The organism is Kitasatospora sp. NPDC057223 (assembly GCF_042669755.1).
Classification (GTDB): domain Bacteria; phylum Actinomycetota; class Actinomycetes; order Streptomycetales; family Streptomycetaceae; genus Kitasatospora.
In genome coordinates, this window is the sequence record NZ_JBHUWW010000056.1 from 1 (window position 1) to 51,848 (window position 51,848).

The 51,848-nt window shown below is 73.9% G+C and carries 44 protein-coding genes, 1 pseudogene and 1 riboswitch; of the genes and pseudogenes, 29 read left to right on the forward strand and 16 right to left on the reverse strand.

Annotated features, from left to right (window positions below; all coding sequences use genetic code 11):
• Positions 1–86: 86 nt before the first annotated feature.
• Both ACFUK0_RS20495 and ACFUK0_RS20500 read right to left on the reverse strand, forming a co-directional pair.
• Positions 87–1,247 (reverse strand): amidohydrolase family protein, encoded by a 1,161-nt coding sequence (locus ACFUK0_RS20495; RefSeq protein WP_380252156.1) that lies wholly within the window; start codon positions 1,245–1,247, stop codon positions 87–89.
• Between the two features lie 94 nt (positions 1,248–1,341).
• Entirely contained in the window at positions 1,342–2,757 is a 1,416-nt protein-coding gene (locus tag ACFUK0_RS20500; RefSeq protein WP_380252158.1) for a glutamine synthetase, read from the reverse strand.
• Positions 2,758–3,242: 485 nt separating this feature from the next.
• Here ACFUK0_RS20500 and ACFUK0_RS20505 point away from each other — a divergent pair, with 485 nt between their 5' ends.
• The 9 genes from ACFUK0_RS20505 to ACFUK0_RS20545 all read left to right on the forward strand — a co-directional run bounded on the left by ACFUK0_RS20505 (position 3,243) and on the right by ACFUK0_RS20545 (position 14,796).
• Entirely contained in the window at positions 3,243–5,018 is a 1,776-nt protein-coding gene (locus tag ACFUK0_RS20505; protein ID WP_380252160.1) for a 3-hydroxyacyl-CoA dehydrogenase family protein, read from the forward strand.
• 149 nt (positions 5,019–5,167) lie between these two features.
• Positions 5,168–6,109: a TetR family transcriptional regulator gene (locus ACFUK0_RS20510; RefSeq protein WP_380252162.1), complete on the forward strand. Its 942-nt coding sequence runs from the start codon at positions 5,168–5,170 to the stop codon at positions 6,107–6,109.
• A gap of 336 nt (positions 6,110–6,445) precedes the next feature.
• Entirely contained in the window at positions 6,446–7,783 is a 1,338-nt protein-coding gene (ccrA, locus tag ACFUK0_RS20515) for a crotonyl-CoA carboxylase/reductase (RefSeq protein ID WP_380252164.1), read from the forward strand.
• On the forward strand, positions 7,783–9,825 hold the full coding sequence (locus ACFUK0_RS20520; RefSeq protein WP_380252166.1) for a protein meaA: 2,043 nt from the start codon (positions 7,783–7,785) through the stop codon (positions 9,823–9,825). Before ccrA ends, ACFUK0_RS20520 begins: the two co-directional genes overlap by 1 nt.
• Positions 9,826–9,849: 24 nt before the next feature.
• Positions 9,850–10,812 (forward strand): HpcH/HpaI aldolase/citrate lyase family protein, encoded by a 963-nt coding sequence (locus tag ACFUK0_RS20525; RefSeq protein WP_380252168.1) that lies wholly within the window; start codon positions 9,850–9,852, stop codon positions 10,810–10,812.
• A gap of 31 nt (positions 10,813–10,843) precedes the next feature.
• Entirely contained in the window at positions 10,844–11,347 is a 504-nt protein-coding gene (locus ACFUK0_RS20530; protein WP_380252170.1) for a MaoC family dehydratase, read from the forward strand.
• Positions 11,348–11,529: 182 nt separating this feature from the next.
• Positions 11,530–12,732: an acyl-CoA dehydrogenase family protein gene (locus ACFUK0_RS20535; RefSeq protein ID WP_380252172.1), complete on the forward strand. Its 1,203-nt coding sequence runs from the start codon at positions 11,530–11,532 to the stop codon at positions 12,730–12,732.
• 506 nt (positions 12,733–13,238) lie between these two features.
• Positions 13,239–13,931: a phosphatidylserine decarboxylase gene (locus ACFUK0_RS20540; RefSeq protein ID WP_380252174.1), complete on the forward strand. Its 693-nt coding sequence runs from the start codon at positions 13,239–13,241 to the stop codon at positions 13,929–13,931.
• Entirely contained in the window at positions 13,918–14,796 is an 879-nt protein-coding gene (locus tag ACFUK0_RS20545; protein ID WP_380252176.1) for a CDP-alcohol phosphatidyltransferase family protein, read from the forward strand. Before ACFUK0_RS20540 ends, ACFUK0_RS20545 begins: the two co-directional genes overlap by 14 nt.
• Before the next feature lie 87 nt (positions 14,797–14,883).
• On the opposite strand, the gene ACFUK0_RS20550 is transcribed toward ACFUK0_RS20545, so the two are convergent.
• The 3 genes from ACFUK0_RS20550 to ACFUK0_RS20560 form a co-directional block, all read right to left on the reverse strand.
• Positions 14,884–16,389 carry a hypothetical protein gene (locus ACFUK0_RS20550; RefSeq protein ID WP_380252178.1) on the reverse strand — a complete coding sequence of 502 codons (1,506 nt, stop codon included), beginning with the start codon at positions 16,387–16,389 and terminating at the stop codon, positions 14,884–14,886.
• A 177-nt stretch (positions 16,390–16,566) separates the two neighbouring features.
• Positions 16,567–17,682, reverse strand: coding sequence for an alpha/beta hydrolase family protein (locus ACFUK0_RS20555; protein WP_380252180.1), 1,116 nt, complete (start codon positions 17,680–17,682; stop codon positions 16,567–16,569).
• A 150-nt stretch (positions 17,683–17,832) separates the two neighbouring features.
• On the reverse strand, positions 17,833–18,543 hold the full coding sequence (locus ACFUK0_RS20560) for a helix-turn-helix domain-containing protein (protein ID WP_380252182.1): 711 nt from the start codon (positions 18,541–18,543) through the stop codon (positions 17,833–17,835).
• A gap of 242 nt (positions 18,544–18,785) precedes the next feature.
• Positions 18,786–18,980: riboswitch (cobalamin riboswitch) on the forward strand.
• 104 nt (positions 18,981–19,084) lie between these two features.
• Between ACFUK0_RS20560 and ACFUK0_RS20565 the strand changes: the two genes are divergently transcribed.
• The 7 genes from ACFUK0_RS20565 (at position 19,085) to ACFUK0_RS20595 (ending at position 27,292) form a co-directional block, all read left to right on the forward strand.
• The gene (locus ACFUK0_RS20565) at positions 19,085–20,080 is read left to right on the forward strand and encodes a cobalamin biosynthesis protein (protein ID WP_380252184.1); all 996 of its coding nucleotides are present in this window, start codon (positions 19,085–19,087) and stop codon (positions 20,078–20,080) included.
• Positions 20,077–21,600, forward strand: a complete 1,524-nt coding sequence (locus ACFUK0_RS20570; RefSeq protein WP_380252186.1) for a cobyric acid synthase — start codon at positions 20,077–20,079, stop codon at positions 21,598–21,600. The genes ACFUK0_RS20565 and ACFUK0_RS20570 overlap by 4 nt, the downstream gene beginning before the upstream one ends.
• A 52-nt stretch (positions 21,601–21,652) precedes the next feature.
• Positions 21,653–23,773 carry a putative cobaltochelatase gene (locus tag ACFUK0_RS20575; RefSeq protein WP_380252188.1) on the forward strand — a complete coding sequence of 707 codons (2,121 nt, stop codon included), beginning with the start codon at positions 21,653–21,655 and terminating at the stop codon, positions 23,771–23,773.
• Positions 23,774–23,776: 3 nt separating this feature from the next.
• Positions 23,777–24,382: a cob(I)yrinic acid a,c-diamide adenosyltransferase gene (gene cobO, locus ACFUK0_RS20580; protein WP_380252190.1), complete on the forward strand. Its 606-nt coding sequence runs from the start codon at positions 23,777–23,779 to the stop codon at positions 24,380–24,382.
• 13 nt (positions 24,383–24,395) lie between these two features.
• Complete coding sequence (locus ACFUK0_RS20585; RefSeq protein ID WP_380252192.1) at positions 24,396–25,781, forward strand: cobyrinate a,c-diamide synthase; 1,386 nt, start codon at positions 24,396–24,398, stop codon at positions 25,779–25,781.
• Between the two features lie 76 nt (positions 25,782–25,857).
• Positions 25,858–26,895, forward strand: a complete 1,038-nt coding sequence (locus ACFUK0_RS20590; RefSeq protein ID WP_380252194.1) for a hypothetical protein — start codon at positions 25,858–25,860, stop codon at positions 26,893–26,895.
• A 67-nt stretch (positions 26,896–26,962) separates the two neighbouring features.
• A complete protein-coding gene (locus ACFUK0_RS20595; protein ID WP_380252196.1) occupies positions 26,963–27,292 on the forward strand; it encodes a deoxyxylulose-5-phosphate synthase in 330 nt (109 codons plus the stop codon).
• A 26-nt stretch (positions 27,293–27,318) separates the two neighbouring features.
• Here ACFUK0_RS20595 and ACFUK0_RS20600 read toward each other — a convergent pair whose 3' ends face one another.
• Genes ACFUK0_RS20600 through ACFUK0_RS20610 form a run of 3 tightly spaced genes read right to left on the reverse strand, consistent with a single transcriptional unit; the run spans position 27,319 to position 30,520 of the window.
• Positions 27,319–28,344, reverse strand: a complete 1,026-nt coding sequence (locus ACFUK0_RS20600; protein ID WP_380252198.1) for a TolB family protein — start codon at positions 28,342–28,344, stop codon at positions 27,319–27,321.
• A complete protein-coding gene (locus ACFUK0_RS20605) occupies positions 28,341–29,621 on the reverse strand; it encodes an MFS transporter (RefSeq protein ID WP_380252200.1) in 1,281 nt (426 codons plus the stop codon). The genes ACFUK0_RS20600 and ACFUK0_RS20605 overlap by 4 nt, the downstream gene beginning before the upstream one ends.
• Positions 29,622–29,626: 5 nt before the next feature.
• The gene (locus ACFUK0_RS20610) at positions 29,627–30,520 is read right to left on the reverse strand and encodes an alkaline phosphatase family protein (RefSeq protein WP_380252202.1); all 894 of its coding nucleotides are present in this window, start codon (positions 30,518–30,520) and stop codon (positions 29,627–29,629) included.
• Positions 30,521–30,750: 230 nt separating this feature from the next.
• Here ACFUK0_RS20610 and ACFUK0_RS20615 point away from each other — a divergent pair, with 230 nt between their 5' ends.
• Complete coding sequence (locus ACFUK0_RS20615; RefSeq protein WP_380252204.1) at positions 30,751–31,188, forward strand: cobalamin biosynthesis protein; 438 nt, start codon at positions 30,751–30,753, stop codon at positions 31,186–31,188.
• On the forward strand, positions 31,185–32,240 hold the full coding sequence (gene cobC, locus ACFUK0_RS20620; RefSeq protein ID WP_380252206.1) for an Rv2231c family pyridoxal phosphate-dependent protein CobC: 1,056 nt from the start codon (positions 31,185–31,187) through the stop codon (positions 32,238–32,240). Before ACFUK0_RS20615 ends, cobC begins: the two co-directional genes overlap by 4 nt.
• A 16-nt stretch (positions 32,241–32,256) precedes the next feature.
• Here cobC and ACFUK0_RS20625 read toward each other — a convergent pair.
• The 5 genes and pseudogenes from ACFUK0_RS20625 to ACFUK0_RS20645 all read right to left on the reverse strand — a co-directional run bounded on the left by ACFUK0_RS20625 (position 32,257) and on the right by ACFUK0_RS20645 (position 37,294).
• Positions 32,257–32,926, reverse strand: a pseudogene (locus ACFUK0_RS20625) (hypothetical protein).
• A gap of 107 nt (positions 32,927–33,033) precedes the next feature.
• On the reverse strand, positions 33,034–34,056 hold the full coding sequence (glnII, locus tag ACFUK0_RS20630; RefSeq protein WP_380252208.1) for a glutamine synthetase: 1,023 nt from the start codon (positions 34,054–34,056) through the stop codon (positions 33,034–33,036).
• 214 nt (positions 34,057–34,270) lie between these two features.
• Positions 34,271–35,272 (reverse strand): SCO1860 family LAETG-anchored protein, encoded by a 1,002-nt coding sequence (locus ACFUK0_RS20635; RefSeq protein WP_380252210.1) that lies wholly within the window; start codon positions 35,270–35,272, stop codon positions 34,271–34,273.
• Positions 35,273–35,500: 228 nt separating this feature from the next.
• Positions 35,501–36,178, reverse strand: a complete 678-nt coding sequence (locus ACFUK0_RS20640; protein ID WP_380252212.1) for a uracil-DNA glycosylase — start codon at positions 36,176–36,178, stop codon at positions 35,501–35,503.
• A gap of 24 nt (positions 36,179–36,202) precedes the next feature.
• Positions 36,203–37,294, reverse strand: coding sequence for an amidohydrolase family protein (locus tag ACFUK0_RS20645; RefSeq protein WP_380252214.1), 1,092 nt, complete (start codon positions 37,292–37,294; stop codon positions 36,203–36,205).
• Positions 37,295–37,415: 121 nt separating this feature from the next.
• Here ACFUK0_RS20645 and ACFUK0_RS20650 point away from each other — a divergent pair, with 121 nt between their 5' ends.
• From ACFUK0_RS20650 to ACFUK0_RS20660, 3 genes are all read left to right on the forward strand, one after another.
• A complete protein-coding gene (locus tag ACFUK0_RS20650) occupies positions 37,416–38,516 on the forward strand; it encodes a pyridoxal-phosphate-dependent aminotransferase family protein (RefSeq protein ID WP_380252216.1) in 1,101 nt (366 codons plus the stop codon).
• A gap of 104 nt (positions 38,517–38,620) precedes the next feature.
• The gene (locus ACFUK0_RS20655) at positions 38,621–40,126 is read left to right on the forward strand and encodes an MFS transporter (protein ID WP_380252218.1); all 1,506 of its coding nucleotides are present in this window, start codon (positions 38,621–38,623) and stop codon (positions 40,124–40,126) included.
• A 160-nt stretch (positions 40,127–40,286) separates the two neighbouring features.
• On the forward strand, positions 40,287–41,858 hold the full coding sequence (locus ACFUK0_RS20660) for a TauD/TfdA family dioxygenase (RefSeq protein WP_380252220.1): 1,572 nt from the start codon (positions 40,287–40,289) through the stop codon (positions 41,856–41,858).
• A gap of 31 nt (positions 41,859–41,889) precedes the next feature.
• On the opposite strand, the gene ACFUK0_RS20665 is transcribed toward ACFUK0_RS20660, so the two are convergent.
• Positions 41,890–42,711: a GntR family transcriptional regulator gene (locus ACFUK0_RS20665; RefSeq protein WP_380252242.1), complete on the reverse strand. Its 822-nt coding sequence runs from the start codon at positions 42,709–42,711 to the stop codon at positions 41,890–41,892.
• Between the two features lie 305 nt (positions 42,712–43,016).
• Here ACFUK0_RS20665 and ACFUK0_RS20670 point away from each other — a divergent pair, with 305 nt between their 5' ends.
• From ACFUK0_RS20670 to ACFUK0_RS20695, 6 genes are all read left to right on the forward strand, one after another.
• Positions 43,017–44,189, forward strand: a complete 1,173-nt coding sequence (locus ACFUK0_RS20670; RefSeq protein WP_380252222.1) for an ABC transporter substrate-binding protein — start codon at positions 43,017–43,019, stop codon at positions 44,187–44,189.
• Positions 44,190–44,196: 7 nt separating this feature from the next.
• Entirely contained in the window at positions 44,197–45,189 is a 993-nt protein-coding gene (locus ACFUK0_RS20675; RefSeq protein ID WP_380252224.1) for an ABC transporter permease, read from the forward strand.
• Positions 45,177–46,004, forward strand: coding sequence for an ABC transporter permease (locus tag ACFUK0_RS20680; protein ID WP_380252226.1), 828 nt, complete (start codon positions 45,177–45,179; stop codon positions 46,002–46,004). The genes ACFUK0_RS20675 and ACFUK0_RS20680 overlap by 13 nt, the downstream gene beginning before the upstream one ends.
• 45 nt (positions 46,005–46,049) lie before the next feature.
• Positions 46,050–47,135 carry an ABC transporter ATP-binding protein gene (locus ACFUK0_RS20685; protein ID WP_380252228.1) on the forward strand — a complete coding sequence of 362 codons (1,086 nt, stop codon included), beginning with the start codon at positions 46,050–46,052 and terminating at the stop codon, positions 47,133–47,135.
• A gap of 64 nt (positions 47,136–47,199) precedes the next feature.
• Entirely contained in the window at positions 47,200–47,883 is a 684-nt protein-coding gene (locus ACFUK0_RS20690; protein ID WP_380252230.1) for an HAD family hydrolase, read from the forward strand.
• Positions 47,884–47,889: 6 nt separating this feature from the next.
• Entirely contained in the window at positions 47,890–48,210 is a 321-nt protein-coding gene (locus ACFUK0_RS20695; RefSeq protein ID WP_380252232.1) for a DMT family transporter, read from the forward strand.
• Here the strand turns inward: ACFUK0_RS20695 and ACFUK0_RS20700 are convergent.
• Both ACFUK0_RS20700 and ACFUK0_RS20705 read right to left on the reverse strand, forming a co-directional pair.
• Positions 48,188–48,550 carry a hypothetical protein gene (locus tag ACFUK0_RS20700; RefSeq protein WP_380252234.1) on the reverse strand — a complete coding sequence of 121 codons (363 nt, stop codon included), beginning with the start codon at positions 48,548–48,550 and terminating at the stop codon, positions 48,188–48,190. The two genes, ACFUK0_RS20695 and ACFUK0_RS20700, sit on opposite strands and share 23 nt — an antisense overlap.
• A gap of 65 nt (positions 48,551–48,615) precedes the next feature.
• A complete protein-coding gene (locus tag ACFUK0_RS20705; protein ID WP_380252236.1) occupies positions 48,616–48,939 on the reverse strand; it encodes a hypothetical protein in 324 nt (107 codons plus the stop codon).
• Positions 48,940–49,111: 172 nt separating this feature from the next.
• On the opposite strand from ACFUK0_RS20705, the gene ACFUK0_RS20710 reads away from it, so the two are divergent.
• Together ACFUK0_RS20710 and ACFUK0_RS20715 are read left to right on the forward strand one after the other, a co-directional pair.
• Positions 49,112–50,158, forward strand: coding sequence for a Scr1 family TA system antitoxin-like transcriptional regulator (locus tag ACFUK0_RS20710; RefSeq protein WP_380252238.1), 1,047 nt, complete (start codon positions 49,112–49,114; stop codon positions 50,156–50,158).
• A 223-nt stretch (positions 50,159–50,381) separates the two neighbouring features.
• Positions 50,382–51,800, forward strand: a complete 1,419-nt coding sequence (locus ACFUK0_RS20715; RefSeq protein ID WP_380252240.1) for an endonuclease/exonuclease/phosphatase family protein — start codon at positions 50,382–50,384, stop codon at positions 51,798–51,800.
• Positions 51,801–51,848: the final 48 nt, after the last annotated feature.

The window sequence follows — 51,848 nt, forward strand, 5'->3', positions numbered from 1 at the left end:
CGGGAGGACGGTCGTCCTCCCGCCCCCGGGCCGTGCTGCCTTCCGGCCGTGCGAGCGGCCCTTGGGGCCTGAGACTTGACCAGCCGTCAGATGCGGTAGAGAGTGCGCGCGTTACCGGCCCCGACCAGCCCGGCGATCCGGTCCGCGTCGGCGGCCGAACAGGCGCCGTCCCCCCGCCAGGAGGCGAGCAGGGCGCCGAGACCGTGCCGGAACTGGGCCGCACCGACCAGGTGCAGCTCCGGCAGGCCGTACCCGTCGGTCGAGAACAGCAGCTTGCCGAACGGGACGAGCTCCAGCATCTCGCCGAGCACCGCCGCGACCTGCGGCCCGGCGTAGGAGGCCGTCAGGCCGAGGTCGGTGTACACGTGCGGGAAGGCCTGGGCGAGCCAGCCGGCCTGCCGGTGGTACGGGTAGCCGTGCAGCAGGACGAGCGGGACGCCCGTGGGCTCGGCCGCCCGGACGAACGGGCCCAGCAGGGCGGGGTCGGCCCGGTGCAGGATCACGTCCGGATCGCCGAAGCCGGTGTGCAGTTGGATCGGGAGGCGGCGCTCGGCGCAGGCGTCCAGTGCCGCCCAGAGCAGGTGGCGCAGCAGTACGGGGTCGGTGAGCCTCCGGTGGCCGGCGGTGCGCAGCCACTCCCCCGCTGCCCGGACCACCTCCGCCGTGCTCGGCCGCTCCGCCGGGATGTCGAGCCCGTGACGGTAGGCCAGCACCGATTTGAGCGCGACGGCCCCGCCTTCGACGGCCGCCCCCACCGCCTCGCGGACGGCTTCGGGCCAGTCTGCGGCGCCCGGCCCGAGGGACGCGAGGGCCTCGGCGAGCGGCTCCAGCCGCACGACCTCGCGGACGTGGGCTCCCGAGAGGGCGGCGAACTCCGCCGGTGGCAGCAGCGGGCGGCCGGCGGCCGTGGGGAGGCCGGTGTCGACCAGGCAGGTGTCCAGGCCGGCGGCGGCGAGCAGCCGCCGGGCTGCCTCGGGGGCGCCGAGTTCGCGGCGACGGGCCAGGTAGTCGGCGGCCGGGGCGTGGGCCGGCAGCCCGAGCGCGGGCGGGCACCAGCGCCGTACGGCGAGCCCGAGCGCGCTGTCGAACGGCGAGGTGCCCGGTGCGGGCGGCCGGTCGGACTCGGTGAGGAGCCCGGCCAGAGTGCTGTCGTCGAGTTCGGCCGTCACCACGCTGTGGCAGTGGTGGTCGACCAGCCCGGGCTCCGCCGGGCCGGCTCCGCTCCGCCCCGGCTCGGTGTAGGCCACCTCTCCGAACGACCGTGCGCCGGGCGATGCCGCTCCGGACCGCCTCCCGGTGGAAGCCCCGCCGCCGGCCGCTCCCCCGGTGCCGGGCGGCACGTCAGTACCGCCAGCGCGTGGCGGCGATGAGCTCCTCGTCGCTGCGGCCGGCGAACAGCTCCTGCTCGGCCCGCCGGACGGCGAGCACCGCCTCGTAGAGCGGCTCCCCGAGCGCGTCCCGCAGCAGTACGGACTTCTCGTACGCGGCGATCGCCTCCGCCAGGTCGGCGGGCAGCCGGCGAACGGTGTCCTGGGCCAGGCGCGCCGGGTCGGCGGCGGTCTCCGGCGGCAGCCGCAGCTCCCGGTCGATCCCGGCGAGGCCGGCCGCGATCACGGCGCCGACCACGAGGTACGGATTCGCGGTCGCGTCGAAGCACTTGATCTCGGCGTTGGCCGCCTGGGCCTGCTCGCCGTCCGAACCGGTGACCAGGCGCAGCGCCGCCTCGCGGTTCTCCAGCCCCCAGCACTGGTAGGCGCCGGCCCAGCGGGAGGGCACCAGCCGCAGGTAGCCGGCCGGGCTGGGGGTGCCGAGGGCGAGCAGTTCGGGGAGTGCGGTCAGCACGCCGGCGAGGAAGGCCTCGGCCTCGCCGGTCAGCCCGTGCGGGCCGGGGCCGCCGTGGCCGAGGTTGCGCCCGTCGCGCCAGAGGCTGAGGTGCAGGTGGGCGCCGTTGCCGAGGCCGCCGCCCGGCTCCACGGCGGGTGCGAAGGAGGCGCGCAGGCCGTGCCGGGCGGAGACGGCGCGCACGGTGTGCCGGACGAGGACGGCGGTGTCGGCGGCGGCCACCGGGCCCTCGGCGGCGACCGAGACCTCGAACTGGCCGGGCGCGTACTCGGGGTGGATCTGCAGGACGGTCAGGCCCTGCTGTTCGAGTGCGCGCAGGACGTCGCGCAGGTAGTCGGACAGGTCGGTCAGCCGCTGGAGCCCGTAGGCCGGGCCGTGGGTGGGGTAGCGGGGCTCCTCGTCCGGCGGGCCGGCCAGGGCGGCGACCCACTCGACCTCGATGCCGGCCAGCAGGGTGAGGCCGCGTTCCCGGGCGGCGCTCTCCATCCGGTGGGCGAACAGGCGCTGGCAGCCCGGGTGTGCGGTGCCCTCCTGGGTGTAGCGGTCGGCGGGCGCCCAGGCCCAGCCGGGTTGGGCGGCGAGCGGCACCAGCCGGTCGAGGTCCGGGTACAGGCGGAGGTCACCGACGGGGCCGCCCGTCCGCGGGCTCTCGGTGATCGAGTCGTCGACGAGGAAGACGTCGAAGCAGGGGGCGGCGCCGATCCCCCAGGCCGCCGCGTGCTCCAGCCCGCTGACGGGCACGGCCTTGACGCGGGCGAGCCCCGCGTTGTCCACCCAGCCGACGGCCACCGCGTCGACGGCGGACGTGCGCAGCCGGTCGACGGCGAGGCGTGCCTGCGCGGCGCGCTCGGCCCGGGGCGGGCGGCGGTCGGCGGCGGTGCTCGTCGGGGTGCTCCTCGCGGCGGCGGTGCTCATGGGGATCATGCTTCCCTGCCCGCCTGCCTGGCGGTATTCCCCGTACGAGTGGTTTGGGCGCCTCGGCGCGGACCGGGGTGGGCCGGTTTTCCATCCGCCCACCCCCTTCCTACTTGTCGGTAACTTCGCTACAATGACCGCACGCACCACCGCCGGGCTTCGGGAGCCGCACCGGCGGGGTCGTCGCCCGGCGCGCCAAAGCGCTCTGCGGGCGGTGGCACGGGTGCGTTTCTCCCGGCCCGCACCCCTGCGGCGCACGGCCGGATTCTTCCTCGTACCAGAGTCGCTTCCTTCTCTTGAGCACCTGAGTACCACGGCCTACCCACAGCACAGCCGGAGCGGACCGGCTCCTGTGGCGTACGCCGCGACCGTCATCTCCCTCCCCCGTGCGCGACCCTCCTCCGGCGGCTGCCGGCCCCGTCCGACGGGTGCAGCGGCTCCGCCGGAGCGCGTGCGGGTTCCCATGACAAAGGAGTCAGGATCCAATGGAGCGTCCCTTTCCCACTGTCGCCGTGGTCGGCCTGGGCACCATGGGTGCCGGTGTCGCGGTGGCGGTCGCCAGGAGCGGCCGCCGGGTGATCGGCATCGAGGCGGGCGGCGACAGCGCCGCCCGGGCTCTGGCCCGGATCGAGGAGAGCACCGCGCACGACGTGGAGCGCGGGCGGATCACCGCCGAGGAGCGCACCGCGCTGCTCGCACTGATCTCGGTCGGCGACCGGCTGGACGCCGCGGCGGCGGCCGACCTGGTGATCGAGGAGGTCCCCGAGCAGCTGGAGCTGAAGCGGGAGATCTTCGCCGAGCTGGACCGCGTCTGCCCGGCCGCGACGGTGCTGGCGACCGGTACCACCGCACTGTCGGTGACCCGGATCGCCGCCGCCACCTCGCGGCCCGAGCGGGTGCTGGGCCTGCACTTCTTCAACCCGGTGCCGGTGATGAAGCTGGTGGAGGTGGTCCGCACGGTGCTGACCGCCCCGCAGGTGGCCGAGGCCGCCGCCGACTTCGCCCGCGAGCTGGGCAAGGAGCCGGTCGCGGCCGGCGACCGGGCCGGTTTCGTGGTCAACGGCCTGCTCTTCGCGTACCTGAACCAGGCCGCGCAGATGTTCGAGTCCAAGTACGCGACCCGCGAGGACATCGACGCGGCGATGCGGCTCGGCTGCGGCCTGCCGATGGGCCCGCTGGCCCTGCTGGACCTGATCGGCGTGGACACCGCGCGGACGGTGCTGGAGGCGATGTACGAGCAGTCCAGGGACCGCCTGCACGCCCCGGCGCCGATCCTCGGCCAGCTGGTCGCGGCCGGGCTGCTGGGCCGCAAGTCCGGGCGCGGTTTCTACACGTACGAGGCACCGGGCTCCTCCAGGGTGGTCGCCGGACAGGGCGGCGCCGAGGCCGTCCGGGCCGCCGGGCGGGACGTGCGCACCGTCGCCGTCTGCGGCTCGGGCACGATGGCGACCGGCATCGTCGAGGTGTTCGCGAAGGCCGGGTACACGGTGCTGCTGGCCGCCCGCAGCCAGGAGAAGGCCGACCGGGCCAAGGCGCAGCTGGCGAAGTCGCTGGAGCGTTCGGTGGCCAAGGGCCGGCTGAGCGCGGACCAGCGGGACGCGGCGCTCGCGCTGGTCACCCCGACCGGGCTGTACAGCGACCTGGCCGACGCCGATCTGGTGGTCGAGGCCGTGGCGGAGGACCTCGCGGTCAAGCGCGAGCTGTTCGCGGCCCTCGACAAGATCTGCCGGCCGGGTGCGGTGCTGGCGACCACCACCTCCAGCCTGCCGGTGATCAGCTGCGCCACCACGACCTCGCGGCCGCAGGACGTGATCGGCATGCACTTCTTCAATCCGGCGCCGGCCATGAAGCTGGTGGAGGTCGTCTCGACCGTGCTGACCGCGCCGGACGTCACCGCCACCGTGCTCGACCTGTGCGCGAAGGTGCGCAAGCACCCGGTGGAGTGCGGCGACCGGGCCGGGTTCATCGTGAACGCCCTGCTCTTCCCCTACCTGAACGACGCGGTCCGGATGCTGCAGGAGCACTACGCGACGGTGGACGACATCGACACCGCGATGAAGCTCGGCTGCGGCTACCCGATGGGCCCGTTCGAGCTGCTGGACGTGGTCGGCCTGGACGTCTCGCTGACGATCGAGCAGGTGCTGCACCAGGAGTTCCGCGAGCCCGGCCTGGCCGCCGCGCCGCTGCTGGAGCACCTGGTGGCGGCCGGCTGCCTGGGCCGCAAGACCGGCCGCGGGTTCCGCGACCACGCCCGCCGATGACCAGCCCTTCGGCAGGCGGTCCGCCGCGGGCCGGCTGGAGCCCCGGGGCGGCGTCCCGGTGGCCCAGACCGAGCGTGACCGGGCCCGTCGCGCCGGTCCGGCGGGCAAGGCCCGATGGCGTGCCGTCCGGGGCGTGTAGCGTTCCGGGCATGGATCGGGTTCAGGCAGTGTCCGAGCAGCAGTCCGTCGCACGGCAGCCGGCCCTGCGGCACGACCCGGCGCGCCCGGGCGCGGCCGGGGGCGCCGCGGCGGAGCCGGGCCCGGGCAGCCGGCGGGCGGCGGCGCAGCGGCTGCAGATGCGGCAGGACCTCGCCACGGCGGCGATGGACCTGTTCGCCGGGCAGGGGTACGAGGAGACGACGGTCGATCAGATCGCCGCCGCGGCCGGGGTGGCCCGGCGGACCTTCTTCCGGTACTTCCGGTCGAAGGAGGAGGCGATCTTCCCCGACCACGACGACACGCTCGTCCGGGTGGCGGACCTGCTGGCCAGCGCCGACTCCGAGGAGTACCCGCTGGACGTGGTCTGCCGGGGCATCAAGGAGGTGCTGCGGATGTACGCGTCCACGCCCTCGGTCTCGGTGGCCCGCTACCAGCTGATCCGCCAGGTACCGGCCCTGCGCGAGCGCGAGATCGCCGTGGTGGCGCGCTACGAGCGGCTCTTCACCCGGTACCTGCTGGGCCGGTTCGACGCGGCCGCGCAGATCCCGCCGGGCTGGCAGCGCGGCGGGGACGACGACTCGATGCTGGCCGAGGTCTCGGCGGCGGCGGTCGTGGCGGCGCACAACCACGTGCTGCGGCGCTGGCTGCGGGCGGGCGGGCGGGGGGACGTGGAGGCCCAGCTGGACCACTCCTTCGAGGTGATCCGCGGGACGTTCTGGCCGACGCCGCCGTCGGGCATGCGACGCCGTGGTGCGACTGTGGCACCCGGTGCCAGTGATGACCCGGACTCGCCCCTGGAGGCCGTCGCGGCGAGCGCACTCAGTGCCAGTCCGGGCGGTGAGGTGCTCATCACAGTGGCCCGCACGGACGCCCCGCTGGATGTCGTCCTGGACAGCATCCGGACCGCCCTGACCGGCCGCGGCGCCGAGTAGGTCCCAGCGTTCCAGCAGGTCAGCGACGTCGACGAGGCCCGTCCCGGTTCACCGGGGCGGGCCTTCGCGCTGCCCCGGACAGGGCCGTCGAACGCCTTTCCGGTTCATCCGAATTGATGACACCCAGTGTCTTTACGAGTGGCACAGGGTGCCACTACCTTGTTACTCACCAGTCGCGGCGCCGCGGCTCCCCACCTCGGCGCGCCGTCGTCAGGCACTCCCCCACCCCGGGAGTCAGGCCCACCCAAACCCGTCCACACTCAGCGAAGCCGGTGTCCGCTCCCGGCTACCCCAGACGCCCTGTGCCCTCACACAGGTACGCCTTCGGAGGCAGCCATGAAGGAAATCCTCGACGCGATCCTCAGCTCCGACAGCACCGCGGCGGACTTCGCCGCGATCAAGCTGCCGGAGTCCTACCGGGCCGTCACGCTCCACAAGGACGAGGAGCAGATGTTCGCCGGCCTCGACAGCCGTGACAAGGACCCTCGCAAGTCCCTGCACCTGGACGACGTCGCCCTGCCCGAGCTCGGCCCGGGCGAGGCCCTGGTCGCCGTCATGGCCAGCGCCGTGAACTACAACACCGTGTGGAGCTCGATCTTCGAGCCGGTCTCCACCTTCGGCTTCCTGGAGCGCTACGGCCGGCTCTCGCCGCTCACCAAGCGCCACGACCTGCCGTACCACGTGCTCGGCTCCGACCTGGCGGGCGTCGTGCTGCGCACCGGCGCCGGCGTCAACGCCTGGAAGCCGGGCGACGAGGTCGTCGCGCACTGCCTCTCGGTCGAGCTGGAGTCCTCGGACGGCCACAACGACACGATGATGGACCCGGAGCAGCGCATCTGGGGCTTCGAGACCAACTTCGGCGGCCTGGCCCAGCTGGCCCTGGTGAAGACCAACCAGCTGATGCCCAAGCCGGCCCACCTGACCTGGGAGGAGGCCGCCTCCCCCGGCCTGGTCAACTCCACCGCCTACCGCCAGCTGGTCAGCCAGAACGGCGCCGGCATGAAGCAGGGCGACAACGTGCTGATCTGGGGCGCCAGCGGCGGCCTCGGCTCGTACGCCACCCAGTACGCGCTGGCCGGCGGCGCCACCCCGATCTGCGTCGTCTCCAACGACCAGAAGGCCGACATCTGCCGGGCGATGGGTGCCGAGGCGATCATCGACCGCAGCGCCGAGGGCTACCGGTTCTGGAAGGACGACAACAACCAGGACCCGCGGGAGTGGAAGCGCCTGGGCGGCCGGATCCGCGAGCTGACCGGCGGCGAGGACGTGGACATCGTCTTCGAGCACCCGGGCCGCGAGACCTTCGGCGCCTCGGTCTACGTCACCCGCAAGGGCGGCACCATCGTCACCTGCGCCTCGACCTCGGGCTACATGCACCAGTACGACAACCGGTACCTCTGGATGTCGCTGAAGAAGATCGTCGGCTCGCACTTCGCGAACTACCGCGAGGCGTGGGAGGCCAACCGCCTGGTCGCCAAGGGCAAGATCCACCCGACCCTGTCCAAGGTCTACAGCCTGGAGCAGACCGGCCAGGCCTCGCTCGACGTCCACCAGAACAAGCACCAGGGCAAGGTCGGCGTGCTCTGCCTGGCCCCGGCCGAGGGCCTGGGCGTGCGCGACGCCGAGCTGCGCGAGAAGCACCTGCCGGCCATCAACCGCTTCCGGGACATCTGATGGCCGACCAGGCGAACGAGCGGGTCACGCGCGACCGGCCGTGGCTGATGCGCACCTACGCGGGCCACTCCACCGCGAGTGACTCCAACGCGCTCTACCGCAAGAACCTCGCCAAGGGGCAGACCGGCCTCTCGGTGGCGTTCGACCTGCCGACCCAGACGGGCTACGACTCCGACCACGTCCTCGCCCGCGGCGAGGTGGGCCGGGTCGGCGTCCCGGTCGGCCACGTCGGCGACATGCGCGCCCTGTTCGACGGCATCCCGGTCGAGCAGACCAACACCTCGATGACGATCAACGCCACCGCGATGTGGCTGCTGGCGCTCTACCAGGTGGTCGCCGAGGAGCAGGGCGCGGACATCGCCAAGCTCACCGGCACCACCCAGAACGACATCGTCAAGGAGTACCTCTCGCGCGGGACGCACGTCTTCCCGCCCGGCCCGTCGGTGCGCCTGATCACCGACATGATCGCCTACACGGTCGGCAGCATCCCCAAGTGGAACCCGATCAACATCTGCAGCTACCACCTGCAGGAGGCCGGGGCCACCCCCGTCCAGGAGATCGCGTACGCGATGTGCACCGCGATCTCCGTGCTGGACGCCGTCCGCGACTCCGGCCAGGTGCCCGCCGAGCGGATGGGCGAGGTGGTCGCCCGGATCTCCTTCTTCGTGAACGCGGGCGTCCGCTTCGTCGAGGAGATGTGCAAGATGCGCGCCTTCGCCCAGCTCTGGGAGAAGGTCACGCTGGAGCGCTACGGCATCCAGGACGCCAAGCAGCGCCGCTTCCGGTACGGCGTGCAGGTCAACTCGCTCGGCCTGACGGAGGCCCAGCCGGAGAACAACGTCCAGCGGATCGTCCTGGAGATGCTGGCCGTCACCCTCTCCAAGGACGCCCGCGCCCGGGCCGTCCAGCTCCCGGCCTGGAACGAGGCCCTCGGCCTGCCCCGCCCGTGGGACCAGCAGTGGTCGCTGCGGATCCAGCAGGTGCTGGCCTACGAGTCCGACCTGCTGGAGTACGGCGACATCTTCAACGGCTCCGAGGTCATCGAGACCAAGACGGCCGCGCTGCTGGCCGGCGCCGAGGCGGAGATCGCCAAGGTGCTGGAGATGGGCGGGGTCATCCCGGCCGTCGAGTCCGGCTACCTGAAGTCCAACCTGGTCTCCTCGCACGCCGCCCGGCGGGCCCGGATCGAGTCCGGCGAGGACAGGATCGTCGGGGTCAACTGCTTCGACACCACCGAGGAGAGCCCGCTCACGGCCGACCTCGACACCGCGATCATGGTGGTCGACCCGGCCTCCGAGCAGTCCGTGCTCGGCGCCCTCAAGCAGTGGCGGGCGGACCGCGACGAGAACGCCGTCCGCGGCGCCCTGGAGCAGCTGAAGGCCACCGCCCTCACCACGGACAACCTGATGCCCGCCACGCTCGCCTGTGCCCGTGCCGGCGTCACCACCGGCGAGTGGTCCTTCGCCCTGCGGGACGTCTTCGGCGAGTACCGCGCGCCCACCGGCGTCGGCGGCGCCCCGGTCGCGGTGGCGGCCGAGCCCGGCGGCGAGCTGGCCGCCGTCCGCGAGGCGGTGGCCGCCACGGCCGCCGAGCTGGGCGCGGGCAAGCTGCGCCTGCTGGTCGGCAAGCCCGGCCTGGACGGGCACTCCAACGGCGCCGAGCAGATCGCCGTACGGGCCCGCGACGCCGGCTTCGAGGTGGTCTACCAGGGCATCCGGCTGACGCCCGAACAGATCGTCTCCGCCGCGGTCGCCGAGGACGTGCACTGCGTCGGCCTGTCGATCCTCTCCGGAGCCCACCCGGAGCTGGTGCCCGACGTCCTGAACCGGCTGCGCCGGGCCGGGGTGGAGGATGTCCCCGTGATCGTGGGTGGCATCATCCCGGCAGCGGACGGTGAGGCCCTCAAGGCCGCCGGCGTCGCCGCCGTGTTCACCCCGAAGGACTTCGGCATCACCACCATCATCGGCCGGATCGTGGACGAGATCCGGCTCGCCAACAGGCTCCAGCCCTGGACGCCGGCCACCGCAGCGTCCACCAGCTGACCCCGGAAGGACTGACCAACCCTCATGAGCAACGTCAACAGGCTCCGCCCCCGCCGCTCCTGCCTCGCCGTGCCGGGCAGCAACCCGCGCTTCCTCGAGAAGGCCCAGGGGCTGCCCGCCGACCAGGTCTTCCTGGACCTCGAGGACGCCTGCGCCCCGCTGGTCAAGGAGAGCGCCCGGCACAACATCGTCGACGCCCTCAACAACGGCGACTGGGGCAAGAAGACCAAGGTCGTCCGGGTCAACGACTGGACCACCCACTGGACGTACCGCGACGTGATCACCGTCGTCGAGGGCGCCGGCCCGAACCTCGACTGCATCATGCTGCCCAAGGTCCAGGACGCCACCCAGGTCAAGGCCCTCGACCTGCTGCTCACCCAGATCGAGAAGACGATGGGCTTCGAGGTCGGCAAGATCGGCATCGAGGCGCAGATCGAGAACGCCAAGGGCCTGGTCAACGTCGACGAGATCGCCGCCGCCTCGCCGCGGCTGGAGACCATCATCTTCGGCCCGGCCGACTTCATGGCCTCGATCAACATGAAGACCCTGGTCGTCGGCCAGCAGCCCCCCGGCTACCCGGCCGACGCCTACCACTACATCCTGATGCGCATCCTGATGGCCGCCCGCACCCACGACCTGCAGGCCATCGACGGCCCCTACCTGCAGATCCGCAACGCCGAGGGCTACCGCGAGGTCGCCGGCCGCGCCGCCGCGCTCGGCTTCGACGGCAAGTGGGTCCTGCACCCGGACCAGGTCGCCGCCGCGAACGAGATCTTCTCGCCCGCGCAGGAGGACTACGACCACGCCGAGCTGATCCTGGACGCCTACGACTGGTGCACCTCCGAGGCCGGCGGCGCCAAGGGCTCCGCGATGCTCGGCGACGAGATGATCGACGAGGCCAGCCGCAAGATGGCCCTGGTCATCGCCGGCAAGGGCCGGGCCGCCGGCTTCGAGCGCACCTCCAAGTTCGAGCCCCCGCAGGCCTGAGACCCGTCCCGAGAGCCGTGAGGAAAGAACCATGCAGTTCGGACGTACCTACGAAGAGTTCGAGGTCGGCGCGGTCTACAAGCACTGGCCGGGAAAGACCGTCACCGAGTACGACGACCACCTCTTCTGTCTGCTCACGATGAACCACCACCCGCTCCACCTGGACACGAACTACGCCGGGAAGACGACCGACTTCGGCAAGAACGTGGTGGTCGGCAACTACATCTACTCGCTGCTGCTCGGCATGTCCGTCCCGGACGTCTCCGGCAAGGCGATCGCCAACCTGGAGATCGAGTCGCTGCGCCACATCGCGCCGACCTTCCACGGCGACACCCTCTACGGCGAGACGACCGTGCTCGACAAGTGGCCGTCCAAGTCCAAGGACGACCGCGGCATCGTCCACGTCGAGACCAAGGGCTACAAGCAGGACGGCACGGTCGTCTGCGTCTTCCGCCGCAAGGTGATGGTGCCGACCGCGACGTACATCACGGCCCGCGGCGGCGAGCAGCCCGGCCGCCCCGAGCCCCTGGCCTGACGGCCCCCCGACCCCGGCAAGGGGGGCCGCCGTCATCGGCCCCCCTCCGGTCACGGGGGCTCCGCGGAAGTCACGCCCGCGGAGCCCCCGTACCCCCACGCAGCGCCGCACGCACCAAGGCACCACGGCAGCACCGCAGCACCCCCACCCTCTTTCTTCACATGCATGACAGGAGCCGCACGATGGGACGCCTCGCACAGACCGACGGCCTCACCGAGATCCAGCGGGACATCCTCGCCACCGTGCGGGACTTTGTCGACAAGGAGATCATTCCGGTCGCCAACGAGCTGGAGCACAAGGACGAGTACCCGACCGCCATCGTCGAGGGGATGAAGCAGCTGGGCCTGTTCGGCCTGACCATCCCCGAGGAGTTCGGCGGCCTGGGCGAGTCGCTGCTCACCTACGCCCTGGTGGTGGAGGAGATCGCCCGCGGCTGGATGTCCGTCTCCGGCATCGTCAACACGCACTTCATCGTGGCGCACATGATCAACGCGCACGGCACCCAGGAGCAGAAGGAGTACTTCCTGCCCCGGATGGCGGCCGGCGAGATCCGCGGTGCCTTCTCGATGTCCGAGCCCGGCCTCGGCTCCGACGTCGCGGCGATCTCCACCAAGGGCGTCAAGGACGGCGACTTCTACGTCCTCAACGGCCAGAAGATGTGGCTGACCAACGGCGGCACCTCCACCCTGGTCGCGGTCCTCTGCAAGACCGACGAGGGCGGCAGCACGCCGTACCGCAACATGACCACCTTCCTGATCGAGAAGACGCCCGGCTTCGGCCCGAACCCGACCGTTCCCGGCCTCACCGTGCCCGGGAAGATCGAGAAGATGGGCTACAAGGGCGTCGACACCACCGAGCTGGTGCTCCAGGACGTCCGCATCCCGGCGGACCGCGTCCTCGGCGGCGTCCCCGGCAAGGGCTTCTACCAGATGATGGACGGCGTCGAGGTCGGCCGGGTCAACGTGGCCGCGCGCGGCTGCGGTGTCGCCCGCCGCGCCTTCGAGCTGGGCATCTCCTACGCCCAGCAGCGCTCGACCTTCGGCAAGAAGATCTCCGAGCACCAGGCCATCCAGTTCAAGCTGGCCGAGATGGCCACCAAGGTCGAGGCCGCGCACCAGATGATGGTGATGGCCGCCCGCAAGAAGGACAGCGGCGAGCGCAACGACCTCGAGGCGGGGATGGCCAAGTACCTCGCCTCCGAGTACTGCAAGGAGGTCGTGGAGGACTCCTTCCGGATCCACGGCGGCTACGGCTTCTCCAAGGAGTACGAGATCGAGCGCCTCTACCGGGAGGCGCCGATGCTGTTGATCGGTGAAGGTACCGCGGAGATCCAGAAGATGATCGTGGGACGCCGCCTGCTGGAGGAGTACCGGCTCGCCGACTAGGCACAGCGATTTCCGGCCGTCCGCAGGCCGCCGGAGACCGCCCGGGGTGTTTCACCGCCCGGGGGCGGCTCCGCGGCCCCGCCGACGGCCCGTCGACAGCCGGTGGACGGGCGTGCGGGCCCGTCCCGGCACCCGCCGTACCCCTGTGCGCCCCGGCCTGGTCCGCCGCGGGCCGGTACGGCCCCGGGGGCGGTCGCAGGGCGCGGAAACAGCCGTTACGCGCCCTGCGACCGCTTCTGCGCGCCGTCTTGCGTTCGTCCATTGGGCTGAGACTTGGGTCACCAGGGTCGTCGGACCCCTTGGGAACCGAACCGGGTCGAGCTACGGTCGTACACATAGCAGGCTCACCACGGGCCCGCACCGGACAGACGAACGAGCAGGCGGGTTGCCCACCCACCGTGTGCTCCCGATAGCATCCTCCGGGACAGCACAGCCGTCCCTTTATCACTCGATCCCCGCGGTGGCCCCCGTCCAGCGGCCATGATCCCCCGCGACAAAGGTCTTCGATGCCCATCAGCCCGTCCCCTCACACCTCCGTCACGGACCGCGATGCCCTCGCCGCTCCGACGGCCGGCCGGCGACCCCGCGTGACCATCGCGCGCGGAGCCACCCCCTGGTTCGTCCCCACCCTCGCCACGGCCGCTCTCACCACCGCCCTCACCAGGCGGAACGGTAAGTGGGCCCTGGCAGCGGTGCCGACCTGCGCCCTGGGCGCGGGCATGCTGTGGTTCTTCCGCGACCCCGAGCGTGAGATCGGCACCGGCCGGGTGATCTCGCCCGCCGACGGCGTGGTGCAGAGCATCGATGCCTGGCCCGACGGCCGGACCCGGGTCGCGATCTTCATGAGCCCGCTCAACGTGCACGTCAACCGGGCCCCGCTGCCCGGCACCGTGACGTCCGTCGAGCATGTCGCGGGCGGCTTCGTCCCCGCGTTCAACAAGGACAGCGACCAGAACGAACGTGTCGTGTGGCATTTCGACACCGAGCTCGGCGACATCGAGATGGTGCAGATCGCGGGGGCCGTGGCCCGTCGCATCGTGCCGTACGTGGACGCCGGCACCAAGGTCGAGCAGGGCGAGCGGATCGGTCTGATCCGGTTCGGCTCGCGCGTCGACACCTACCTGCCGGCCGGCGTCGAGGCCGGCGTCGAGGTCGGCCAGAAGACCACCGCCGGGGTGACGCGCCTTGACCGTGACTGATCCTGAGACGATCGCAGGCCTGGATGACGAGGAGACCGAGCTCCGTCGCCGCCGTTGGGCGCGCGACCGCGAGCTGCGGGCTCCGCGTTCACCGCAGCACCTGTCCACCGCCGACTTCCTGACCCTGGGCAACGCCGTCTGCGGCTTCCTGGCGATCTACTCGATCACCACCGGGGTCCTGGTGCCGCACATCACCAACCCGGACGCCGCCCCGGACCGGCACAGTGCCGCGACCGCCGTGGTGCTCCTGCTCATCGGCTCGATGTGCGACCTGTTCGACGGCCTGGTGGCGCGCAAGCTGCGCTCCTCGGCCCTGGGTGCCGAACTCGACAACCTGGCCGACCTGATCAGCTTCGGCATCGCGCCGGCCTACTTCGTCGCGGTCTGGGGCATGGTCTCGCCCGGTTCGGACAGCCGGCTCTCCGCGCTGATCGCGCTGACGGTGCTGCTGTCGGTGGTGCTGCGGCTGGCCCGCTTCTCGGCCGTGAAGATGCGGCCGGGGGTCTTCCAGGGCATGCCGTGCCCGATGGGTGCCATGACGGTGCTCGCCATCGTGCTGCTGGACCCGCCGTTCCTGCCGGGTCTGCTGGCCATCGCCGGTACCGCGTACCTGATGATGAGCCGGATCGAGTACCCCAAGCCGCAGGGCATGCTGGCCACCGCGACGCTCTGCTGGATCGTCGTGAGCATCGGCTGCCTCGCCGCCTGGGCGACCGGCCTGCCGGGTGGCGACACCCTGCTGCACATCGGCGCGTTCGCCCAGATCGCGCTGGCCGCGATGGCGCCGCTGCTGGTGATCCGCCGCAAGGTGGGCCAGAAGGTCGGCGACGTGCGCGCCCGCCGCGCGGAGTCGCGGGTCGGCTGACCGCGGGTACGACAGCGAAGGGGCCCGGATCCACCAGGATCCGGGCCCCTTCGGCGTGCGCGGTGCGTTCAGGCGCCGCCGGTGCGCTCAGGCTCCGCCGGTGTGCACGGCGAAGGCGGAGCGCCGGGCCGCCCGGGCCACCGCCGGGTCGGGGTGCACGCCGGAGACGGCGGTGAGCACCGACGTGGCGCGCGGGTGCCCGGACTGGCGGGCGCGGGCGAACAGCCGCACCGGGTCGCCGGCCGAGGCCGCCTCGACGTGGCCGACCAGCAGTCCCGTCTCGCCGTGGTCGAGGACGGCGGCGGCGGTGTCCACCCAGAGCCAGGCGGCGTCCTCGGCGCCCAGCACGTCGGCCGGCGAGACGCCCTCCTCGTCCGACTGCTCGGCGAGCCAGAGCAGCGCGTACGGGCGCAGCACCGGCTCGTCGACGGCGGCCCGGACGGCCTGTTCGGCGGTGCCGCCCGCGACCCGCAGGGCCTCGAAGGCGAGGCCGCGCACCAGGGCGTCGTCGCCCTGGGCCGCGTCGAGCAGTTCGGCGACGGCACGGTCGACCGGCCGGGCGGCGACCCAGGCGCGGTACTCGGCGCGGGCCGGGCCGGGTGAGTAGTCGGCGCAGGCGTTGAGGAGTTCCAGGGCGCTCTGCTCGATGTGCCCGGCGGCGGTCTGCGCGACGGTGCAGATCTCCTCCAGCTTGGCGCGCACCGCCCAGTGCCCGAGTCCGGAGAGCTCGGCGGCCTCGTCCTTGCGGAGCACGGCGCCGACGGCGGCGAGGCCGTCGAGCATCCAGTCCAGGACGGCGGCGACGTCGGAGGGCGCGGGCGGGTTGTCGACCTGGGGCTCGCGGCAGGTGCCGCGGACGGCGGACACGGCGGAGGCCGCGTGCGGCACGGGCGAGAGCGGGAGCCCGCCGGTGCCGGCGCCCATCCGGCGCTCGTCGAGGCCCCGGCGCAGCAGCTCCATGAGCTCGCTCTCGGGGACGGGGCCGTCGACCAGGTGCAGGAAGGACAGCAGTTGCGGGGCCTGGTCGACGGCCTGCCCGGCGAGCACCGCGAAGACGCCGCGCAGGGCGGCCGGCGGCACCGGGGCGAGCAGGGTCCAGGCGTCGAAGAGTGCGGACCAGCCGCGGACGACGGCCTCGTCGTCGTGTTCCCAGGCGTGCAGGCGCCAGCCGGGTGCGGCGCCGCCGTCGCGGGGCTCGACCAGGCCGGTGAGCAGGGCCTGTCCCCAGGCCTTGGCGGCGGCGCCGACCGTCATGGCGAGCGCGCGGCCGGCCGCGCGGGCGTCGTCGGGCAGGAGTTCGCCGCGCTTGTCGACCTGCTCCAGCTCGCCGGCCCAGCGGGCGATCCGGACGGCGTCGACGAGCATCCGCCGGGCCAGCGGGGCCAGCTCGGCGGGTGCGGGGAAGCCTTCGGGTACGGGGACACGCCCGCGCCCGGGGGCCGGTGCGGGGCCACGGCGGCGGGGTGCGCCGGGGGTGCCCGGACGCGCACCGTCGGTGCGGTGGGCGGTACCGGGCAGACGCGTCACCGTCGCGCCGGTACCGATCGTCGGCGGGAGCGGGGCATCACGGTCGCGCGGGTTCCGAGACGTCACGCCGTGCAGTCTTCCCCGTGCACGGGCGTTCTGTCACATCGAGTTCGGCGAGTCTGCGGGGAGGCGGGGCGGTAGGGGTCACAAGATCGGGCAACAGGCCCCAAACCGGTCCCGCCCGACCCGAAAATGACGTGCTCACGCCACCCTCTGGTACCCGCCGGCACCGGACGGCCGGGTTCAGAGCAGCGGCGTGAGGAACCGCCGCAGGCTCTCCTCGTAGCCGCCCGGATCCGCGTTCCACAGGGCCGCGTGCTCCGCCCCGGGGACGGGCCGCAGGGTGACCAGGTCGGCCCGGCGCTCCCCGAGGCGGGCGGCCGCCTGCCAGGGCGCGACCGCGTCGGCAGGGCTGTGCAGCACCAGCGTGGGCACCTGGAGGTCGGTGCCCTCGGCGAGCCGGGCGAAGCCCGCGAGGTCGACCTTGGAGCGCCCCTCGGCGGCCAGCGCGCCCAGCGCGGCGAGCGGGGCGCTGACACCGGCGCCGGTGGCCTGCCGGCGCACGGTGGCGGGCCAGTCGAGCACCGGCGAGTCCAGGATCAGCCCGCTGACCGCCGACGCCCAGGTGGAGCGGGCGGCCGTCTGCAGGGCCATCGTGGCGCCCAGCGACCACCCGTAGAGGACGACCCGGCCCGCACCGCTGTCCAGGGCCAGCCGGACGGCCGCCTCGACGTCGCGCCACTCGGTCTCGCCGAAGTGGCCCAGCCCGTCGGGGGAGGCCGGCGCCCCCTCGTCCCCCCGGTAGGTGACCGAGAGGACGGGCAGGCCGAGCCGCGCCAGCTGGGGCATCGCGCAGAGCGTCTGCTCGCGGTCGGCGCCCGGGCCGTGCACCAGCAGCACCCAGATGCCGCGCTTGCCGTCCACGTACCAGGCGGGCAGCGCGCCGCCCTCACCGTTGGCGGCGGTCTCGATGAACGGGAGCCCGAGGGCGGTCCCCGGGTCGCCCCGGTACACCCGCGGGGTCAGCCGGACGGCGGTACCTGGCTCCGGGGCGCCGTCGGCGCGCTCCAGACGGCGGGTGACGCCCTGCGGGGAGCTCTGCAGGACGTCCCCGACCACCGCGTGACCGTCCGCCCCCCATTCGAGGGCGTAGCGGCCGGGGCGGGCGCTCTGCGGCGTCCGGGTGAGCGTGACGCGGCCGGCCGCCAGGCCGGTGACCCGTACCTGCGCGGCGCCCTTCGGGGCGCCGCCCGCCCCCGGGTGCACCGCCCGCTCGGAGACCCTGCGGCCGAGCGCCAGCACGGCGACGCCCGTCCCGGCTGCGGCTGCCGCCACGACGGCTGCGGTTCCCCAACGCATATCGCTCTCCCCGCTCTGGTGCCTGCCGCTCCGCCGCCTCGCCGGCCGCGGCCCGGTTGCATACACACACCAGTCCACTCGCCGCGCGGGCGGGCGGCCACCGGTGCGGGCCGTCCGGGGCACGGAACGCCGGCTCGCCGCCGGCGCCGGTCAGACCGGGATCCCGGTGTGCTGCCCCGCCAGCAGCTCCCAGAAGCGCTCGGCGAGCGGGCGGTCACGCCGGGGCGGCTCAGGTTGCGCCGGGGCGGCGGACCCCCAGCTGCCCGCACCCCAGTGGGCGGTGACCTGCTGCTCCTCCTGGAGGTCCGTCAGGACGGCGGCCAGGGTCTCCCGCGGCACCGGGACGATCCGCCCGATCGCCTTGACCTGCGCCTGCCAGCGCCCGTCGACGCACCGGCGCAGCCGCTGTTCGAGTTCGTCCCCGCGCCCGAGCACGGCCGGCACGTCCCGCAGGGTCAGCCCGAGCACCTGGGCCAGGGCGTACGTCTGGTCCTCGTCGCCGTTCCAGCTGCCGGTGGCCTCCGCCAGTTCGTACGCGCGCGGCGGGACGCCGATCCGGCGGGCCGCCTCCTCCCGGCCCAGCTCGCGGGCCACCCGGAAGTCGCGCAGGCAGGCCGGGCGGGCGCCCATCAGCTGCGCCGGCGGACACCACAGGGCGCGGGCCAGGGCGATGAACTCCTCCTCGGACGGCCGGATCTCACCGCTCTCCCAGCCGATGACGTGGCCGGGCAGCAGCCGGATCCCGTGCGCGGCCATCCCCTCGGCCACCTGTTGAGGGGTCAGGCCCAGTCCGGCACGGTGTGCCCTGGCCGCCGCGGGCGAGAAGGGGACCGGCGGCAGGTGGGGCTGTCTGGGTCGCATGGGGAACGACCGTACGGGCCGGGGCCGGTGCGCCCCCAGGCTCCGAACGCACGAAGCGCGGCCCGGGCTCCACCCGCGCGACCGGCGGATCGTCCAGAGCCCGACGGCCCGGCGGGCACCGTACTCGGAGGTAGCGACGGTTCCCGGGGCCGGCCGGCCGGCCGCCCAACCGCCGCTGCGGGCGCGCCCGCCGTGCCCGCCCGGCGTGTGACCAAACCCTCCGCGACCTCGGTTGACGCCCGGTCGAACAGCGTGATGGGATCCTTCAGCCAAACGGAGGCAATGCAGAGGAAGCCGGTGCGAATCCGGCGCGGTCCCGCCACTGTCACCGGGGAGCACACTCGAACAGGCGTCAGCACGGCCCCCCGGGGCCCGCGGACGCCCCGGGCGTGCCCGACCCGGAAGCCAGGAGACTCTCGCCCCCGGTACGTCGATCCAGGGCGCGGACCCTGAGTGAGGACACGCACGCCATGCAGGCTGCCCGGGCCGACCACCGGCCACCGTCGAACCGAGCCCGCCGCCGAACCGCGTCGCCCCTGCCGTGCGCGGGCTGACCCGCAGCGCAGCCTTCGCCCTCGGAGCCGTCGCCGGATACCTCGCCGACGCCCGCTTCGCGGACCCCCGCCGCGGCCACCCCGTGGCCGCCTTCGGCACCGCCGCCGGCCGCCTGGAGCGGCTGCTCTGGCGTGACCGCCGCGCCGCCGGCACGGCGTACACGGCGCTCTGCGTCGGCACCGTCGCGGCCGGCGCCGTGCTGGCCGAGCGGACGGCCGGGCGGCTCCCCGCCGGCCGGGCGGCGCTGGCCGCCGCCGCGACCTGGACGGTGCTCGGCGGCACCTCGCTCACCCGGGAGGCGCGGACCATCGGCCGCGCGCTCTCCGCGGGCGACCTCGCCGCCGCCCGCGAGCGGCTGCCGCACCTGTGCGGGCGCGACCCGAGCGCCCTCGACGAGCAGCAGATCGCCCGCGCCGTGGTCGAGTCCGTCGCCGAGAACACCGCCGACGCCGTGGTGAACGCCCTGGTCTGGGGTTCGCTGGCCGGCACCCCCGGCCTGCTCGCCTTCCGCGCCGTCAACACCCTGGACGCGATGGTCGGGCACCGCTCGCCGCGCTACGCCCGGTTCGGCTGGGCCTCGGCCCGGCTCGACGACGTGGCGGGCTGGCCGGGGGCCCGGCTCACCGCCCTGCTGACGGTCTGCGCCGCTCGCGAGCCCGGCACGGCCTGGCGGGTCTGGCACCGCGACGGCGCCGCCCACCCCAGCCCCAACGCGGGCCGCGCCGAGGCCGCCTTCGCCGGCGCCCTCGGGGTGCGGCTGGGCGGCACCCTCGCGTACGGGGCGCGGGTCGAGCACCGGCCGGTGCTCGGCGCCGAACTGCGCCCGGTCGGGGTGGACGACATCGAGCGCGCCTGCCGGCTGTCCCGCCGGGTCGGCCTGCTGGCGCTCGGCGTCACGGTGGCCGGGCACGGCGCCCTGCGGTACGCCCTACGGACAGTCGGTGGGCAACGAGGCAGTCAACGAGAGGGTGGCCGGAATTGAGCGGGGCACTGCTGGTCGCCGGAACGACGTCGGACGCGGGCAAGAGCGTGGTCACGGCAGGGATCTGCCGGTGGCTGGCCCGGCAGGGCGTCAGGGTCGCGCCGTTCAAGGCGCAGAACATGTCCCTCAACTCCTTCGTCACCGCCGACGGCGCCGAGATCGGCCGCGCGCAGGCGATGCAGGCGCAGGCCGCCCGGGTCGAGCCCGAGGCGGCGATGAACCCGGTGCTGCTGAAGCCCGGCGCGGACGGCCGCAGCCAGGTGGTGCTGCTCGGGCGGGCGGTCGCCGAGGTCGGCGCGATGGACTACCGCGAGCGCAAGCCCGTCCTGCTGGAGCGGGCCCTGGAGTGCCTGGCCGACCTGCGGCGCCGGTACGACGTGGTGGTCTGCGAGGGCGCGGGCTCGCCCGCCGAGATCAACCTGCGGGACCGCGACATCGCCAACATGGGCCTGGCCACCGCCGCCGGGCTGCCCGTCGTCGTGGTCGGCGACATCGACCGGGGCGGGGTGTTCGCCGCCATGTACGGAACGCTGGCGCTGCTGTCCGCCGAGGACCAGCGGCACGTGGCCGGCTGGTTCGTCAACAAGTTCCGCGGCGACGCCCGGCTGCTCCAGCCGGGCCTGGAGATGCTGCACGGCCTGACCGGCCGTCCGGTGCTCGGCACCCTGCCGATGCTCAAGGGCCTGTGGCTGGACGCCGAGGACTCGCTCGACCTCTCCACCGTCGTCGACCGGGAGGACAGCCCCGGCCCGTACGGCGCGGACGTGCTGCGGGTGGCCGTGGTGCGGTTCCCCCGGCTGTCCAACTTCACCGACCTGGACGCGCTGTCCCAGGAGCCCGGGGTGCTCGTCCGCTGGGCGACCCGGCCGGAGGAACTGGCCGACGCCGACCTGGTGATCCTGCCCGGCACCCGGGCGACCGTCGCCGACCTGGCCTGGCTGCGCGAGCGCGGCCTGGAGCCGGCGCTGAGGGCGCGGGCCGCGGCCGGGCTGCCGGTGCTGGGCGTCTGCGGCGGGTACCAGATGCTGGCCCGGGAGATCGTGGACGAGGTGGAGTCGAAGGCCGGCGCGGTCGGCGGCCTCGGCCTGCTGCCCGCGCACGTCCGGTTCGGCGCCGAAAAGGTGCTGGCCCGGCCGGTCGGCGAGGCCTACGGGCAGCGGGTCGAGGGCTACGAGATCCACCACGGCGTGGTCACGGTCGAGGGCGGGGAGCCGTTCTTCTCCGATGGCCGCGGGCAGAGCCTGGACGGCTGCCGGGACGGATCGGTGTGGGGGACGACCTGGCACGGCGCGCTGGAGAACGACGGGTTCCGCCGGGAGTTGCTGCGCGAGGTGGCGAAGCTGGCCGGGCGCGCGTTCGTCCCGGCGCCGGACACCTGCTTCGCCGAGGCGCGCGAGGCCCGGCTGGACCGGCTCGGCGACCTGATCGAGGAGCACGCCGACACCGGCGCGCTGTGGCGCCTGATCGAGGGCGGGATCCCGGCGGACGGGCTGCCCTTCGTGCCGCCGGGTGCGCCGTGAGCAGTTCTGTGGGTACGGATGCCGAAGACCTGACAGAGGAGATGGACCGCGAATGAGTGACGTCCGATACCCGTTCACCGCGATCGTCGGCATGGCCGACCTGCGGCTCGGGCTGCTGCTCAACGCGGTCTCGCCGGCCGTCGGCGGGGTGCTCGTGCGCGGCGAGAAGGGCACCGCCAAGTCGACGATGGTGCGCGCGCTGGCCGGCCTGCTGCCGTCCATCGCGACCGTCGGCGGCTGCCGCTTCGCCTGCGACCCGGCCGCCCCCGACCCGCAGTGCCCGGACGGCGCCCACGACGGCGCGGACACCGCCTCCCGGGCCGCCCACCTGGTCGAACTCCCGGTCGGCGTGACCGAGGACCGGATCGTCGGCTCGCTCGACCTGGAGCGGGCGCTCGCCGAGGGCGTCAAGGCCTACGAGCCCGGCCTGCTGGCCAGGGCCCACCGCGGCGTGCTCTACATCGACGAGGTCAACCTGCTCCAGGACCACGTCGTGGACCTGCTGCTGGACGCCGCCGCGATGGGTCGCTCGTACGTCGAGCGCGAGGGCGTCTCGGTGCGGCACGCGGCCCGGTTCCTGCTGGTCGGCACGATGAACCCGGAGGAGGGCGAGCTGCGCCCGCAGCTGCTCGACCGGTTCGGGCTCACCGTCGAGATCGCCGCCACCCGCGACCCGTCGGAGCGGGCCGAGGTCGTCCGCCGCCGGCTCGCGCACGACGCCGACCCGACCGGCTTCGCCGCGCGCTTCGCCGACGACGAGCAGACCCTCGCGGCCCGGATCACCACCGCCCGCGCCCTGCTGCCCGAAGTCCTGCTCAGTGATGTGGCGCTCCGTCAGATCACCGCCGTCTGCGCCGCGTTCGAGGTGGACGGGCTGCGCGCGGACATCGTGATGGCCCGCACCGCCGTGGCGCTGGCCGCCTGGTCGGGCCGCACCGAGGTGCTGGAGGAGGACGTCCGCCAGGCCGCCCGGCTGGCCCTGCCGCACCGCCGCCGGCGCAACCCGTTCGACGCACCCGGGCTGGACGAGGAGAAGCTGGACCGGACGCTGGAGGAGCACGCCGAGCCGGAGCCGGAGCCTACGGACGAACCCGACCCCGATCCCGACGGCGGGCCGGAGGGTGACGGGCCGGACGGGAACGGCGACGGGCCGGACGGCGGCCCGGACGGCGGCGGTGCCCCCGACCCCGCCGGGCCGGACGCGCCCGCCCTCGACGAACCGGCCCGGGACGCCCCGGCGGGCGACACCCCGGCCCCGGACTCCCCCGCCCAGGACGTACCCGACCGGAGCCCCGCCCCCGGCCCGGCCCGGGAGAAGGCTCCGGTCGCCGCCGGGGAGCCGTACCGGACGAGGCTGTTCAAGGTGCCCGGCACCGGCAAGGGCGCCCAGGGGCGCCGCTCCCCCGCCGAGACCGACGGCGGGCACACCGTCCGGGCCCGGCGCCCGGCGGGCACGCTGACCAGGCTGCACCTCGCCGCGACCCTGCAGGCCGCCGCCCCGCACCAGCACGCGCGCGGGCGTACCGGGCGGGCGCTGGAGCTGCGCCGGGACGACTTCCGCGAGCAGGTCCGCCAGGGCCGGGAGTCCAACCTGGTGCTGTTCGTGGTGGACGCCTCCGGGTCGATGGCGGCCCGGCAGCGGATGACCGCCGTCAAGGGCGCCGTGCTGTCCCTGCTGATGGACGCCTACCAGCGCCGCGACAAGGTCGGCCTGATCACCTTCCGCGGCGCGGCCGCCGAGCTGGCGCTGCCGCCGACCTCCTCGGTGGAGGTCGGGGCGGCCCGGCTGGAGTCGCTGCCCACCGGCGGCCGGACGCCGCTCGCGGCCGGCCTGCTGCGGGCCCACGAGACGCTGCGGGTGGAGCGGATGCGCGATCCGCACCGCCGCCCGCTGCTGGTCGTGGTCACCGACGGCCGGGCCACCGGCGGCCGCGACGCGCTGGCCGACGCCGGGCGGGCCGCCGGGCTGCTCGCCGCCCAGGGCCTGGCGAGCGTCGTACTGGACTGCGAGTCCGGCCCCGTCCGGCTGGGCCTGGCCCGCAAGCTGGCCGGGCAGTTGGGCGCCTCCGCCGTGACCCTGGACGAACTGCGGGCCGAGGGCGTCGCCGCACTCGTGCACGCCCACCGACCCACCGCCGGAACCACCGGCCCCGCCAACCGAAAGGCAGCCTGACCCATGCCGCAGGGAAAGCCGGAGACCGTCCCCGACGACGGCCTGACGACCCGTCAGCGCCGCACGCTGCCGATCACCGCCGTGCACACCGGCCCGGGGAAGGGCAAGTCCACGGCCGCGTTCGGCATGGCCCTGCGGGCCTGGAACCAGGGCTGGCCGGTCGGGGTGTTCCAGTTCGTGAAGTCCGCCAAGTGGAAGGTCGGGGAGGAGAACGCGCTGCGCGTGCTCGGCGCCTCCGGCGAGGGCGGCACCGTCGCCTGGCACAAGATGGGCGAGGGCTGGTCCTGGGTGCAGCGCACCGCCGACATGGCCGAGTCCAGCGAGGAGGCGGCCAAGGAGGGCTGGGAGCAGGTCAAGCGCGACCTGGCCGCCGAGACCTACCGCTTCTACGTGCTGGACGAGTTCACCTACCCGATGCACTGGGGCTGGGTCGACGTGGAGGAGGTCGTCGCGGTGCTGAAGGACCGCCCGGGCAGCCAGCACGTGGTGATCACCGGCCGCTACGCCAAGGAGCCGCTGCTCGAACTCGCCGACCTGGTCACCGAGATGACCAAGGTCAAGCACCCCATGGACGCCGGCCGCAAGGGCCAGCGCGGTATCGAGTGGTAGAGCAGCCGTCACCGTGAACATCCCCCGTCTCGTCATCGCCGCACCGGCCTCCGGCTCCGGCAAGACCACCGTCGCCACCGGGCTGATGGCCGCGCTCGCCGCCCGGGGCCTGGCCGTCTCCCCGCACAAGGTCGGCCCGGACTACATCGACCCCGGCTACCACTCGCTGGCCGCCGGTCGGCCGGGCCGCAACCTGGACGCCTACATGTGCGGCCCCGGTCAGGTGGCACCGCTGTTCCTGCACGGCGCGGCCGGGGCGGACGTCGCGGTGGTCGAGGGCGTGATGGGGCTGTTCGACGGCGCCTCCGGACAGGGCGAGCTGGCCTCCACGGCCCACGTGGCCAAACTGCTGCGGGCACCCGTGGTGCTGGTCGTGGACGCCTCCTCGCAGTCACGCTCGGTGGCCGCCCTGGTGCACGGCTTCGCCTCCTGGGACCCGGAGGTGCGCCTCGCGGGCGTGATCCTCAACCGGGTCGCCTCCGACCGGCACGAGGACCTGCTCCGGGAGGCCCTGGAGGAGGGCTCCGGCGTGCCCGTCCTCGGCTCGGTCCGGCGCTCCGCCGCCGTGGCCACCCCCTCCCGGCACCTCGGCCTGATCCCGGCCGTCGAGCGATCAGCCGAAGCCCTGCGCGCCGTACGGGACATGGGCGAGTTGATCGCCGCCTCCGTCGACCTGGACGCCGTGCTCGCGCTCGCCCGGACGGCTCCCCCGCTGCCCGACACCCCCTGGGACGCCACCGCCGAGGTCACCCCCGTCGCCGGCCCCCGCCCCCGGATCGCGCTCGCGGCGGGCGCCGCCTTCTCCTTCTCGTACGCCGAGAACGCCGAACTGCTCACCGCGGCCGGGGCCGAGGTGGCGCCCTTCGACCCGCTGCACGCCGAGGCCCTGCCCGCCGGTACCGCCGGGCTGGTGATCGGCGGCGGCTTCCCCGAGATGTACGTCTCGGAGCTGAGCGGCAACGCCGCCCTGCGCCGCGCGATCGGCGCACTCGCCCTGAGCGGCGCGCCGGTGGCCGCCGAATGCGCCGGACTGCTCTACCTCGGGCAGGAGTTGGACGGCCTGCCGATGTGCGGCGTGCTGGACGCCAAGGCCCGGATGACCGAGCGCCTCACCCTCGGCTACCGCGAGGCGGTGGCCCTGCACGACTCGCCGCTGGCCCCGGCCGGCACCCGGGTGCGGGGCCACGAGTTCCACCGTACGGTCTGTGAGCCCGGCGCCGGGGAGCAGCCCGCCTGGGGGTGGCGCACCCCGGCCGGGCCGCGCACCGAGGGCTTCGCGGCGGGCAACGTCCACGCCTCGTACCTGCACCTGCACTGGGCCGGCGCGCCGCAGTTGGCGGAGCACCTGGTCGCGGGGGCCGCACGGTTCGCGGCGGCGGGCCTGCCGCGCCGAGAGTGACACAGCGTCATATGGACTTCTCAGGGCGCAGATCGGACATCTTTCGACAGGTGGCGGCGACCGGTACCCTTCGACCATGACGATCCGGTCACTTCTCCGGTTCCTGCTGGTCTCGCCGCTGCTGGTGGCGATGTCGGCGATGTTCGCCCTCGACGGCACCCTGCTGGTCGTCCTGTTCACGCATGACACCGAACTGACCCGGCAGCTCGGCGAGCATCCCGAAGCCTGGGTGTTCGCCGGTCTGTCCCCGTTCGCCGCGCTGATGATCGCGTTCTGCTACCGCCCCAACCGCCCCTGGGGCCCGCGGTGGAAGCAGCTCACGATCCGGGCCGGCATCCTGCTGGTCACGGCCGGCGCCGGCGTCCTGGTGGCGGATCTCTACGGCCTGCAGCTGTACAAGGACACCGTGCTCGCCGACGGCGTCGCGATGTACGTCACCACGCTGTGCATCGCGGGCTGGGCGGTGCTGCACCCGCGTCGGCGCGGCTACGCCCTCCCGCTGGCCGTGGTCGCGCTGGGCGCCGCCGTCGCCGCCATGATCCGGACGGCCGGCGGCACGGCGCCCGCGCTGTTCGCCGACTACGCCACCGCGGGCGCGGGCCTGCTGCTGGCGGCCGTCCTGTGCCAGCAGCCCTGGCTGCGCTCACGGCTCGGCCTCCCGCCGCTGCCGGAGGAGCCACCGGCCCACCCGCCGTACGGCCACCGGCCCCCTGGTCACCGGCCCTACGGCTACGGGATTCCCCGGCCCCGCGGTTTCAGCCGCCCCGACTACTTCCCCGCCCGGCTGCCGAAGCCGGGCGAGATGTGGTGGGCGGACGTCCCGTTCGAGGACATCTCGGGCTCGAAGGAGCGGCCCGTCCTGGTGTTCAGCGTCCTGGACGGCCACATGGAGGTGCTCAAGAGCACCAGCCAGGACCGGCTGGACCGCAGCGACCACATCGCCCTGCCGGTGGCGGGGTGGGACCCGAGGGCCCGGCACGACAGCTGCCTCGACCTCAAGCTGCGCCAACTGCCGCTCCAGCGCCTGCGCTGGTACATGGGCCCGGTGCCGCCGCCGGTGTGGCAGCAGGTCACCGCGCGGCCGCTGCGGCACGCCCCGGCGCCGCCCCGCTGAACGGCCGGGACGCCGGCCCGGCGGCAATCCCGTCGCTCCGGGAGCGGGGACGGCCTACCCTGGCCGCATGTCCTGCACGAAGACCTCGTACGTCTGCCTGCCCTGCCGCGGCTCGTACAAGCAGCCGGCCGAGGGCGGCCACGAGCGGCGCTGCCCGCGCTGCGCCGCGCCGCTGATCCGGGCGGGCTCCGCCTTCGCGGCTCCGCGCCGACGGGACACCGCCGCCTGGCGGACGCTCTCCGTGCTGCTCAACGCCGGGGTCGACTTCCACAGGAGCTGCTGCGGCGGCCCCGGCTACCGCCCGCGCACACTCGGCGAGGTGAAGGAGCGGATGGCCTACGCCCGGGCCACCGGCGAGCCGTTCGCCCGGGCGCTGGTCCGCAGCGAACTGCCCTAGGCCTTCAAACGCTTGAGCGGCGGGTGTCAGCCCAGGAAGGCCGGGGCGACCGCGGCGTCCAGCAGCCGGGTGGCGGTGCCGCTGCCGTCCGCGGGGACGGTCCACAGGTCGGCGCCGAAGTCGCCGGGGAGGGCGTAGACCAGGGTGGAGGCATCCGACCAGAGGGCCTGGTCGTCGATGTTGCGCTGCTCGGCCGTCGCGGTCTCCGTCATGGTGGCCAGGTCGAGGACGTACAGCCGCCACGGGGAGTCCGCCGACGCGCCGGGGACGCGCTTCTTGTAGGCGACGCGGGTGCCGTCGGGTGACAGTGACGGGCATTCGACGTTCTGGTGCAGGGTGGTGAGGGTGCGGGCGGCGAGGTCGCCGTGGACGAGGTAGGTCTGGCCGCCGGTCGCCACCGTGGCGTAGAAGCCGCTGTCGTCGGCGAAGGTGACGCCCCAGATGTTGACGTCCGGGGCCTGGTACGGGTGGCCGTCCTTGATCACCGTGAAGGTTTCGAGGTTCTCCTGCAGCGTCCAGTCACGGGTGTCGACGATCGAGGTGCGGGTCGAGAAGTCGGTGCCTGCGTAGGAGTCGCCGCTGACGAAGACCGTCCAGGCGGCGAGGTGCCCGGAGGGTGAGACCCGGGCGCGGGTCGGGATGCCCGCCGCCGGGAAGTGCTTCAGCTCGTGCAGCCCCTCGTCCAGGATCACCGCCCGGTAGGTGTCCTGAAGGGCGCCGCGTTCGGCCTGCAGGCAGATGCCGGTGCCGGCCGCCGCGTGGAAGCGCAGGCACTGCACGCCGGAGGCCGTCCGGACGCCGCCGGGCTGGTCGGCGGGGACGGTGGCCAGCTCGTCGTGGTGCGGGCCCCAGGCCATGTTGCGGAACACCAGCTGCCGGGCACCGGTGGGCGTGCGCAGCGACACCGGGCCGGCCTCGACGGTCGGGCCGCCGGGCTGCGCCTCGTTGCGCCGGTCGGAGCGGTCGGCCGCGTACAGCACCGCGCCCGCGCCGACGGAGCCCAGCAGCAGGACGGCCACCAGCAGGGTGACCAGGCGGGCGGTTCGCGTCACGGGGTGACCTCCTGGGTGTTGTCGGCGGGTTCGCGCAGGACGAGCGCGGCCCCGGCCACGCAGAGCGCGAGCGCCCCGGCGGACCAGGCCAGCGCGGCGGTGCCGCCGACCGCGCTCCAGGCCGCCCCGAAGGCCAGCGAGCAGGCGAAACGGGCCAGCGCCTGCCCGGTGCCGACCAGCGCGAGACCGGCGCCGCGCTGCTCGGCCGGTGCGGCGTCGGCGGCGGCCGCCGCGAGCACGCCGTCGGTGGAGGCGTAGAACGCGCCGTGCAGCAGCAGGACGCACAGCGCCGCCGCGCCGCCCGACCACGGGCCGAGCAGCAGCCCGTACGCCAGCAGCAGGACGCCGTGCGCGGCCAGGAACAGCCGGCGCCGGCCGATCCGGTCGGCGAGCGCGCCGAGCGGGACGGCGAGCAGCAGGAACGCGGCGGCCGTGCCGAGCGGCAGCAGCGGGAACAGGTGGGTGGACAGGCCCAGCCGGCGCTGCAGCAGCAGGTAGAGGAACGAGTCGCTGACCGTGGTCAGACCGAGCAGCATCGCGCACAGGGTGAGCCGGCGCAGCTGCGGGATCCGCAGCAGGCCGAACGCGTCGCGCAGCGACACGGCGGGAGCCGGGGCACCGGCGCTCCGCTGCCGCCCCGGGACGAACAGCAGCAGCACCAGGACGCCGAGCGCCGCGATGCAGCCGCTGACCGCGAACACCGCGTCGTAGCCGTCCACCGCGAGCCGCAGCACGCCGAACGCGACGAGCGGCCCGATCAGCGCGCCCGCGGTGTCCATCGCGCGGTGCACGCCGAACGCCCGGCCCCGGTGCTCGGGTTCGGTGGCGAGCGAGATCATCGCGTCCCGGGGCGCGGTGCGCAGGCCCTTGCCGGTGCGGTCCACCGCGATCACGGCGCCGATCAGCGGCACGGTGTGGGCGAGCAGCAGCAGCGGTTTGCAGAGCGCGGACAGGCCGTAGCCGACGGCGGCGACCGTCTTGTGGCCGCTGCGCCCCCGGTCGGCGAGGTGCCCGCCGACCAGCCGGACGAGCGCGCCGACGCCGTTGTTGAGGCCGTCCAGCACGCCGAAGCCGAGCGGGGACAGGCCGAGCCCGGTGAGGAGGTAGAGCGGCAGCACGGCGCTGACCATCTCCGACGACACGTCGGTGATCAGGCTGACTGCCCCGAGGGCGAGCACCGTACCGGGGACGGCGGCCGCCCGCCGCCCCGGGCGGGTGCCCGGGGCGGCAGGGGCGGAGGCCGGCGCAGTGGTGCCGCGGCGTTCCGCGAGGTACACGGCCGTCAGTTCCAGATGCCGGTGATGTCGGCGGCGGTGGCGGCGTTGCCCGCGTGGGTGGTTAGCCCGGCGAGGTCCTCCAGGGTCCGCAGCACGTTGTAGTGGTTGTAGGTGGTGCTGGAGCTGCTGCCCGGCGTCACGTGCTCGCCGTACAGCACGGTCGGGATCTTGTTGCCGGAGAGCTTGTTGTCCTCGTCGAAGGTGACGACCAGGAGGCTGTTGTGCGTCTTGGCCCAGGTCGCGTAAGCGCCGAGGTTGTTCTTGATCCAGGTGTCGCCCGTGCCGACCGAGCAGTCGTGCATGTCGCTGCACAGGTTCGGCACCACGAAGGAGACCTTCGGCAGCGTGGTGTAGTCGGTCGGGAACTGCGTGAAGGTCTTGGCGGTGCTGGTCGGCACGTTGCTGAAGCCGAACCACGGGTTGTGCTTCTGCGCGTACTTGCCGCTGGAGCAGACCGTCGAACCCTGGCTCGGCAGCGTCTCGTTGTAGCTGGCCCAGGTCTTGCCGGCGGCGATCAGCTCGGAGCCGAGGTTGGGCGCGGAGATCGAGCCGACGCCGACACAGCTGTCGTCGGTGCGGCCCTGGGCGCTGCCGGAGAACAGCATGTAGTAGTTGGGCTCGCTCGGGTGGGTGAGACCGTAGGAGGCGGTGAGGTTGGCGCCGCCGGCCTTCAGGGTGTTGTTGATGTACGGCGCGCTGGAGCTGCCGATCACCTGCGAGTAGGCGTGGTTCTCCATCACGACGACGATCACGTGGTCGGGGCTCGGGAGACCGACGACCGCCTGGGCGGTGCTGCCGGTGGCGGCCCAGATGCCGAGCGAGCCGGCGACCAGGCCGAGGCCTGCGGCGAACGCGGTCAGGGGGCGGCGGGGGCGCTTGCTGGAACGGGCGAACGGCATGCTGTCCTCCGGGCGAGGGGGAAACGGGAGCGGAGCGCCGTAACCCTAGGGTTGGCACGGTGGCGTGTACGGCACAAGGGAAGTGAAGAAAAGACGAACAACGGCCCCCGGCGGAACTCCCTTTCAGCGGTGCAGGTCACAGGCGTCCCGATTGACCCGCGCGGCGCCCGCGTGATGGGATTTCGGGGCCGCTGGGCGGTGGCCGGACGGGACGGGCGGAGGGGCAGCGCATGATCGACTCGCACCCTCCGGCGGGTACGGTGGTCGTCGGGGTGGGGGCGCGTCGCGGGGTCACCGCCGCCGAGGTGCTCGCCCTGATCGGCGAGGGCCTCGCCGAGGCCGGGCTCACCGTCGCCGCGGTCCACCGGCTCGCCACCCTGGACGCCCGCACGGGCGAACCGGGCCTGCGGCAGGCCGCCGCGGCCCTCGGCGTCCCCCTGCTCGGCCACCCGGCCGCCGTGCTGGCCGCCGTGCGCGTGCCCGGCCCGTCCGCCCGGGTGCTCGCCCGGGTCGGCACCCCGAGCGTCGCCGAGGCGGCCGCGCTGGCCGGCCTGCGCGGGGGCGAACTCCTCGTGCCCAAGCTGAGGTCGGCGATGGCAACGGTCGCGGTGGGACGCGGCACGACAGGACCGCCGGACCACTCAGACCCCGCAGGAGCAGCCCCGTGACCATCGTCGCCGACAGCCAGACCGAACCCGACCTGCGGCACCACGGGGATGCCGAGGTCCGCGACCGCGCACTGGTCGACCTCGCCGTGAACGTCCGGGCCGGCACTCCGCCCCGCTGGCTGCGCGAGCACCTCGCCGCGACGGTCGCCGGCCTCGCCGCCTACCCCGAGCAGACGGCCGCCCGCGCCGCCGTCGCCGCCCGGCACGGCCGGCCGGTCGGCGAGGTCCTGCTCACCGCCGGCGCCGCCGAGGCGTTCGTCCTGCTGGCCCGGGTGCTCCGGCCACGCCGGGCCGTGGTCGTGCACCCCCAGTTCACCGAACCCGAGGCGGCCCTGCGGGACGCCGGCCACACCGTCGGACGGGTCGTGCTGACGTCCGACGACGGGTTCCGGCTCACCCCCGGCGCCGTGCCCGAGGACGCCGACCTGGTGGTCGTCGGGAACCCCACCAACCCCACCTCCGTCCTGCACCCCGCCGCCGCCCTGACGGCGCTGGCCCGGCCGGGGCGCACCCTGGTCGTGGACGAGGCGTTCATCGACACCGTCCCGGGCGAGAGCGAGTCGCTGGCCTCCGTCCGCGATCTGCCCGGCCAGGTGGTGGTGCTGCGCAGCCTCACCAAGACCTGGGGCCTCGCCGGGCTGCGGATCGGCTACGTGCTCGCGCCCGCCCCGCTGGTCGCGGCACTCGGCGCCGCCCAGCCGCTCTGGCCGGTTTCCACCCCCGCGCTGGCCGCCGCCGAGGCGTGCAGCACCCCGGCCGCGCTGGCCGAGGCCGACCTGGCCGCCGCCACCGGGGCCGGACAGCGCGCCCATCTGCTCAGGGGCCTGGCCGCACTGCCCGGTGCCCGGGTGCACGGCGAGCCGGCCGCATCGTTCGTGCTGGTCGAACTGCCGGGCGCGGCCGAGGTGCGGTTGCGGCTGCGGGACGCGGGCTTCGCGGTCCGGCGCGGCGACACCTTCCCCGGCCTCGGCCCGGACTGGCTGCGGATCGCCGTCCGCGACGAGGGGACCACCGACCGGTTCCTCGCCGCCCTGGCCGCCGTCCTCGGCTAGAAACCGCCGTCAGCGGTCAGCCGTCGGCCGTCGGCGGGAGCCGGTCGGCCCAGTCGGCCAGGAGCGCGAAGTCGGCCGGAACCAGCCCGACTTTCGGGTCGATCCGCAGCGTGAGCGCCGGCCCGCGGTGGTGGGCGGCTATCCACTCGGTGTCCTGCGGCCCCAGTTCGTCGTCCACCCAGGCGAATGGACGCCCGGCTGTCCAACTGGTGAGATGCCGCGTCTTCCAGTGCAGCCCGTCCGGGTCCGCCCGGTGGAGCTGCGGCCAGGCGATGTACGGGAGCGGGGGCAGCCCGAGCAGCGGGGCGAGCCAGGTGTTGGCCTCGTCCATCCAGGTGGACGCCCAGACCAGCTCGTACGGCAGGGCCTGCAACGCCGGCCCGACTCCTCTGCCGCCTCCGGGCGCTCTCGATCCGGCGCCGACACTCCTCGCTCCGGCACTCCTTCGTCGCTTGTCACTCGTCGCTTTCGGCACCGGCGCGCCCTACGGCGGTCCGCTGTGCATTGAGCCACACCCGCAGTGGGCGGACCTGCTCGGCGGGCCGCTGCGGGTGCCGGGACACCCAGGAGTCCGGCTTGATGCGGTGGGTGCCGTAGCCCGGCGGGCGCCGGTGCGGCTTGGCCGCGTACGGGTTGAGCGGGCCGTCCACGTCGAGGAGCAGCAGCGGCGCTGCGGGGCGGGTCATGGACGCCATCATCGCCGCCTCCGGCGCCCTGGTCCGGGGAACGGCGACGCCCGCCGCTCCCCCTGACAGGGAACGGCGGGCGTCGAAGCGGTAGGAGAGCCTCAGGCTCAGACCTGGCCGGCCTTCTCCAGCGCGGAGCAGCAGGTGTTGACCATCAGACGGGTCACCACGTACGGGTCGACGTTGGCGTTCGGGCGACGGTCCTCGATGTAGCCCTTCTGCTCGACCTCGACCTGCCACGGGATGCGGACCGAGGCGCCGCGGTTGGAGACGCCGTAGCTGTAGACGTTCCACGGGGCGGTCTCGTGCAGACCGGTCAGGCGCGACTCGATGCCGAAGCCGTACTGCTTGACGTGCTCCAGGACCTTCTCCTGGCTGGCGCCGAGCGACTCGCAGGCGGTGATGATGGCGTCGTAGCCCTCACGCATGGCCTTGGTCGAGAAGTTGGTGTGCGCGCCGGCGCCGTTCCAGTCGCCGCGCACGGGCTTGGCGTCCAGGGTCGCGTCGATGCCGAACTCCTCGGCGGTGCGGTAGAGCAGGTAGCGGGCGACCCAGAGGTCGTCGGAGACGGTCAGTGCGTCGACCGGGCCGATCTGGAACTCCCACTGGCCGGGCATGACCTCGGCGTTGATGCCGCAGATCGCGAGGCCGGCGGCGATGCAGCGGTCGAGGTGCAGCTCGACGATCTCGCGACCGAAGACCTCCTCGGCGCCGATGCCACAGTAGTAGCCGCCCTGCGGGGCCGGGAAGCCGCCCTCGGGGAAGCCGAGCGGGCGCGAGCCCTTGAAGAAGGTGTACTCCTGCTCGATGCCGAAGATGGCCTCCTGAGCAGCGAACTGCTCGGCGATCGGGCGGAGCAGGGCGCGGGTGTTCGAGACGTGCGGCGTGCCGTCGATCTCGTTGACCTCGCACAGGACGAGGATGTTGTCGCCACCGCGGATCGGGTCCGGGAAGGTCCGGACGGGAGCGAGCACGCGGTCGGAAGCGTGGCCCTCGGCCTGGTTGGTGGACGAGCCGTCGAAGCCCCAGGTGGGGATCTTCTCCGCGTTGGCCAGGATCCGAGTCTTGGAGCGGAGCTTGGCGGTCGGCTGCGTGCCGTCGATCCAGATGTACTCGGCCTTGATTGCCACGGCGGTGAACCTCGCAAACTGAGTGGTGGGTGCCCGCGTAGCGTCGCAAGTCACCGTTTCCCGGTTGTTCCTCCTATGTGTCGCCCATGTAAACCAACTGTCCGCAGTGGCACCGTCACGCTGCGGGAGTGCCGTTCCCGCCGCCCCGGGGCGCCCCTCGGCGCACTCGGGGACGGCCTTCGCCCCCGCGATTTTCGGCCATCTCCGGGAGCCGTCAGTGCCGGCGGGCCCGGGTGGCACGACGGCGGGTGGCCAGGACGGCGGCGGCGCCGCCGACGAGGAGGACGGCGGCGCCCGCGACGAGCGGCCCGACACCGCTGCTGCCGGTGGCGGCGAGGTGCTCGCCGGTCTCGGTGGCGCCCTGCGGCACGGCCCGGGCGGCCTTGCTGCCACTGCCCGCCGGCTGGACGGCGGGCCCGGACGTGGTGGCCGCAGTAGTAGTGGGGGAAGTAGGAGCAGGAGGAGGAGTGGAGGCGGTGGGACTGGGAGCCGGGGCCGCCGGCTTCTCGCAACTGACCGAGGCCACGGTGATCCGCCCGCTCACCTTGGCCACGTTGAGGCTGAGCGGGTCGAGTTCGACCTGCACGTCCAGTGCGGAGGCCGCGGCCGTGGTGGAGGTGGTGGTGCGCCCGGAGAACTCCACGGACACCTTGCCGACGCCCGGGACGTCCACCTTCGTGGGCCCGTACAGCCCCACCGCGACGGGCCGGCCGAGGACGGTGAGCTTCGCGGGGGCGACCACCTCGGCGGTGGGCTGCCCATCGACCGGGCAGGTCACCTCGGCGCTCAGCGCCTCCAGGCCGAGCAGGGCGGTGAGCGGCAGGCCGGGTGCGTGCACGTCCGCGTTGACGAGCTCGACCGAGGCCGTGGCCCCCTTGTCGTCCACCTTGGTGGCGGACTTGCCCACGTCGGCCCGGACCAGGGTGACCGGCCCCTGCTGGTCGACCCCCTCGACCAGGGCGGTGAGGACGGAGCCTTCGCGCCGGGCCGGGCTCTCCACCTTGTTGAGCGAGACGTTCACCGGGACGTCGACGGCCTTGTTCAGCAGACTGACGTCCAGGTCGACCTCGACGGTGACGGCACTCGCCCGGCCCGCCGTGCCGGCCTGCGCGGCCGGGCTCGCGGAGGGCTCACCGGCAGGGGCGGCGGTGGCGGGCAGGGCGGTGGCCGCAACGACCAGGACGGCGGCGGCGACCCGCAGGGAAGAGGACAGCAAAGGAGGAACCCCCACACATGGCGATCGGGAGAGAGCGCGCCACCGATGTCACCCCGTGCGCGGGAATGCTCCGCGCCGGACCGGGGGAAGGCTGTCGCTCTCGACTGACGGCCATCCTCTTCGAACAATCCGTCACATGAGCATCACAGAGCGTCAGTTCACTCATTCGAGTGAGGTTGACGCCGACCATTGACGATCATGGACCGGCGGGACCCCGGCGGACGCCGCCTACGGCAGGCGCCAGTCCACCGGCTGCGCGCCCTGCCGCGCCAGCAGCTCGTTCGCCCGGCTGAAGGGGCGCGAGCCGAAGAAGCCGCCGTTCGCCGAGTACGGGCTCGGGTGCGCCGACTCCACGGCCGGCACCGGGCCCAACAGGGGGCGCAGGTTGCGGGCGTCACGCCCCCAGAGGATCGCCACCAGCGGGCCACCGCGGGCCACCAGCGCCTTGATGGCCTGCTCGGTGACCTCCTCCCAGCCCTTGCCGCGGTGCGCGGCCGGCTTGCCGGGGGCGGTGGTCAGCGCCCGGTTCAGCAGCAGCACGCCCTGCTCCGCCCAGGGCGTGAGGTCGCCGTTGGAGGGCTGCGGCAGGCCGAGGTCCTGGCCGTACTCCTGGAAGATGTTGATCAGGCTGGCCGGGATCGGCCGCACCTCGGGCGCCACCGAGAAGCTCAGGCCCACCGCGTGCCCCGGTGTGGGATACGGGTCCTGGCCGACGATCAGCACCCGCACCGAGGCGAACGGCTGCTGGAAGGCGCGCAGCACGTTCGGCCCCGACGGCAGGTAGGTGCGGCCGGCGCCGATCTCGGCCCGCAGGAAGTCGCCCATGGCGGCCACCCGCCCCGCCACCGGCTCAAGTGCGGTGGCCCAGCCGGGCTCGACGATCTCGTTCAGGGGACGCGGTGCCATGCCCACCACCCTATCGGCCCACTCTCAGCCGACGGGACGGCCCCTCAGCACCACCAGCTGCGGAGCCGCCAGCACCCGGACGTCCGCCCGCGGGTCCTCCCCGTAGAGCACCAGGTCGGCCGGCGCCCCCTCGGTCAGGCCGTCCCGGCCCAGCCAGGCCCGGGCGCCCCAACTCGCTGCCGACAGCGCCTCGATGGGCGACAGGCCGGCCTTGACCAGCTCCGCCACCTCGTCGGCGACCAGCCCGTGCGCGAGCGAGCCGCCCGCGTCCGTGCCGACGAAGACCGGGATGCCCGCGTCGTGCGCGGCCCCGACGGTGTCGTAGCGGCGCTCGTGCAGCCGGCGCATGTGCGCGGCCCAGGCCGGGAACTTCTCCTCGCCGCCGGCCGCCAGCTTCGGGAAGGTGGCGATGTTGACCAGGGTCGGGACGATCGCCACCCCGCGCTCGGCGAACTGCGGGATCAGCTCCTCGGTCAGCCCGGTGGCGTGCTCGATGCAGTCGATCCCGGCGGCCAGCAGGTCCGGCAGGGACTCGGCGGCGAAGCAGTGCGCGGTGACCCGCGCCCCCTCCTGGTGCGCCGCCGCGATCGCCTCGGCCAGCGCGTCGCCCGGCCAGCAGGCCGTGAGGTCGCCGTGTTCGCGGTCGATCCAGTCGCCGACCAGCTTGACCCAGCCGTCCCCGCGCCGGGCCTCCGCACGGACGTACGCGGCCAGGTCGCCGGGCTCGATCTCGTGCGCGTAGTTGCGGATGTAGCGGCGGGTGCGGGCGATGTGGCGGCCCGCGCGGATGATCCGGGGCAGGTCCTCGCGGTCGTCGATCCAGCGGGTGTCGGCGGCGGATCCGGCGTCACGGATGAGCAGCGTCCCGGCGTCACGGTCGGTGACCGCCTGCTTCTCGCTGGTCGCCTCGTCCACCGCGCCGTGCGCGTCCAGGCCGACGTGGCAGTGCGCGTCCACCAGGCCGGGCAGCACCCAGCCGTCGAGTGTCCGGACGTCGGCCGCGCCGGCCGGACGCTCGAAGGTCACCCGCCCGTCCACCACCCACAGTTCGTCGCGGACGTCCTCGGGGCCGACCAGCACCCGGCCCCTGATGTGCAGCACCCCGGCATCGCTCATGCCCGCACTCTACCGACGCCACCTGCCGGGGCGGCAGTGGGCGATGAGGCAGACTGGCGACCGGGGCGCCCGGCGCCGTCCGCCCCACCCGACCAGCACCGTCACAGCGAAAGGCCGGCCCGTGAGCCCCTTCCTCGACCTCCCCCCGCTCACCGCCGCGCACTTCGCCGCGATCGAGGACAAGGTGGCCGCGCTGCTGCACACCGATGCCGACGTGATCATCACGCAGGGCGAGGCGCTGCTGCCGCTGGAGGCCGCCATCCGCAGCGCGGCGCATCCCGGCAGCACCGCGCTGAACATCGTCACCGGCCCGTACGGGCAGACCTTCGGCAACTGGCTGCGGGACTGCGGCGCCGAGGTCGTCGACCTCGGCGTACCGTTCGACTCCGCCGTCTCCGCCGAGCAGGTCGCGGACGCGCTGCGGGCCCGCCCCGAGATCGACTTCGTCTCCCTGGTGCACGCCGAGGCCGCCACCGGGAACACCAACCCGGTCGCCGGGATCGCCGCCGCCGTGCACGCCCACGGCGCCCTGCTGATGCTCGACGCCGTCGCCTCGGTGGCCGCCGAACCGCTGCTCACCGACGCCTGGGGCGTCGACCTGTGCGTCATCGGCGGCCAGAAGGCGATGGGCGGCCCGGCCGGCGTCTCCGCCGTCTCGGTCAGCGACCGGGCCTGGCAGCGGATCGCCGCCAACCCGGCCGCGCCCCGCCGCTCCTACCTCTCCCTGCTGGACTGGAAGGACCGCTGGACGGACGCCGGACGCGCCGTACTCCCGCACGCACCGGCCCAGTTGGAGATGCTGGCGCTCGACGCCTGCCTGGACCGGATCACCGCCGACGGCCTCGACACCGTCATCGCCCGCCACCGCGCCGCGGCCGCCGCCACCCGCGCGGGCACCCGTGCGCTCGGCACCCTCACCCCCTACGTCGGGCGGGACGAGCACGCGGCCCCCGTCGCCACCACCCTGCGCACCCCGCCCGGCATCGACGCCGCCGCACTGGCCGCGACCCTCGACCCGGCGCTGCCCGTGCAGGCCGGCGGCGGCGCCCTCGCCGCCACCATGCTCCGGGTCAACCACTACGGCCGGGCCGCGTCACTGGAGGTCGTCCAGGACTGCCTGAGTGCGCTGGGCACGGCGCTCGGCGCGACGGCGGCCACGGCGGACGGCGCACGGGCCGCGGCGGCCGGCGCCTGGCGGGCCGCCACGGCCCCGGCGAACTGACGGACGGTCGGCCGGCGGCCCGGAGGCCGCCCGGGGGACGCGGGCCGGACGCGGGCCGGGAGCGCCGGGCTGCGAACCGCCCGAGCTCGTGCGAATCTACAGAGGTGTCAGACAAAACGGATCAAACCGTACCCGATGAGTCGGCCGGCCGCCCGGCGGGCGCCGCCCTGTTGGCCGCCACCTGCGTGTCGACCCTGGTCGTCAACGCCAACACCTCGGCGGTGAGCATCCTGCTGCCGGCGATCAGCGAGGACACCGGCACGTCACTGGACACGCTGCAGTGGGCCATCACCGGCTACTCGCTGGTCGGCGCGGCTGTGATCGTCACCGCGGGCGCCCTCGGCGACGTCTTCGGGCGGCGGCTGGTCTTCCTCGGCGGGCTGGCCCTGTTCATCGCCTCCTGCGCCCTGATCGCGCTCGCCGGCAGCGGCGCGGGGGTCATCGCGGGCCGGGCGGTCCAGGGGGCGTCGGGAGCCACGATCCTGGCCTGCGGAATGAGTCTGCTCTCGGTGGGGACGTCGGGGCAGGGGCGGGTACGGGCCGTGACCCTGTGGGGCGCCGCGTCGGCGGTGGGCGCGGCGGTCGGGCCGCTGGTCGGCGGTGTGCTGGTGGACGGCGTCGGGTGGCAGGGCCTGTTCTGGATCGACGCGGCGATCGCGATCGCCTGCGTGCCGGTCACGCTGCGCGGGATCGCCGAGTCCCGCGACGCCGGCCGCAGCCGGTCGATCGACTACGCGGGCACCGCACTGATCGCCGCGGTGCTGGCCCCGGCGCTGCTCGCGCTGAGCGAGGGCTCGGACTGGGGCTGGACGTCGGCGGGGGTGCTCGGCTGCCTCGCCGTGGCGGTGCTGGCGGCCGTGGCCTTCGTCGCGGTGGAGCGGCGGGTCGCCGAACCACTGGTCGACCTGCGGCTGCTGCGCGACCGGGTGCTGATCGGCGCCACGGTGGCGATCCTGCTGAGCGCGGGGGTGATCAACGGTCTGATGTACCTGGTCAGCCTGTACTTCCAGAACCCCGCCACGCTCGCCCTGAGCCCCTTCCAGGCGGGCCTGGCGACGCTGCCCGCGACGGTGGGCCTGATCGCCGTCACCCCGCTGGTGCCCCGGGCCGTCAAGCGGATGGGCGTCGGGCCGGTGATCGGGGCCGGTTTCGCGGCGGCGACGGCCGGTTGCGCGCTGCTGGTGCTGGTCCAGGGCGACTGGCGGTACGGGGCGTTCGCGCTGCCGCTGGTGCTGCTGGCCGCCGGTCTGGGGCTCGTGAACGGTCCGGCGAGTTCGGCGTCCACCTCGTCGGTGGCCGCCGAGGACGTCGGTGCGGCGTCCGGCATCTCGAACATGGCCCGGTACATCGGCGCCGCCGCGTTCACCGCGGCCGTGGCCACGGTGAACACGTCCGTCGGCTCCTCGCATCTCGCGGACGGCGCCGCGACGGCGGACGCGTTGGCGGCGGGCCTGTCCCGGGCCTGCCTGCTCCTCACGGTGGCGTGCGCGGTGGGCGTACTGCTCTCCGCGCTGGCGGCCAGGGCCCGCCGCCGCCGGGTCGAGCCCGGGGCGTACGGGGCGGCGGCGGCCTCGCACAGCCACACCGTCCGCACCGAAGGGGCCGCCTGAGGCGGCAGGCGGGCCCACTGTTCCCGCGCCGTTCACCTGGGCGGCATCCGGGCCTCACCCGCACCCGGGACAGTCTTCGAAACGGCAAAGTTGGCTATACATCTTTGCCGACCGGAGAAGTGCCGACACGTACCGGGAAGCCCCGGACCAGGAGAGCCACATGCCGCTCCCGCCGTACTGGCTGCGCGACAACTGCCCCTGCGGCGAGTGCCGCGACCCACGCAACGGGCAGAAGCTGTTCCAGATCACCGACCTGCCCGAGGATCTCACGATCGACGAGCGGACGGAGGCCGACGGCCACCTCGCGGTGCTCTGGTCGGACGGCCACCGCTCCCGCTACCCGCTCGACTGGCTGGCGCAGGAGCCGAGCGGCGACGGCCGCAGCGAGGCCGGCAAGCGGCTGTGGCAGGCCGCCGACTTCGCCGCCGGGATCCCCGAGGCCGACTGGGACGCCTACCTCGGCGACCCGGTCGAGCAGGCCGCCGTGCTCGGCGCGGTGCTGCGCTCCGGCTTCGCCGTGCTGCGCGGCGTACCGCCCGTCGAGGGGCAGGTGCTGGCGGTGGCGCGGACCTTCGGGTACGTCCGCGAGACCAACTACGGCGAGCTGTTCGACGTCCGGGTCGAGGCCGATCCGAACAACCTGGCGTTCACCAGCGCGGCCATCGCCCCGCACTCGGACAACCCGTACCGCGACCCGGTGCCGACGCTCCAACTGCTGCACTGCCTGGACAACTCGGCCGTCGGCGGCGACTCCGGGCTGGTCGACGGGTTCCGGGCGGCGGCGGCGCTGCGCGAGGAGGCGCCGGAGGACTTCGCGGTGCTCACCCGCACGCTCGTGCCGTTCGTCTTCCGCGACCGGGGCACCGAGCTGCGCGCCGACCGGCCGCTGATCGGCCTCGACGCCCTCGGCCGGATCCGCGAGGTGCGCTTCAACAACCGCTCGATCGGCACCCTGCGGCTGCCCGCCGCCGAACTCGACGCCTTCTACGCCGCGTACCGGCGCTTCGCGGCGATCACCCTGCGCCCGGAGCTGCAACTGGAGTTCCGGCTCGGGCCCGGCGACTGCCTGATCTTCGACAACGTCCGGCTGCTGCACGCCCGCACGGCCTTCGAGCAGAACGGCAGCCGCCACCTCCAGGGCTGCTACGCCGACCTGGACTCGCTCGCCTCCGCCTTCGCCGTACTGAACCGCCGGATCGCCGCGCTGGACACCATCGCCGAGTACTTCGAGGGCGAGGGCGCGGCGGAGTACCTGGGCGAGGCCGTCACGATGGCCGGGCACATGCTCCAGGCCGGGGCGCTGGCCGAGGCCGCCGGGGCGCCGCCGCACCTGGTCGCGGCCGCGCTGCTGCACGACGTGGGCCACTTCGGGGGCACCGGGCTCGACCTGATGGAGGGCCGGGACAACCGGCACAGCGACGCCGGCGCGGACTGGCTCGCCCAGTGGTTCGGCCCGGAGGTCACCGGGCCCGTCCGGCTGCACGTCGCGGCCAAGCGCTACCTGTGCACGGTCGAGGCGGGCTACCGGGCCCGGCTGTCGGAGGCCTCGGAGTTCACCCTTCAGGTGCAGGGCGGCCCGATGACGGACGAGCAGGCCGCCGCCTTCGCCGCCCTCCCGGGCGCGGCCGACGCGGTGGCCGTCCGCCGCTGGGACGAGGAGGCCAAGGACGCGGACGCGGCCACCCCCGGCTTCGGGCACTTCCGGCCGCTGCTGGCCGCCCTGATGGGCTGACCGGCCGGCCGGCGCCGCGCGCAGCGGGGCGTCAGTCGCTCTCCCGCGCGTGCCGCGAAAGGGCCGAGGTGGCCAGCGAGTTGTGCACGCTGAAGGCCACCGTCCCCGGCAGGTAGCGGTCCTGGGACCACTCCACCGGGGTGCCGGTCGGGTCGGTGGTGCGGCGGCGCTCGCGCAGCAGCGGGCTGCCCCGGCGGCAGCCCAGCAGGCGGGCGTCCTCGGCGTTCGCGGCGACCACGTCGATGGTGTGGTCGGCGTCCGTGAAGAGGATGCCGTGCTCGCGCAGCTGCTCGGTGTGCGAGACCACGTCGGCGGGCAGCTGCGCCACCAACTCGCCGACCAGCGGCGGGTAGACCGTCCGCTCGACCATCACGGGCACGCCGGAGAGGGTGCGCAGCCGGACGGTGACGTACACCTCGGCGCCCGCCTCCAGGCGCAGTTGCTCGCGTTCGGCGGCGTCGGCCGGTCGGTGGGTGAGGGAGTCCAGGATGCCGCCCGGCTCCTCGCCCATCGAGCGGGCCCAGTGGGTGAAGCTGAGCAGCTCCGAGAAGCTCTGCACGCGGGCGTTGCCGAGGACGACCCGGCGGGTGCCGCGGCGGGAGGTGACCAGGCCGTCGGAGCGCAGCACGGAGAGGGCCTGGCGGACGGTGCCCCGGGAGACGCCGTACTGCTCGGCGAGGGCGCCCTCGGCGGGCAGCCGCCCGGCCTCGCCGAACGCGCCGGTGGTGATGGCCTCGCGCAGGTCGGCGGCGACCTTGCGGTAGAGGGCCGCGCCGCGCTCGGCCCCGGCGGGAGCGGGCCGGGGTGCGGGCTCGTCGGCACCGGGTGCGTGCTGGTCCGGCTCGTGTGCCACGTCAGTCAAGGTCCCTCCTGGGCCGGTGTCCTGTGCAGCCGTACCGGCGCGGACAGGGTGACGATATCCGCTGCGCCCGCGAAGCGTTGCACCGTCCCGATCGGTGGTGGACGGCCCGATTCGACCGTTCCCGCAGCCGCCCCCAGTTCTCGGGCATCCGTTCACCTTCTCGTCACCGCGCTCCGGCGTACTTACCCACGACGGCGAAGTTGGCTAGTCAACTCGTCGTCCCCGACTTATGAACGAGCACCCTCGAACACCCCCCTCCCCGTAGTAGTACGCCCCCCTGATCAGGAGACTGACCCGTGACCGTGCACCGTGCCCGTGCCGCCGCCTTCGCGGCCGTACTGACCGCCGCCGCGCTCTCCCTGTCCGCCTGCGGCTCCGCGGGCTCGACCTCCGCCAAGTCCGGCGACGCCGCGAAGGCCGGTGCGAAGGAGGCCAAGGACGCCACCTCCGCCGCCGACCTCGGCGGACTGGACGCCCTGGTCGCCGCCGCCAAGAAGGAGGGCAAGCTGCACGTCATCACGCTGCCCCGGGACTGGGCGAACTACGGCAAGATCATGGACTCGTTCACCGCCAAGTACGGCATCGAGATCGAGGACGAGAACCCGGACGGCTCCAGCCAGGACGAGATCAACGCGATCACCTCCCGCAAGGGCCAGGACCGCGCCCCCGACGTGGTGGACCTCGGCAGCGCCTTCGCGCAGTCCGCCGCCAAGGACGGCCTGCTCGCCCCCTACAAGGTCGCGAACTTCGACAAGGTCGCGGACACCATGAAGGAGGCGACCGGCCTGGCCGTCAACGACTACGGCGGCTACGTCTCGATCGGCTGCGACGCGAAGAAGATCGCCAACTGCCCGAAGACCTTCGCCGACCTGCTCAAGCCCGAGTACAAGGGCCAGGTCGCGATGAACGGCAACCCGACCAAGTCCGGCTCGGCGTTCGGCGGCGTCTACGCGGCCGCACTCGCCAACGGCGGCTCGCTGGACAACATCCAGCCCGGCATCGACTTCTTCGGCAAGCTGAAGCAGTCCGGCAACTTCAACCCGGTCGAGTCCACCCCGGCGACCGTCGAGAAGGGCGAGACGCCGATCAGCATCGACTGGTCGTACCTCAACGCCGGCTACACCGACGAGTTCAAGGCCAAGGGCGTCGACTGGCAGGTCGCCGTCCCGAGCGACGGCAGCTACGCCCAGTACTACAACCAGGCGATCAACAAGTGGGCCCCGCACCCGGCGGCCGCCCGCCTGTGGCAGGAGTACCTCTTCAGCGCCGAGGGCCAGAACCTCTTCCTCGGCGGCTACGCCACCCCCGCCCTCTTCGACGCGCTGAAGAAGGACGGCACCCTCGACGCCGCCGCCGCTGCCAAGCTGCCCACCGTCGAGAAGCCCTTCACCACCTTCCCCACCCAGGACCAGATCGCCGCGGCCAAGAAGACCGTGACCGAGAACTGGGCCAAGGCGATCGCGGGCTGATCACACCATGACCACGGCTCCCACCCCGGTGCCGACCCCCGCCGCCACTGACACCAGTGGCGGCGCGGGGGTCTCCGCCGCCGCACCGTCCTCCCCCACCGTTCCGGCGCAGCGCGACGCCCGCGGCCCCGGCGCCCCCGCCCGGCACCGCCTGCGCCCGCGCGCCGGCTCCTGGCTGGCGACCGTGCCGCTGCTCGCGTTCTTCGCGATCAGCTTCGGCCTGCCCGCCGTCGCCATCGCCATCGGCGCGTTCACCGCCTCCACCGACGCCGAGACCGGCGCCGGACAGTTCACCACCGCGAACCTCACCGACTCGGTGCAGGGGGCGTACTGGACGGCCCTGCTCAGCAGCGTCAAGCTGTCCGCGCTCACCGCCCTGCTCGGCACGGTGATCGGGCTGCCGATCGCGCAGGCCGTCGTGACCTCCCGCTACCGGGCCGTCCGCGAGGCCGTGCTCTCCGCCTCCGGCGTGCTGGCCAACTTCGGCGGCCTGCCGCTCGCGTTCGCCTTCGTCGCCACCCTCGGCAACGCCGGCGAGCTGACCGAGCTGCTGCACCTGACCGACCACGGCTGGAGCCTGTACTCGTTCACCGGCCTGACGGTCGTCTACCTGTACTTCCTCGTCCCGCTGATGGTGCTCAGCATCACGCCCGCGCTGGACGGCCTGCGGGTGCAGTGGCGCGAGGCGGCCCACAACAACCGGGCCACCACGCTGCAGTACTGGCGCCACGTCGCCCTGCCGATCCTCTTCCCGTCGCTGCTCGGCGGGTTCGTGCTGCTGTTCGGCAGCGCCTTCGCCGCGTACGCCACCGCCGCCGCCATGGTCGGCGCGACGGTGCCGCTGATCAGCCGCTCGATCGCCGACGCGCTGTCCGGCAACGTGCTGGTCGGCCAGGGCAACCTGGCGCTCGCGCTCAGCCTCGACATGATCCTGGTGGCGGCCCTCGTGATGGCCGTCTACCTGCCCCTCCAGCGCCGGAGTGCCCGATGGCTCAGCTGATCTCCAAGGTGCGCGTCTGGCGCGGCGTCGTCCTGCTGCTGGCCGGCCTCTACTTCGTGCTGCCGATGGCCGCCTCGGTGTACTTCAGCATCGACGACCCGAAGGGCTTCACCTTCGAGGCCTACACCGGTCTGCTGAGCGCCCCGGGCTTCACCGACAGCCTCCGGCTGACGCTGGAACTCGCCCTGGTGACGGTCCTGGTGGTGCTGCTCCTGCTGGTGCCGGCACTCGTCGCGGTGCGGCTCGGCTCGCCGCGCCTGCGCACCGTGCTGGAGGTGGTCTGCACGCTGCCGCTGGTCGTCCCGCCGGTGGCGCTCACGGCCGGCCTGATCGGCGTGCTGCGCTGGGGCCCGGACTACCTGATGGACACGCCGTTCTTCCAGACCTTCGTGTTCGTCCAGGACCCGAAGTTCCCGATCGTGCTGGTCATCGCGTACGTGCTGATGGCGCTGCCGCTGGCCTACCGCGCGCTGGACGCCGGACTGCGCGCGGTGGACGTCCGCACCCTGGTGGAGGCCGCCCGCAACTGCGGGGCGAGCTGGCCGCGCGCGGTGTTCGCCGTCGTCCTGCCGAACCTGCGCGGGGCGCTGCTGAACGCCTCCTTCCTGACCCTCGCGCTGGTCCTCGGTGAGTTCACCGCCGCCTCGATCCTCGGCTACCAGCCCTTCGCGGTGTGGATCTACTCGGTCGGCAACAGCCAGGCCCAGATGTCCGTCGCGGTGTCGGTGCTCAGCCTGCTGATCACCTGGGTGCTGCTGCTCCTGCTGGCCGCCGCCGGCCGTGAGCGCCGCCACCGCACGCCCGCCCGTCCCTGACCCGCCCGCCCGCGCGTCACCGACCCCGTTAGCGAGAAACCCCTCATGACCACGGTTACCGCCCCCGCCGCCGGCGCACCTCTCGCGCCCGGCAGCGCGACCGTCGAATTCCGTTCGCTGCGCCGCTCGTTCGGCGCCACCACCGCCCTGGACGGCCTGGACCTCACCGTCCACCCGGGTGAGCTGCTCGCCCTGCTCGGCCCGTCCGGCTGCGGCAAGACGACCGCGCTGCGCATCCTCGCCGGGTTCGAGCAGCACGACGGCGGCGAGGTGCTGGTCGACGGCGAGGACATCACCCGGATCCCCGCGCACCGGCGCGACGCCGGCATGGTGTTCCAGTCGTACAGCCTCTTCCCGCACCTGACGGCCGCCGACAACGTCGCCTTCGGGCTCCGGATGCGCGGCGCGGGCAAGGCCGAACGCCGCACCCGCGCGATGGAGCTGCTGGAGCTGGTCGGCCTGCCGCAGCACGCCGACCGCTACCCGCACCAGCTCTCCGGCGGCCAGCAGCAGCGGATCGCGCTGGCCCGCGCGCTGGCCCTCAAGCCGCGCGTCCTGCTGCTGGACGAGCCGCTCTCCGCGCTGGACGCGAAGGTCCGGCTCAGCCTGCGCGAGGAGATCCGCCGCCTCCAGCAGGAGCTGGGCATCACCACCCTGTTCGTCACCCACGACCAGGAGGAGGCGCTGTCGATGGCCGACCGCGTCGCCGTCCTGCGGGCGGGCCGGCTGGAGCAGTGCGCGACGCCGTCCGAGCTGTACGCGCGCCCGGCCACCGCGTTCGTCGCCGAGTTCGTCGGCACCATGAGCCGGATCCCGTGCGTGCGCTCGGGCGACGGCGTCGAGGTGCTCGGCCGCCGCCGCCAGGTGGACGGGGCCATCCCCGCCGACGGTGAACTCCACGTGCTGGTAAGGCCGGAGAACGTCGGCCTGACCCCCGCCGAGGACGGCCCCGCACTGGTCGTGGCCGCGTCCTTCCTGGGCGCCGTCACCCGGCTCACCGTGCGCCTCGCCGACGGCACCGAGGTCAAGACCGACCTGCCGACCGAGGCCGCCGCCACCCTGCCGATCGGCAGCACCGCCGACATCACACTGCCCGACCGCCCGGTGCTGGTGGACCGCCGTCCGGCCTGAACCACCCGCAGCCTCGACACACCCGATGCACCTGATCCACCCGATGCACCCGATAGGTACCGCCATGCCTGACGCCGCCCGCCCCTGGGCCCCGCCCGCCGCCGTCCTGTTCGACATGGACGGCACCCTGGTCGACACCGAGCACCTCTGGTGGCAGGCCGCCGCCGAACTCGCCACCGAACTCGACCTCGCGCTCACCGAGCGGGACGTCCCCGACGTGCTCGGCCGCGCCGTCGAGCACACCGCCGCCCACCTGCACCGCAGCAGCGGCACGGCCCGCACGGAGGCCGACCTGGCCGCGCACCTCGGGGACACCTTCGCCGGCAAGGTCGCCGACGAGATCGTCCCCCGCCCCGGCGCGCTCGCCCTGCTCACCGCGCTGCGGGCCGCCCGGGTGCCCACCGCCCTGGTGTCGGCCTCGCCCCGCCGGGTCGTCGACCTGGTGCTCGCCGGCCTGGGCAGCGACTGGTTCACCGTCACCCTCGCCGCCGAGGACACCGAGCACACCAAGCCCGCCCCCGACCCCTACCTCGCGGCCGCCGCCCTGCTCGGCCTGGACCCGGCGGCCTGCGTCGCCGTCGAGGACACCCCGACCGGCGTCGCCTCCGCCCACGCGGCCGGGTGCGCGGTGCTGGCCGTCCCGTCCACCGTGCCGATCGCCGCCGCCCCCGGCATCACCCTGCTCGACAGCCTGGAGCAGGCCGATCTCGCGCTGCTGGGCAGGCTCACCGCGAGCCGGGCGGTCTGACGGGCCGTGCCCTACCTCCTGCTCGCCCTCGCCATCGTCAGCGAGGTCTGCGCGACCAGCTGCCTCAAGCTCACCGAGGGCTTCACCCGGCTCTGGCCGAGCCTCGGGGTGGGGCTGGGCTACGTGCTGTCCTTCGTCCTGCTCGGCCGGGCCCTGAAGCACATCCCGGTCTCCGTCGCCTACGCCGTCTGGTCCGGCGCCGGCACGGCGGCGGTGGCCGGCATCGGCGTCCTCGCCTTCGGCGAAACCCTGGGCCGGGCCCAGTGGCTGGGCCTCGCCCTGATCATCGCCGGGGTCGTGGCACTCAACCTGCGGGGCGGGCACTGAGGCCCTGCTCGTCCACGTCGGCCCAGACGATCCGCTCCCGGCTGGAGTGCCCGAACCGGTCCGCGAGCCGCAGCCCGGGCAGCAGGGCCAGCTGCCGCTGCGGGTCCCGGGGGCTCTCCGCCGTCAGCCGGTAACCGGACGGCGTGCGGTGCAGGCGAACGGCGGTGCCCCCGGCGAGGGCCAGCACGTCGGCGATCGCCCGGGCCCGATCCAGCAGCCGGCCGGTCGCCGACCTCGCCGACTCGGCGTGGTGCCAGGCCTCCAGATGGTCCAGGCACCAGCCGCAGACCCGGAGCGGGACGGGCACGCCCCCGGCCGTGAGCGTGCCGACGGGCGTCACGTCCTGGAGCGTCAGGCACCCGAAGCACCGCCCCTCGACCCACCCGGGGCCCGTGCCGCCTGTGGTCACCCCCGCACGATCCACCGGGGATCCGCCTCCCACTCGGGCCCACCGGACACCGGCCGCAGATAGACCACCCCGCCGAGCGTGTCCATGTAGGTGCCGACCCGCCCGCACCGCGCATCGAGGACGAGCTCCCCCCGGGCAGTGGGCCGGTACGGCGCCGCCGGCGGGTACGCACCACCGACCGGCGGCGGCGGCTTCGGGTACGCGATCGTCAGCAGCGCCTCGGGCCGCCCGTTGCACCGGGGACTGGCACACCGGCACGGCGGGAAGGCCCGCTGCTCGGTCACCGGCTTGATCGTGTCGTCCTGCTGACTACTGGTCATGATCGTGACTCCGTGCGGATCTCGTCGTCCGGGCGACATCGTCGCTTTCCGCCAACAAGCATCGACAGTGCGTAGTACGTTGACGAGACCCGGCGAGCGGACAAGGCGTTCTGTCCTGAATGGAGTTGCGCCCGTGGCAGGCAGGCGAGTGACCGAGCGGCGAGGCACCCTGGTGCCCGAGGCCTTCGTGTGGATGCTGCGGGAGCTGCGGACGAGAGCCGGGTACGACACCTGTGCGAGTCTCGCTCGCGAGGTCAACCTCTCGCCGTCACAAGTAACCAAGATCGAGAGCCTCGAACGCACACCCCTCCGCGACTTCGCCGAGCGGTGCGACCAGGTCCTCAGGACCGGCGGCCAGCTGACGCGGGCCTGGGACGACGTCGCCTGGAACGCACCGGTCGAGCACCCGGACTGGTTCAAGTTCTTCGCGAACCTGGAGGCCCAGGCCACGCTGATCCGACAGTTCCAGGTCGAGCGCATCACGGGCCTCCTGCAGACCCCCGCCTACGCACGGGCACTCTTCAAGCACGCCCAGCCCGGTGCGGACGAGGCGACGATCTCGAACGGTGTGACCGCCCGCATCGGCCGACAGCGCCGGTTTCTCGAACCCGACGGGCCCGTCCTGGTGGTCATTCTCGACGAGGGTGTGATCCGTCAGCATGTGGGTGGCAGGTTCGTCATGCACGATCAGCTCCGCCATCTCGCCACGGTCGGCGAGCGGCACCCGAACGTGATCATCCAGATTGCGCCCTTCCAGCTGGGAGAACGAACCGGCAAGGGCGGACTGACGCTCCTCAGCCTTCCCGACGGGACGCAATGGGCCTACTCCGAAAGCATGAGCCGGGGACATGTGGTCAACGACCCGACCACGATCGAGGAACGCACCCGGGCCTATGATCGGCTTCGGGCCGAGGCGCTGTCCGCGCAGGACTCGGTCCGCCTGATCCAGAGCGTCATGAGGGAGCTAGTGAACATGACTCCAGTGGCCGGACCCATCGAGATTCCCTGGCAGAAGCAGCCCCGCCAGTGGCAGACCAGCACCTACAGCCAGGGCGACGGCGGAGAGTGCGTCGAGGTCGCCCTGAACCTCGCCGCCGGCGAAGGCGTGGTACCGGTCCGGGACAGCAAGGACCGCCAGGGGCCGGAGTTGGCGTTCACCGCCGCCGCGTGGGCCGCTTTCACCCGCAGCGCCGCCGCCGGCGAGTTCGGCACCGTCTGACCGCATCACCGCGAGGCCCCGCCACTCCGCTCCCCGGGGTGGCGGGGTCTCGCCGTTCCCGGCCCGGGCTTCGGCGCGCTGCCGCCGCATACGCACAATTGCCATGCCCGGAGCAGGAGTTGGCGCAGCGCCCGACGGCCCGTCACGCGGCGTTCACGCGTACTACAGGACCCCTCGGGTCAATAGGTTCAGTTGTACAACCAACTTGACCTGAAGGATCCCCGTGGCCACAGGCAGCACCCTCACCCTCAGCTCCTCCAGCAGTCCCACCGAAGGCGACAAGCTCACCTTCCACTGGACCACCGGCGCGCCCGACACCAAGAACTGGGTGGGCGTCTACGACGGCACCCGGCAGCCCGGCACCGGCTCCTCGCTGCTCTGGAAGTACACCCCCGGCGCCTCCGGGGACGTCCAGTTGGACACCTCCGCGCTCACGGGCGGCCCGTACACCGCCTACCTGCTCGCCAAGGACGGGTACGGCATTCTGGCGCAGAGCGCGCCCTTCAGCTTCCGGCCCAAGCCGTCGGTGCAGCGCCCGCACGCGGTGGTGGACGCGTTGACGGCGACCGCCGCAGCACCGGGCGGGGCCGTCTCCGTCAAGCTCGGCGGGCTCTGGGCCCGCCCGGCGGGCAATCCTGCGGGCACGGCGGCCTTCCGCAGGACCGGCGGCGACGCCTGGCTGTCCGTCGCGGCGGACGGCACGGTCGGCGGCACCGCTCCCGCCACCGCCCTCGCGCAGCCGGCCGTGGTCACCGTCGGGGTGAAGGACAGCGCGGGCGCCACCGACACCATCACCGTCCTGCTCCCCGTCCGGGCCGCCGCCGGGCCGCTGCGCCTGAAGGCCGCGAGCTGGAACCTGTGGGACGCGGGCACCCACGTCACCGACGCGCTGGAGAAGCAGCTGCGGGTCGTCCTCACCCAGGGCCTGGACGTACTGGCCCTCCAGGAGACCGCCGGCACCGCCGCCCAGACCCTCGCCACCGCCCTCGGCTGGTACGCCTACCAGAGCCCCGGCAGCGTCGGCATCCTCAGCCGCTACCCGCTCACCGCCGTCACCCCCGTCACCACCGCCCTGCCCGCCGCCGGCGCCACCCTCCAGCTCCCCGGCGGACGCACCCTCCGCTTCTGGGCCGCCCACCTGGACGAGGCCAACTACGGCCCCTACGCCGTCCAGGACGGGCAGAGCACCACCCAGGTCCTGGCCACCGAGAACGCCTCCGTCCGCCTCCAGCAGGCCAAGGCGCTCCTCGCGGCCGTCCAGGCGGACATCGCGACCGGCACCCCGGTGCTGCTGGCCGCCGGCCTGTCCTCGCCGTCGCACCTGGACTGGACGGCGGCCACCGGCCGGCCGCTCAACTGGCCCGTCACGGTGGCACTTCAGGCCGCCGGCCTGGCCGACGCCTTCCGCGTGGCGCACCCCGACCCGGCCGCCCTGCCGGGCAACACCTGGTCGCCGACCCGCAAGGTGCGGGGCGCGAAGGCGGAGCCGCAGGACCGGATCGACCAGGTGCAGTTCGCCGGGCCGCTGACCCTGGTCGAGGCGCACACGCTGACCACCGGCTGGCCGCAGGCCGACCCTCAGGCCACCGGCAACCAGTGGCCGTCCGACTCCGCGGCCGCCGTCGCGACCTTCACCCTCTGAAAGGCCCGACCACCATGCCCGAACTCTCCCGCCGCACCTTCGTCGGCG

Excerpts from the sequence above, each read along its gene's own strand:
- ACFUK0_RS20530 (WP_380252170.1), top strand. The coding sequence starts at position 10,844 with ATGCAGTTCGGACGTACCTACGAAGAGTTCGAGGTCGGCGCGGTCTAC.
- ACFUK0_RS20660 (WP_380252220.1), top strand. The coding sequence starts at position 40,287 with ATGCCGCTCCCGCCGTACTGGCTGCGCGACAACTGCCCCTGCGGCGAG.
- cobO (WP_380252190.1), top strand. The coding sequence starts at position 23,777 with ATGCCGCAGGGAAAGCCGGAGACCGTCCCCGACGACGGCCTGACGACC.
- ACFUK0_RS20575 (WP_380252188.1), top strand. The coding sequence starts at position 21,653 with ATGAGTGACGTCCGATACCCGTTCACCGCGATCGTCGGCATGGCCGAC.
- ACFUK0_RS20595 (WP_380252196.1), top strand. The coding sequence starts at position 26,963 with ATGTCCTGCACGAAGACCTCGTACGTCTGCCTGCCCTGCCGCGGCTCG.
- ACFUK0_RS20555 (WP_380252180.1), bottom strand. The coding sequence starts at position 17,682 with ATGCGTTGGGGAACCGCAGCCGTCGTGGCGGCAGCCGCAGCCGGGACG.
- ACFUK0_RS20500 (WP_380252158.1), bottom strand. The coding sequence starts at position 2,757 with ATGAGCACCGCCGCCGCGAGGAGCACCCCGACGAGCACCGCCGCCGAC.
- ACFUK0_RS20590 (WP_380252194.1), top strand. The coding sequence starts at position 25,858 with ATGACGATCCGGTCACTTCTCCGGTTCCTGCTGGTCTCGCCGCTGCTG.
- ACFUK0_RS20685 (WP_380252228.1), top strand. The coding sequence starts at position 46,050 with ATGACCACGGTTACCGCCCCCGCCGCCGGCGCACCTCTCGCGCCCGGC.
- ACFUK0_RS20610 (WP_380252202.1), bottom strand. The coding sequence starts at position 30,520 with ATGCCGTTCGCCCGTTCCAGCAAGCGCCCCCGCCGCCCCCTGACCGCG.
- ACFUK0_RS20535 (WP_380252172.1), top strand. The coding sequence starts at position 11,530 with ATGGGACGCCTCGCACAGACCGACGGCCTCACCGAGATCCAGCGGGAC.
- ACFUK0_RS20505 (WP_380252160.1), top strand. The coding sequence starts at position 3,243 with ATGGAGCGTCCCTTTCCCACTGTCGCCGTGGTCGGCCTGGGCACCATG.
- ACFUK0_RS20525 (WP_380252168.1), top strand. The coding sequence starts at position 9,850 with ATGAGCAACGTCAACAGGCTCCGCCCCCGCCGCTCCTGCCTCGCCGTG.
- ccrA (WP_380252164.1), top strand. The coding sequence starts at position 6,446 with ATGAAGGAAATCCTCGACGCGATCCTCAGCTCCGACAGCACCGCGGCG.
- ACFUK0_RS20675 (WP_380252224.1), top strand. The coding sequence starts at position 44,197 with ATGACCACGGCTCCCACCCCGGTGCCGACCCCCGCCGCCACTGACACC.
- ACFUK0_RS20645 (WP_380252214.1), bottom strand. The coding sequence starts at position 37,294 with ATGAGCGATGCCGGGGTGCTGCACATCAGGGGCCGGGTGCTGGTCGGC.
- ACFUK0_RS20640 (WP_380252212.1), bottom strand. The coding sequence starts at position 36,178 with ATGGCACCGCGTCCCCTGAACGAGATCGTCGAGCCCGGCTGGGCCACC.
- ACFUK0_RS20705 (WP_380252236.1), bottom strand. The coding sequence starts at position 48,939 with ATGACCAGTAGTCAGCAGGACGACACGATCAAGCCGGTGACCGAGCAG.
- ACFUK0_RS20690 (WP_380252230.1), top strand. The coding sequence starts at position 47,200 with ATGCCTGACGCCGCCCGCCCCTGGGCCCCGCCCGCCGCCGTCCTGTTC.
- ACFUK0_RS20510 (WP_380252162.1), top strand. The coding sequence starts at position 5,168 with ATGGATCGGGTTCAGGCAGTGTCCGAGCAGCAGTCCGTCGCACGGCAG.
- ACFUK0_RS20560 (WP_380252182.1), bottom strand. The coding sequence starts at position 18,543 with ATGCGACCCAGACAGCCCCACCTGCCGCCGGTCCCCTTCTCGCCCGCG.
- ACFUK0_RS20680 (WP_380252226.1), top strand. The coding sequence starts at position 45,177 with ATGGCTCAGCTGATCTCCAAGGTGCGCGTCTGGCGCGGCGTCGTCCTG.
- ACFUK0_RS20615 (WP_380252204.1), top strand. The coding sequence starts at position 30,751 with ATGATCGACTCGCACCCTCCGGCGGGTACGGTGGTCGTCGGGGTGGGG.
- ACFUK0_RS20540 (WP_380252174.1), top strand. The coding sequence starts at position 13,239 with ATGCCCATCAGCCCGTCCCCTCACACCTCCGTCACGGACCGCGATGCC.
- ACFUK0_RS20520 (WP_380252166.1), top strand. The coding sequence starts at position 7,783 with ATGGCCGACCAGGCGAACGAGCGGGTCACGCGCGACCGGCCGTGGCTG.